The 57,671-nt window shown below is 38.3% G+C and carries 46 protein-coding genes and 5 pseudogenes (1 of these 51 only partly in view); 38 read left to right on the forward strand and 13 right to left on the reverse strand.

The window, feature by feature from the left end; genetic code table 11:
• The first annotated feature begins 40 nt into the window (after positions 1-40).
• The 6 genes from rimP to rbfA are packed head-to-tail and all read left to right on the forward strand — an operon-like array spanning position 41 to position 5,028.
• On the forward strand, positions 41-514 hold the full coding sequence (rimP, locus tag RBL01_RS04915; protein ID WP_002326917.1) for a ribosome maturation factor RimP: 474 nt from the start codon (positions 41-43) through the stop codon (positions 512-514).
• A 22-nt stretch (positions 515-536) separates the two neighbouring features.
• Positions 537-1,712: a transcription termination factor NusA gene (nusA, locus tag RBL01_RS04920; protein WP_002319370.1), complete on the forward strand. Its 1,176-nt coding sequence runs from the start codon at positions 537-539 to the stop codon at positions 1,710-1,712.
• A 21-nt stretch (positions 1,713-1,733) separates the two neighbouring features.
• Positions 1,734-2,027 carry an RNase P modulator RnpM gene (rnpM, locus tag RBL01_RS04925; RefSeq protein WP_307780955.1) on the forward strand — a complete coding sequence of 98 codons (294 nt, stop codon included), beginning with the start codon at positions 1,734-1,736 and terminating at the stop codon, positions 2,025-2,027.
• Positions 2,024-2,335 (forward strand): YlxQ-related RNA-binding protein, encoded by a 312-nt coding sequence (locus RBL01_RS04930; protein ID WP_002288509.1) that lies wholly within the window; start codon positions 2,024-2,026, stop codon positions 2,333-2,335. Before rnpM ends, RBL01_RS04930 begins: the two co-directional genes overlap by 4 nt.
• 12 nt (positions 2,336-2,347) lie before the next feature.
• Positions 2,348-4,654 carry a translation initiation factor IF-2 gene (gene infB / locus RBL01_RS04935; RefSeq protein ID WP_002294141.1) on the forward strand — a complete coding sequence of 769 codons (2,307 nt, stop codon included), beginning with the start codon at positions 2,348-2,350 and terminating at the stop codon, positions 4,652-4,654.
• A gap of 26 nt (positions 4,655-4,680) precedes the next feature.
• Positions 4,681-5,028, forward strand: a complete 348-nt coding sequence (gene rbfA, locus RBL01_RS04940) for a 30S ribosome-binding factor RbfA (protein ID WP_002294142.1) — start codon at positions 4,681-4,683, stop codon at positions 5,026-5,028.
• A gap of 130 nt (positions 5,029-5,158) precedes the next feature.
• Here the strand turns inward: rbfA and RBL01_RS04945 are convergent.
• Positions 5,159-6,449: pseudogene (locus tag RBL01_RS04945) on the reverse strand (ISL3 family transposase).
• 240 nt (positions 6,450-6,689) lie between these two features.
• Positions 6,690-7,146, reverse strand: a pseudogene (locus tag RBL01_RS04950) (sugar ABC transporter permease); the annotation flags it as partial.
• Between the two features lie 164 nt (positions 7,147-7,310).
• On the opposite strand from RBL01_RS04950, the gene RBL01_RS04955 reads away from it, so the two are divergent.
• From RBL01_RS04955 to ribF, 3 genes are all read left to right on the forward strand, one after another.
• Positions 7,311-9,674: a phosphoketolase gene (locus RBL01_RS04955; protein ID WP_410779641.1), complete on the forward strand. Its 2,364-nt coding sequence runs from the start codon at positions 7,311-7,313 to the stop codon at positions 9,672-9,674.
• Between the two features lie 367 nt (positions 9,675-10,041).
• Positions 10,042-10,965, forward strand: coding sequence for a tRNA pseudouridine(55) synthase TruB (truB, locus tag RBL01_RS04960; protein WP_002301259.1), 924 nt, complete (start codon positions 10,042-10,044; stop codon positions 10,963-10,965).
• A gap of 3 nt (positions 10,966-10,968) precedes the next feature.
• Complete coding sequence (gene ribF, locus RBL01_RS04965; RefSeq protein WP_002288521.1) at positions 10,969-11,910, forward strand: riboflavin biosynthesis protein RibF; 942 nt, start codon at positions 10,969-10,971, stop codon at positions 11,908-11,910.
• A 46-nt stretch (positions 11,911-11,956) separates the two neighbouring features.
• Here ribF and RBL01_RS04970 read toward each other — a convergent pair whose 3' ends face one another.
• Entirely contained in the window at positions 11,957-12,865 is a 909-nt protein-coding gene (locus RBL01_RS04970) for an IS982-like element ISEfm1 family transposase (protein ID WP_410779642.1), read from the reverse strand.
• Between the two features lie 487 nt (positions 12,866-13,352).
• Here RBL01_RS04970 and RBL01_RS04975 point away from each other — a divergent pair, with 487 nt between their 5' ends.
• Positions 13,353-14,138 (forward strand): SDR family oxidoreductase, encoded by a 786-nt coding sequence (locus RBL01_RS04975; protein WP_002294471.1) that lies wholly within the window; start codon positions 13,353-13,355, stop codon positions 14,136-14,138.
• Between the two features lie 12 nt (positions 14,139-14,150).
• Complete coding sequence (locus RBL01_RS04980) at positions 14,151-15,002, forward strand: GRP family sugar transporter (protein WP_038809719.1); 852 nt, start codon at positions 14,151-14,153, stop codon at positions 15,000-15,002.
• A 123-nt stretch (positions 15,003-15,125) separates the two neighbouring features.
• Here the strand turns inward: RBL01_RS04980 and RBL01_RS04985 are convergent, their stop codons facing one another.
• Positions 15,126-15,578, reverse strand: a complete 453-nt coding sequence (locus tag RBL01_RS04985; protein ID WP_002300528.1) for a helix-turn-helix domain-containing protein — start codon at positions 15,576-15,578, stop codon at positions 15,126-15,128.
• A 464-nt stretch (positions 15,579-16,042) separates the two neighbouring features.
• Entirely contained in the window at positions 16,043-16,411 is a 369-nt protein-coding gene (locus tag RBL01_RS04990; protein WP_002294467.1) for an iron chaperone, read from the reverse strand.
• Positions 16,412-16,560: 149 nt separating this feature from the next.
• Between RBL01_RS04990 and RBL01_RS04995 the strand changes: the two genes are divergently transcribed.
• Together RBL01_RS04995 and RBL01_RS05000 are read left to right on the forward strand one after the other, a co-directional pair.
• Positions 16,561-17,043: a YbaK/EbsC family protein gene (locus RBL01_RS04995; protein ID WP_038809718.1), complete on the forward strand. Its 483-nt coding sequence runs from the start codon at positions 16,561-16,563 to the stop codon at positions 17,041-17,043.
• A gap of 36 nt (positions 17,044-17,079) precedes the next feature.
• Entirely contained in the window at positions 17,080-18,090 is a 1,011-nt protein-coding gene (locus RBL01_RS05000; protein WP_002294465.1) for a S66 peptidase family protein, read from the forward strand.
• A 114-nt stretch (positions 18,091-18,204) separates the two neighbouring features.
• On the opposite strand, the gene RBL01_RS05005 is transcribed toward RBL01_RS05000, so the two are convergent.
• Both RBL01_RS05005 and RBL01_RS05010 read right to left on the reverse strand, forming a co-directional pair.
• Positions 18,205-18,918: a hypothetical protein gene (locus RBL01_RS05005; protein WP_002323966.1), complete on the reverse strand. Its 714-nt coding sequence runs from the start codon at positions 18,916-18,918 to the stop codon at positions 18,205-18,207.
• 189 nt (positions 18,919-19,107) lie between these two features.
• The gene (locus RBL01_RS05010; protein WP_002327826.1) at positions 19,108-19,698 is read right to left on the reverse strand and encodes a type 1 glutamine amidotransferase family protein; all 591 of its coding nucleotides are present in this window, start codon (positions 19,696-19,698) and stop codon (positions 19,108-19,110) included.
• A 522-nt stretch (positions 19,699-20,220) separates the two neighbouring features.
• On the opposite strand from RBL01_RS05010, the gene RBL01_RS05015 reads away from it, so the two are divergent.
• From RBL01_RS05015 to RBL01_RS05025, 3 genes are all read left to right on the forward strand, one after another.
• Positions 20,221-20,895: a zeta toxin family protein gene (locus tag RBL01_RS05015; RefSeq protein WP_410779643.1), complete on the forward strand. Its 675-nt coding sequence runs from the start codon at positions 20,221-20,223 to the stop codon at positions 20,893-20,895.
• Positions 20,888-21,049 carry a hypothetical protein gene (locus RBL01_RS05020; protein ID WP_002294460.1) on the forward strand — a complete coding sequence of 54 codons (162 nt, stop codon included), beginning with the start codon at positions 20,888-20,890 and terminating at the stop codon, positions 21,047-21,049. The genes RBL01_RS05015 and RBL01_RS05020 overlap by 8 nt, the downstream gene beginning before the upstream one ends.
• 483 nt (positions 21,050-21,532) lie before the next feature.
• On the forward strand, positions 21,533-22,243 hold the full coding sequence (locus tag RBL01_RS05025) for a restriction endonuclease (protein WP_072538891.1): 711 nt from the start codon (positions 21,533-21,535) through the stop codon (positions 22,241-22,243).
• On the opposite strand, the gene RBL01_RS05030 is transcribed toward RBL01_RS05025, so the two are convergent.
• Positions 22,225-23,184, reverse strand: coding sequence for an IS30-like element IS6770 family transposase (locus RBL01_RS05030; RefSeq protein ID WP_410779644.1), 960 nt, complete (start codon positions 23,182-23,184; stop codon positions 22,225-22,227). The genes RBL01_RS05025 and RBL01_RS05030 overlap by 19 nt on opposite strands.
• A gap of 97 nt (positions 23,185-23,281) precedes the next feature.
• Between RBL01_RS05030 and RBL01_RS05035 the strand changes: the two are divergent.
• The 9 genes and pseudogenes from RBL01_RS05035 to dnaJ all read left to right on the forward strand — a co-directional run.
• Positions 23,282-23,626, forward strand: a pseudogene (locus RBL01_RS05035) (HNH endonuclease); the annotation flags it as partial.
• 342 nt (positions 23,627-23,968) lie between these two features.
• Entirely contained in the window at positions 23,969-24,292 is a 324-nt protein-coding gene (gene relB / locus RBL01_RS05040) for a type II toxin-antitoxin system RelB family antitoxin (RefSeq protein ID WP_002327828.1), read from the forward strand.
• Positions 24,280-24,360, forward strand: a pseudogene (locus RBL01_RS05045) (type II toxin-antitoxin system RelE family toxin); the annotation flags it as partial. The gene relB and the pseudogene RBL01_RS05045, both read left to right, overlap by 13 nt.
• Before the next feature lie 251 nt (positions 24,361-24,611).
• Positions 24,612-24,839 carry an adenosine deaminase gene (locus RBL01_RS05050; RefSeq protein ID WP_002300943.1) on the forward strand — a complete coding sequence of 76 codons (228 nt, stop codon included), beginning with the start codon at positions 24,612-24,614 and terminating at the stop codon, positions 24,837-24,839.
• Positions 24,840-24,854: 15 nt separating this feature from the next.
• On the forward strand, positions 24,855-26,021 hold the full coding sequence (hemW, locus tag RBL01_RS05055; RefSeq protein ID WP_002300945.1) for a radical SAM family heme chaperone HemW: 1,167 nt from the start codon (positions 24,855-24,857) through the stop codon (positions 26,019-26,021).
• A gap of 234 nt (positions 26,022-26,255) precedes the next feature.
• On the forward strand, positions 26,256-27,299 hold the full coding sequence (gene hrcA, locus RBL01_RS05060) for a heat-inducible transcriptional repressor HrcA (RefSeq protein WP_002333605.1): 1,044 nt from the start codon (positions 26,256-26,258) through the stop codon (positions 27,297-27,299).
• 93 nt (positions 27,300-27,392) lie between these two features.
• Positions 27,393-27,956 carry a nucleotide exchange factor GrpE gene (gene grpE / locus RBL01_RS05065; protein WP_002327829.1) on the forward strand — a complete coding sequence of 188 codons (564 nt, stop codon included), beginning with the start codon at positions 27,393-27,395 and terminating at the stop codon, positions 27,954-27,956.
• Positions 27,957-28,006: 50 nt separating this feature from the next.
• Entirely contained in the window at positions 28,007-29,836 is a 1,830-nt protein-coding gene (gene dnaK, locus RBL01_RS05070; RefSeq protein WP_002292134.1) for a molecular chaperone DnaK, read from the forward strand.
• Between the two features lie 150 nt (positions 29,837-29,986).
• Positions 29,987-31,153, forward strand: coding sequence for a molecular chaperone DnaJ (gene dnaJ / locus RBL01_RS05075; protein WP_002289374.1), 1,167 nt, complete (start codon positions 29,987-29,989; stop codon positions 31,151-31,153).
• A 196-nt stretch (positions 31,154-31,349) separates the two neighbouring features.
• Here dnaJ and RBL01_RS05080 read toward each other — a convergent pair.
• The 3 genes and pseudogenes from RBL01_RS05080 to RBL01_RS05090 all read right to left on the reverse strand — a co-directional run bounded on the left by RBL01_RS05080 (position 31,350) and on the right by RBL01_RS05090 (position 35,266).
• Positions 31,350-32,639 (reverse strand): annotated as a pseudogene (locus RBL01_RS05080) (ISL3 family transposase).
• 385 nt (positions 32,640-33,024) lie between these two features.
• Positions 33,025-33,762 (reverse strand): amino acid ABC transporter ATP-binding protein, encoded by a 738-nt coding sequence (locus RBL01_RS05085; protein WP_002292113.1) that lies wholly within the window; start codon positions 33,760-33,762, stop codon positions 33,025-33,027.
• 1 nt (position 33,763) lies between these two features.
• Complete coding sequence (locus RBL01_RS05090) at positions 33,764-35,266, reverse strand: amino acid ABC transporter substrate-binding protein/permease (RefSeq protein WP_002296521.1); 1,503 nt, start codon at positions 35,264-35,266, stop codon at positions 33,764-33,766.
• 258 nt (positions 35,267-35,524) lie between these two features.
• Between RBL01_RS05090 and uvrB the strand changes: the two genes are divergently transcribed.
• From uvrB to RBL01_RS05135, 9 genes are all read left to right on the forward strand, one after another.
• Positions 35,525-37,519, forward strand: a complete 1,995-nt coding sequence (gene uvrB, locus RBL01_RS05095; protein ID WP_002294444.1) for an excinuclease ABC subunit UvrB — start codon at positions 35,525-35,527, stop codon at positions 37,517-37,519.
• Between the two features lie 9 nt (positions 37,520-37,528).
• Positions 37,529-40,345 (forward strand): excinuclease ABC subunit UvrA, encoded by a 2,817-nt coding sequence (gene uvrA / locus RBL01_RS05100; protein WP_038809922.1) that lies wholly within the window; start codon positions 37,529-37,531, stop codon positions 40,343-40,345.
• Between the two features lie 261 nt (positions 40,346-40,606).
• A complete protein-coding gene (locus tag RBL01_RS05105) occupies positions 40,607-41,872 on the forward strand; it encodes a D-aspartate ligase (protein WP_002294441.1) in 1,266 nt (421 codons plus the stop codon).
• A gap of 3 nt (positions 41,873-41,875) precedes the next feature.
• Positions 41,876-42,607: an aspartate racemase gene (locus RBL01_RS05110; RefSeq protein ID WP_038809921.1), complete on the forward strand. Its 732-nt coding sequence runs from the start codon at positions 41,876-41,878 to the stop codon at positions 42,605-42,607.
• A 134-nt stretch (positions 42,608-42,741) separates the two neighbouring features.
• Entirely contained in the window at positions 42,742-43,626 is an 885-nt protein-coding gene (gene rapZ / locus RBL01_RS05115) for an RNase adapter RapZ (RefSeq protein WP_002289695.1), read from the forward strand.
• Positions 43,623-44,621, forward strand: coding sequence for a uridine diphosphate-N-acetylglucosamine-binding protein YvcK (locus RBL01_RS05120; RefSeq protein ID WP_038809919.1), 999 nt, complete (start codon positions 43,623-43,625; stop codon positions 44,619-44,621). Before rapZ ends, RBL01_RS05120 begins: the two co-directional genes overlap by 4 nt.
• 33 nt (positions 44,622-44,654) lie before the next feature.
• A complete protein-coding gene (whiA, locus tag RBL01_RS05125) occupies positions 44,655-45,590 on the forward strand; it encodes a DNA-binding protein WhiA (protein WP_002337679.1) in 936 nt (311 codons plus the stop codon).
• Positions 45,591-46,157: 567 nt separating this feature from the next.
• Complete coding sequence (locus RBL01_RS05130; protein ID WP_002299629.1) at positions 46,158-46,814, forward strand: hypothetical protein; 657 nt, start codon at positions 46,158-46,160, stop codon at positions 46,812-46,814.
• Positions 46,815-46,992: 178 nt separating this feature from the next.
• Positions 46,993-47,559 (forward strand): hypothetical protein, encoded by a 567-nt coding sequence (locus RBL01_RS05135; RefSeq protein ID WP_038809917.1) that lies wholly within the window; start codon positions 46,993-46,995, stop codon positions 47,557-47,559.
• Positions 47,560-48,257: 698 nt separating this feature from the next.
• On the opposite strand, the gene RBL01_RS05140 is transcribed toward RBL01_RS05135, so the two are convergent.
• Complete coding sequence (locus RBL01_RS05140) at positions 48,258-48,779, reverse strand: DsbA family protein (RefSeq protein WP_002287818.1); 522 nt, start codon at positions 48,777-48,779, stop codon at positions 48,258-48,260.
• 197 nt (positions 48,780-48,976) lie between these two features.
• On the opposite strand from RBL01_RS05140, the gene nifJ reads away from it, so the two are divergent.
• From nifJ to glmM, 4 genes are all read left to right on the forward strand, one after another.
• Positions 48,977-52,669, forward strand: a complete 3,693-nt coding sequence (gene nifJ / locus RBL01_RS05145; protein ID WP_002299625.1) for a pyruvate:ferredoxin (flavodoxin) oxidoreductase — start codon at positions 48,977-48,979, stop codon at positions 52,667-52,669.
• A gap of 188 nt (positions 52,670-52,857) precedes the next feature.
• On the forward strand, positions 52,858-53,745 hold the full coding sequence (gene cdaA / locus RBL01_RS05150) for a diadenylate cyclase CdaA (protein WP_002287821.1): 888 nt from the start codon (positions 52,858-52,860) through the stop codon (positions 53,743-53,745).
• Positions 53,742-54,911, forward strand: a complete 1,170-nt coding sequence (locus tag RBL01_RS05155; protein ID WP_307781020.1) for a YbbR-like domain-containing protein — start codon at positions 53,742-53,744, stop codon at positions 54,909-54,911. The genes cdaA and RBL01_RS05155 overlap by 4 nt, the downstream gene beginning before the upstream one ends.
• 23 nt (positions 54,912-54,934) lie before the next feature.
• Complete coding sequence (gene glmM / locus RBL01_RS05160) at positions 54,935-56,290, forward strand: phosphoglucosamine mutase (RefSeq protein WP_002326935.1); 1,356 nt, start codon at positions 54,935-54,937, stop codon at positions 56,288-56,290.
• A gap of 71 nt (positions 56,291-56,361) precedes the next feature.
• Here glmM and glmS read toward each other — a convergent pair whose 3' ends face one another.
• A protein-coding gene (gene glmS / locus RBL01_RS05165) for a glutamine--fructose-6-phosphate transaminase (isomerizing) (RefSeq protein ID WP_072538612.1) crosses the window boundary here: on the reverse strand, positions 56,362-57,671 show its 3' portion. It continues 496 nt past the right edge of the window; only the last 1,310 of its 1,806 coding nucleotides appear in the window; its start codon lies off the right edge, out of view; its stop codon occupies positions 56,362-56,364.

Consider the following 57,671-nt stretch of genomic DNA (forward strand, 5'->3'; position numbering starts at 1 on the left):
TAATGGAATTACGCACTTAATTTTTAAGGAGGCGAAACTTTTGAGTAGCGTCGTTGAAACAGTCATAGAAATGGTGACACCGATTTTAGATGAACAAAATTTTGAACTTGTCGAAGTCGAATTTGTAAAAGAAGGAAAAAGCTGGTTCTTACGAGTATTTATTGACAAAGAAGGCGGTATCGATATCGAAGAATGCGCCTTTGTCAGTGAGAAACTGAGTGAAAAACTTGATGCAGCAGATCCAGATCCGATACCTCAAGCTTATTTCCTGGAGGTATCCTCCCCGGGAGCAGAGCGGCCATTGAAAAAAGAAAGCGACTATGAAAAGGCACTTGGTGATTATGTCCATGTCTCCTTATACCAACCAGTAGATGGCGAAAAACAATATGAAGGATTTCTTCAATCATTTGATGCTGAACAGCTTACATTGAAAATACGCATAAAAACACGAGAAAAAGAATTGACTTTTGACCGAAAAAATATTGCAAAAGCTCGCTTAGCTATCCAATTTTAATCACGGAGAGGAATCAGAAAAAATGAGTAAAGAAATGTTAAATGCGTTAGACGCTTTAGAAGCTGAAAAAGGGATCTCAAAAGAAATCGTGATCGATGCTTTAGAAGCAGCATTGGTTTCTGCATACAAACGTCACTATGGCCAAGCACAAAACGTCGAAGTGGAATTTGATCAGAAAAAAGGAAAGATCCATGTCTATGCGGTAAAAGAAGTAACGGAAGAAGTGATGGATTCACAGTTGGAAGTCTCATTGAAAGATGCACTTTTAATCAATCCAGCATATGAGATCGGTGATACGATCCGTTTTGAAGTAACACCAAAAGATTTTGGGCGGATCGCTGCGCAAACGGCTAAACAAGTTATTTTACAGCGTGTACGTGAAGCAGAAAGAACGATTATTTATAACGAATTCAGTGCTTATGAAAAAGACATCATGCAAGGAATCGTCGAACGCCAGGATAAACGTTATATTTATGTCAATCTTGGTAAAATTGAGGCAGTTCTTTCTAAACAAGATCAAATGCCAAATGAATTTTATCAACCACATGATCGAATCAAAGTTTATGTTTCCCGAGTAGAAAATACGTCTAAAGGTCCGCAAGTATTTGTTAGCCGCAGCCATCCAGACCTATTGCGTCGCTTATTTGAACAAGAAGTACCAGAAGTCTATGATGGAATCGTTGAAATTGTCAGCATCGCCCGTGAAGCTGGCGATCGTTCAAAAGTGGCAGTTCGCTCAAATGATCCAAATATCGATGCAGTCGGTACATGTGTCGGGCCAAAGGGACAACGAGTTCAAGCAATCGTCAATGAATTAAAAGGCGAAAACATGGATATCGTCGAATGGAATGAAGATCCAGCTGTATTCATTGCAAATGCATTGAATCCTGCACAAGTCATGGATGTGATCTTCGATGAGACAAATCCAAAGGCCTGCACAGTTGTCGTTCCAGACTACCAATTATCGCTAGCAATCGGTAAACGCGGACAAAATGCACGTTTAGCTGCTAAATTGACTAACCATAAAATCGATATCAAATCAGAATCTGACATGACGGAATTTTATGAAAATCAAGAACAACAAAAAGAAGCAGAAGAACTGCATGATGAAGCAATCGTTCAGTCAGATTTAACAGACGATGAATATGAAACAATTGCATTCAACAATGAAACGGTCGAAGAAAAACCAGAAGCTTAACTTTAGTAAGGAGGCAAAGAGATGAAAAAAAGGAAAATTCCTTTACGCAAATCCGTGGTTTCAGGTGAAATGAAACCTAAAAAAGAGATGGTCCGAATCACCCGTTCAAAAGAAGGGGAAGTATCGATCGATCCAACTGGAAAAATGCCTGGACGAGGAGCGTATGTCTCACTTGAGCCGGAAGAAGTACAACAAGCTTGGGATAAAAAAATTCTCGATCGAGTACTCGAAACAACATTAACAGATGAGTTTTATCAAGAACTTCTTGACTATGTCACTCACCAAAAAGCACGTAAAGAGTTATTTGGAAAATGAATACAGTTAATCGGCAAAAAGCCATGAATCTCATCGGTCTAGCGATGCGCGCGGGAAAACTAATCACGGGTGAAGAACTGACCATTGCTGAAATCCGCAAACAAAAAGCAAAATTGGTGTTTGTGGCAACCGATGCAAGCGAGAATACAAGAAAAAAGATAAAAGATAAGAGTTCATATTATGAAGTTCCTTGCTTTGAGCTATTTTCTGAAGCAGAAATCACGCAGATGATCGGAAAACCTCGCAAGGTATTCGGAATAATGGATGCCGGATTTGCGAAGAAGACCAAGGAGCTAATTGAAGGTTAGGAAGGTGATTGCATGGGCAACAAAAGAATCTATGAATTAGCAAAAGAACTCAAAAAATCTAGTAAAGACGTCGTGGAAAAAGCACAACAACTTGGCATCGATGTGAAAAACCATATGGGTGCGATTACTAGCAGTGATGAGAAGAAATTGCAACAAGCGTTCAAAAACCCAAGCACGAAACAACAAGCTGCACAACAAGCAAGCAGAAAACCAGCCAATCAACAGCCGAACGATCAACGTAAAAAAGAAACAACGAACAATCAACAAAAAAATAAAAATAACCGCAGTTATCAAGATCGCGGTCAAGGGAGCGGTCAAGTGAATCAAGGAAAAAAACCAACAACAAACCAAAATAATACGGGAAATACCAGCAGCCAAAATCGTCAAGGAACGAGCCAAGGCGGCAATCAAAACCGTACTAACAATAACAACAAACCAAACAATAACAATCGCGGCAAATTTAATAATAATAACCGTAATCGTTATAATAAAAAAGGTAAAAAAGGCAAACAGCAACAATCAACTAAACCAGCTGTACCACCACGCAAATTCCGTGAATTGCCAGATGTATTAGAGTATACTGAAGGTATGAACGTAGCAGATATTGCGAAAAAAATTCATCGTGAGCCAGCAGAAATCATTAAAAAATTATTTATGCTTGGTGTTATGGTCAATCAAAACCAAGCACTGGATAAAGATACGATTGAACTGTTAGCGACGGATTATGGCATGGAACCACAAGAAAAAGTCCAAGTTGACATTGCTGATATCGATAAATTCTTCGAGGCAGAAGAAGTCGATCCAGATAAATTAGTCTCACGTCCGCCAGTAGTAACGATTATGGGACACGTAGACCACGGGAAAACAACCTTATTGGATACATTGCGCCATTCACGTGTAACAAGCGGCGAAGCCGGCGGAATCACACAGCATATCGGTGCCTACCAGATCGATATTGATGGTAAACCAATCACTTTCTTGGATACACCAGGACATGCGGCCTTTACAAGTATGCGTGCACGTGGAGCAAGTATCACAGATATCACGATCTTAGTTGTTGCTGCAGATGATGGCGTCATGCCACAAACAGTTGAAGCAATCAACCATGCCAAAGCTGCAGGCGTTCCAATCATCGTCGCTGTAAATAAAATTGATAAACCAGGTGCAAATCCTCAGCATGTTATGCAAGAATTAAGTGAGTATGAGTTAATTCCTGAAGCATGGGGTGGAGAAACGATTTTTGTTGAGATCTCAGCGAAATTCGGCCAAAACATCGAAGAATTGCTGGAAATGATCCTGTTAGTCGCAGAAGTAGAAGATTTAAAAGCAGATCCAACACAACGCGCAATCGGAACAGTGATCGAAGCACGTCTTGATAAAGGTAAAGGTCCTGTGTCAACCTTACTTGTCCAAGAAGGAACACTTCACGTTGGTGACCCAATCGTTGTCGGTAATACTTACGGACGTGTCCGTGTAATGACAAACGATCTTGGCCGTCGCGATAAAGAAGCAGGACCTGCAACGCCAGTAGAAATCACTGGCTTGAATGATGTACCTCAAGCAGGTGACCGTTTCGTAGTCTTCGAAGACGAAAAGACAGCACGTGCAGCGGGTGAAGAACGCGCAAAACGTGCATTATTGGAAAACCGTGCTGCCACAAGCCGTGTGACTTTGGACAACTTATTTGAAAGCCTGAAAGAAGGCGAATTGAAAGAAGTTAACGTAATCATCAAAGCAGATGTACAAGGTTCAGCAGAAGCACTGGCTGCATCATTGAAGAAGATTGATGTGGAAGGTGTCCGTGTAAAAATCGTCCATTCAGCTGTCGGAGCAATCAATGAAAGTGATGTAACCTTAGCAGCAGCCAGCAACGCTATTATCATCGGTTTCAACGTTCGTCCTACACCGCAGGCAAAAGTGCAAGCTGATACTGAAGAAGTCGATATTCGTCTTCACCGTATCATCTATAAAGCCATCGAAGAAATCGAAACTGCGATGAAAGGGATGCTAGACCCTGAATTTGAAGAAAAAATCACTGGTCAAATGATCGTTCGTGAAACCTTCAAAGTTTCTAAAGTTGGTACGATTGCAGGTGCCTATGTAACAGAAGGATATATTCGTAGAGATAGCGGTGTCCGTGTAATCCGTGACGGAATCGTAATCTATGAAGGACAACTTGCAAGTCTGAAACGATTCAAAGATGACGTGAAAGAAGTCAAAATGGGTTATGAATGTGGTGCAATGATTGAAAAATTCAATGACATCAAAGTAGATGACGTAATTGAAGGATTTATCATGGAAGAAGTCAAAAATGACTAAAAACTGATAAAAGGAGGCCAATCATTATGGCTAACTACCGTGATCGCCGAGTCGGTCAAGAAATCTTAAAAGAAGTCAATGATATTTTGCGCAAAAAGGTCCGTGATCCTCGTGTGGAGAACGTAACGATCACAGATGTGAAAGTTACGGGGGACTTACAGCAAGCAACGATCTATTACAGCATTTTATCTGACTTAGCATCAGATAAGAAAAAAGCACAAGATGGATTGAATAAAGCATCAGGATTGATTCGTCGAGAATTAGGGCACAATCTAAGTATTTATAAGACACCTGAATTGTTCTTTGAACTTGATGAATCAGTTGTCTATGGCAACCATATCGATGAATTGCTTCGCGACTTGAACAAAGACTAATCAAAAAATCCCGCAAATCCTGTGAAATCAGGGGTTGCGGGATTTTTTTGGGCTCTTTGTCAAATGATGTTGGTAAAGAGAAATCTTAGAATAATTGGAGATCAAGTGGATCAGTTCCTCTTGATCTTTTTTAGTTGAAAATCAATGCGTTGCCATGACGAATCATGATGCGCAATTTGAAATTATAAAAGCTACGAAAGCCATATGCATTTCGTTTTAACACTTTGATATGGTTGTTCAGACATTCAAGTGGGCCATTTGAATAACTTTGTTGTAAAGCATTTTTGATTTGTGGCAGAAATTTCTGGAACGTTCTCAAGGTCGTCTGATAGCCTTCGGGAAGCATGATATTATTGGTAAGTAGTTCTTCAAACGATACGTAGTCTCGTTCCTTTACAGCGTAAAGAAAGTCTTGATATAACTGATAGCCTACACGCAAAGCAGGGCTCCCTTTCAGTAAGCGATCCACAATATCGGTCTCTGTTAAATGAGCTTTGAAGCCAGGTCGCCAAAGGCGTCGAGTATAATCAAGCTTGCGTTCATCTTTTTGAAGAAGTTTCCAGTATCTTTTTAATTGCTTACCTAATTGATAGTGTTTTTGTTCTTTGCTTTTTAATAGTTGGTTCGTTTCTTTGATTCGATGATTGCGAAAGGTACGACCAATATGTTGGACGATGTGAAACCGGTCAATAATCAGCTGTGCTTTTGGAAACAGCTTTTTAACGAGCGATACATAAGGAGCGTACATATCAATCACGATCCATTCGACCGCTTCACGAATTTCTCGTGAAAAATGACTAAAATAACGTTTTAAAAAGGCAGTTGTCGGTTCTCGACAATGTCCAATAAGCGCTGTGTTTGTCCATCCATCATGATGAAACTCATAGCACCTGAAACACCCCGAACTGATTTGAATTCATCAAAACAAAGTACCTTAGGTAACGGTGTCCGAAAAGGATTCAACGGACGATAAAATCGCTTCATAATACGGTAAACAGAAGAGACCGATAGATTTTTCTGAGCGGCGATCTCTGTCATTGAGGTATTTTTTTCAGACGAGTCACGACAGACCAGCGGACTTTCTCACTGATGAAACAATGTTTTTTCGCAACAGAAGTATCTGCGACAAAGGTCCGCTGACAAGCTTTGCATTTGAAGCGTTGCTTTTTCAATTCGAGGTAGGTACGGTATTCAGAAACATCGTTCATTAACAACCGGACGGTTGTTGTACCCCAACGCACAATATCTGAAGCAATCTGGTGTTTACAGTGGATGCATTCTTGGGCTGTATAAATCAAGTTTCCACGATAAATATGACAGATTTGCCCTTTGTATTTTTCTTTTGTGAGACAATTTTCGTTAAAAGTAACTGATAAGTCTAGAATATCTAATGTTTCTTTGATAAGGTGAGTGTAAGACATCTTGATTCCTCCTTTTGGGTTGGTTCGCCAAATTAATTCTAAAGGATTTCAAGGTGTCTTTTCTATATGTTTTGGAAAATAAAAAAGATGCTGGTGTCATCCACCAACATCAAAAAGTATAGAGCCTTTTTTTGTTTTCATTAAGACGTATTACCTAAGAGTTCCATGACTTTAGTCTGGTAGCGTGTCAGCTAACCAAAAAAGAGAAAAAGAAAAGTAAAAAATTCGACTTTCTTTTTTCTAGTAGTATATAAATTTTTGCATATAGATAAAGATCAAGATACCGATAACGGAAGCTAGATTGTAATCTATTTTAGTGACAGTCAGGTATAGCCAAGTAACTAGAAGATCAGTGGAACCTGCACCATAAAAGTTTGAGTTTGTCGGTCCGTTGACAGTTAAAAGAAAAATCACGTTGAAGTTATTGATATTTCCGATTACGCCGCTTCGATTTCGTCACGATCCAAATTTTGGATAATCCCTGTAGAAATTAGCATAGTAGCTGGGATACCAATTCACATATTGACAAAGATAACAGAGACTTTTACATAAAACGGATCAATCAGGAAAGGAATTGCTCGATCCAGCCCCAGTTTTCCAACAATGTGTTAACTGGCCTAGCGTCATTCAGCAAATTATGCATGATGAGGAGCGAAATGAACTGCGGAACAGCCATTGTGATAACGACAAGTTTTTTGGATCAATGTAAAAAACGTCAGCGAAAGGAAAAATTTCGTGGTTTTTTATACCTGTTCATTTGGCTAGATATAAAATCCAAACAAATGAACAGAAGTGCTTATTAGGTTTCAATTGGGAGTATCTGCGCTAGAATAAGAGTAATAATGAAAAGGAGTGTTATGTATGGATTATTCTAGTAAAGAATACTTTGATAAAATGACGGCTTGGTGGCGTGCTGCTAATTATCTTTCTGTTGGGCAACTTTATCTTAAAGATAACCCCTTACTGAGACGTACACTGAAACCAGAAGATGTCAAAAAACATCCAATCGGTCATTGGGGAACGATTCCTGGCCAAAATTTTATTTATGTCCATTTGAACCGAGTCATCAATAAATATGATTTGAACATGTTTTATATCGAAGGGCCAGGACACGGTGGACAAGTCATGGTATCGAATGCTTATTTAGATGGAAGTTACACAGAGATCTATCCAGAAGTAACGGAAGATGAGACAGGAATGCAAAAATTATTCAAGCGATTTTCATTTCCTGGAGGCATTGCTTCTCATGCAGCACCAGAAACACCAGGTTCTATCCATGAAGGCGGAGAGCTTGGATACTCTCTTTCACATGCAGTCGGAGCTGTATTAGACAATCCTGAAGTAATCTCTGCTGTCGTGATTGGTGATGGTGAAGCAGAAACCGGTCCTTTAGCTGGAAGCTGGTTCTCAAATGTCTTTATCAATCCAGTGATAGATGGAGCTGTTTTACCGATCCTTCATTTAAATGGTGCAAAAATAGCCAACCCAACGATCTTGGCACGTAAATCAGATGGAGAATTAGCAAATTACTTTAACGGACTTGGCTGGGAACCTTTCTTTATTGAAGGAAATGATCCAGAAAAATTAAATCCTATTATGGCTGAAAAAATGGATCAAGCAATCGAGAAAATCAAATCCATCCAAAAAGAAGCTCGCCTGAAGACAGCAACAGATGTCGTGATGCCAAAATGGCCAGTATTGATCGTACGCACACCAAAAGGATGGACCGGTCCAAAAGAATGGGACGGGGAACCAATTGAAGGAACCTTCCGAGCACACCAAGTACCGATTCCTGTAGATCAAGAACATATGGATCATGCAGATGCTTTACTCCGTTGGCTGAAATCCTATGAACCAGAAAAATTATTTGATGCACAAGGACGTATTTTAGAAGAAATCAGAGAAATCGCGCCTACTGGTGACCAAAGAATGGCAAAAAATCCTATCACCAATGGTGGAATCGATCCAAAACCGCTTATTATGCCAGATTGGAAAAAATATACTTTGCAATTTGAAAAACCAGGCTCCATTAAAGCAGAAGATATGACCGAACTTGGTAAATTCGTTCGCGAGATCATTGAGAAAAATCCAGAAAATTTTCGTATATTTGGACCAGATGAAACAAAATCAAACCGATTGAATCAAGTTTTCAAAACGACAAATCGCCAATGGATGGAAAAAATCGAACCAGAAAATGATGAATGGCTTTCGCCATCTGGTCGCGTCATCGACAGTCAATTATCGGAACACCAAGATGAAGGGTTCTTAGAAGGGTACGTTCTGACTGGACGGCATGGTTTTTTTGCAAGTTACGAATCATTCTTGCGAGTGGTTGATTCTATGTTGACTCAGCACTTCAAATGGATGCGGAAATCACATGACCTTTCTTGGCGAAATGATTATCCTTCGCTAAATCTCATTGCAAGCTCAACAGTCTTCCAGCAAGATCACAATGGATATAGCCACCAAGATCCAGGAATATTGACACATTTGGCAGAAAAGAAGGCGGAGTTCATCCGTGAATATCTGCCTGCGGATGCAAATACATTGCTCGCAGTCATGGATAAAGCATTCCGCTCGTCAGAAAAAATCAATTTGATCATCTCTTCCAAACATCCGCGTGCTCAATTTTACTCAGCAGAAGAAGCAGCCGTCTTAGTGAATGAAGGCTTGAAAATCATTGATTGGGCTTCGACAGCAAAAGAGGAGGAACCTGAATTGGTCATTGCTGCTGCAGGAACGGAATCTAACTTAGAAGCATTAGCAGCTGCAACTTTGCTGCTGGAAGAATTCCCAAAACTAAAAATTCGGTTCATTAATGTCGTAGATTTATTGAAATTACGTCATCCAAGTCAAGATCCGCGTGGGTTGAGCGATGAAGAATTTGATCAATATTTTACAAAAGACAAACCGATCTTATTTGCTTTCCACGGTTATGAAACATTGGTCCGCACGATTTTCTTTGATCGTCATAACCATCATTTAATGATTCATGGCTACAAAGAAAATGGAGATATCACGACACCATTTGACATGCGTGTAGTAAATGAACTTGATCGTTATCATTTGGCAAAAGACGCAGCTTTAAAAATCAAAGGAAGTCAAGCAGAAGATTTTGCGGAAAAAATGGATCAGAAATTACAAGAACATCAAAACTATATTCGTGAAAATGGTATTGATCTGCCAGAAGTATTGGATTGGAAATGGAAAAATCTTGATCAATAAAATGATAAAATCGATCCCGCAAAACAGAATTTTTTACATTGATTAAGAAACTGAAAAAATAAATAAAAAAAACGGAAAAAAGACTGGAAGAATGGACAGTCTTTTTTTTCGTTTTTGGGAAGTGAAAACCAAACTATTTACCTGTAAGCCACCCATAAATCCAATCAAATGGTGCAAAGAAAAAATCTTCCATTCTATTCCCTCCTTTAAAAAAACATAACATGATTTCTATTTACGTGAGCATGAATTTTGTTACGTTTTTATTGCCGAAAAATAAAAACCGTTCATTATGATGTCAAATTCGTCAGTAATTGATGCAATGTGTTATAATAATTCAGTTAAATCAAAAATGAAATGGAGAAAAGACATGGACGGGTTATTACCTTTATGGAAAGAACGCGGAATGACAAGTCATGATTGCGTATTCAAATTAAGAAAAATCTTACATACGAAAAAAATCGGACATGGGGGTACGCTTGACCCAGACGTAGACGGTGTGTTGCCTATTTGTATTGGAAAAGCCACAAAAGTTATCGAATATTTGACAGATTCTGGGAAAATCTATGTAGGCGAGATAACTCTAGGTTTCAGTACAACGACGGAAGATCGATCCGGAGAACGGGTAGAAACAAAACCAGTAGATATGTCTTTATCTGAAGAAAAAATAGATGAAGTGATGGCTTCATTTATTGGTGAGATCACCCAGATACCACCAATGTACTCAGCGGTAAAAGTCAACGGTAAGCGGTTATATGAATATGCCCGCAATAATGAAACAGTGGAGCGTCCTGTTAGAAAGGCTCAGATTTACCGTTTTATCCGGACAAGTGAATTGACAAGAGACGAAGTGACAGGAACCATTTCTTGGCGCTTCGAAGTAGAATGCGGGAAAGGAACCTATGTCCGCACATTAGCTGTAGATACAGGCAAGAAACTTGGTTACCCTGCGCACATGTCTGATCTGACCCGAACAGCAAGTGCCGGTATGTCCCAGAAAGATGCTCTGACATTAGAAGAAGTAGCTCAAGCTGTGAAAAATGGGACAATCGATGATTGTTTGCTGCCAATAGAAAAAGGAGTGAAACGATTCAAACGAGTAGATATTACTGATGAAGTATGGCAGAAAGTAAAAAACGGTATGAGACTTGATTATACTGTATTTGCGCTCCCAGAAATGCCGTCAGAAGAAATTGCTTTGTTTTATAAAGGCAAAGTTGTCAGTATCTATCAGCCAAACCCGAAAGAAAAAAACAAATTAAAACCTAGTAAAGTATTGAGAAATGAGGAATAACGAATGAATATCATCAAGATCAGACATCCTTACCAATCAGAACAAATTCCAGAAGACGATGTCGTTTTAGTACTGGGATTTTTTGACGGCGTGCATATTGGACACCAGAAAGTCATAAAGACAGGTATGGAAATTGCACAAAAAGAAGGATTGAAATTAGCATTGATGACTTTCAATCAGCATCCATCGATTGTCTTTAAAAAGATCGATCCTAGCAGCGTGAAATATTTGACTAGCCTTAAGCAAAAAGAAGAAAAAATGGCCGCTTTGGGTATAGATTATTTATATGAAGTTGATTTTACTTCTTCTTTTGCTCATTTAGCACCGCAGGAATTTGTTGATCAATACATCGTAGGGTTACATGCAAAATATGCTGTTTCCGGTTTTGATTATACGTATGGACCAAAAGACATTGCAGATGTCGCTCATTTTCCTGAATATGCCAAAGGAAGATTCAAAATCGTCACAGTTTCTAAAGAAGAAGAACAAGGTGAAAAAATCAGCTCTACCCGTATTCGAGGATTACTAGACAGCGGACAAGTAAAAGAAGCAGCAAAACTATTAGGTTGCACATATGAGGTAGAAGGGGTAGTTGTCCATGGCGATGCACGAGGCAGACTACTAGGATTCCCTACAGCAAATGTCAAAGTAAAGAGCACAGTTCATTTGCCTAAAGAAGGTGTTTATGTATCGGAAATAAAAATTGGGGAAACTTGGTATCCAGCCATGGGTTCAATTGGACATAATGATACATTCGGTGAAGGACGGGAGCTGACTGTAGAATTGTATATTTTGGACTTTAATCAAGATATCTATGGTGAACATGTCGCAGTACGCTGGAATCAATTTTTAAGAGATCAAGTGAAATTTTCTAGTGTAGAGGAATTGATTGAACAACTCAAAGAGGATGAACAAGCAACAGCTGAATATTTTTCTCAGCAATAAAACATTATGCATAAAATCTCTTGTTTACCCGTGGTGCTAGTTAATTTTAATATCCTAAAGAATATCTCAAAGTTCCTTCAAAACGTCGTTGTGCTCGACTTAATAGAACACTGTAAGCCAGTAATATGCTTTCAAATCTACTCTCTAGCCCTTTAACAGAACGTGAGTTGAAATTTTGACAACCTAATTTTTCTAAGGAAGAAAAAACAGTCTCAACTGTTTTTCTTTGTTTTCCAAGTAAGCTGTGGTCTAGTTTTTCTGATTTATCCATGTTTTTACGTGGCGGAACGGATATAGTAATGCCCTTAAGGGCAAGCTTTTCATGGATTTTATGGCTAATATATCCTTTGTCCCCTAGGATATTGGGAAGATTCGCTTCTTCCGATAAAGTCTCTAACACTTTCACGTCATGGACACCTGGATTCGTGATTGAGTAAGTAATCGGAAAGCCAGTCTTAGTAACGATCATATGAATTTTAAGACCATAAAAATAAGATTTTTTTGTTGAGTTATAGCCAACTTTGGCTATTTGATTCAATAGTTTTGCTTGTCTATTTCTAACTGGTTTACATAATGGACTAGGAAAACTATCTATAATTCCGACTAGTTCACCTTTGGTGAGCTTCTTGATGAAAAAGTATCGAATAATCTTGATAGTGTAAGCTAAGTTTGAACTTAAGCGAGTGAATCGACTCCTACTAGGAAAGTCACCATTAGGAAATAAGACGGAACAAACCGCTCTATACGTGGCTCTTTGGCTAGTATAGCCATTAATTATGCCCCATATAACACAAGCAATAATCACTGTTTCGCGTTGCTTCAGTTGATCAGTATTTCTTCGGTTTTTAATCTTATCTGGTACACAATTGTGGTATATGTTAGAAACAGTTCTCATAATTTCCTTGAATGTTATAAAAGTATCTGTATAATGTTCAGTATATTTTGATGAACGCATATGTAGTCCTCATTTCTTGGGAGTTTTGAGACTACTATATGCGTTTTTTTGTTGATTTACCAACATGTTTAGACATTTTCCTCTAGGAAAAAATTAACTAGCACCACGGGTTCTTGTTTATGTATAACTAGCAATTTCAATAAAATGGGTGATAAATAAGCCCAGGAAAGGGGCTGTGACAAAAGTCTTGTCACAGCCTTTTTTTCCAAATAAATGGTTTTTCAGAAGTAGCTTCTTCGGAAATAAGCCAAAATTTCACAAAAATTTGAGAAGTAATTTTTGTAAATTACTTCTTATTTCTTGAAGCTGGCCACTTCTGTCACAACCTCTTTCTTTATAGAAATAAAAGGACACTAGCAATTCATGAAAACGATTGCTAGAGCGTATCATTTGCTTTAGACTATATACCTTGGTGTACACTCACTTTAAGACGGAAATAAAAGTTATCCGTAATAACAGGTTTAGGTATGAAAAAGGAGTGGGTACTATGTATAAGGAATTAGAAAACAAAGTCGCAGTAGTAACTGGTGGCTCAAAGGGGATTGGAACAGCGATTGCTCAACGATTCGGGAAAGAAAAAATGAATGTAGTTGTCAACTATAACTCGGATAAAGAAGGAGCAGAAAAAGCAGTCAAAGCAATCGAAGAGGCAGGCGGAAAAGCAGTCTCTGTACAAGCAGATGTCAGTTCTGAAGAAGGAATACAGCGTTTACTTGATACGGCTTTAGAAAATTTTGGGACACTGGACGTTTGGATTAATAATGCTGGGATGGAAAATCAGCATCCAACCCATGAACTTAGCCTTGAAGATTGGGAAAGAGTATTAAAAGTCAATTTGACTGGCGTTTTTATCGGAACGAAAGCGGCTTTAAATTACTTTACAGAGAATGATAAAAAAGGAAATATCATCAATATGTCTTCTGTTCATGAACAAATCCCATGGCCAACGTTTGCTCATTACGCTGCTTCAAAAGGCGGAGTAAAACTATTCACCGAAACGGTAGCAATGGAGTACGCACCAAAGGGAATCAGAATCAATAGTATAGGACCTGGTGCTATCCGTACACCTATTAATGCGGCAAAATTTGATGATCCTGAACAAAAAGAACTCTTGGAAAGTATGATCCCACTAGGACGCGTAGGTGAACCAAAAGAAATAGCGGCGACAGCTGCATGGTTGGCTTCAGACGAATCCAGTTATGTTACAGGTATTACACTATTTGCAGATGGTGGGATGACTTTATATCCTTCTTTCCAAGGTGGAAAAGGATAAGAGTGAATAAAAATGGGTTTATTGATTGCATTGATCCCGGCAGTTGGGTGGGGGATCCAGCCACTGATTTTGAAAAAGATTGGTGGCAGACCAACAAATGAGATATTAGGAACTGGTATTGGAGCCGTGCTCGTTGGCTTACTTGTTCAATTATTCGCTTCTCCAGCTGGTATTTCAGTGACTACATTTTTGATTAGTTTACTTTCTGGTGCATTCTGGGTCATCGGACAAACAGGACAGTATACATCTTTCAACTTGATTGGTGTTTCTAAAACGATGCCAATTTCGACTGCATTACAGTTAGTCGGAACCTCATTGATTGGTGTCTTCGCTTTTGGAGAATGGTCTGGAAGTATGGGAAAAATCATTGGTGCAGCAGCAATCATTCTTCTTGTATTTGGTTCTGCTTTAACGGCAATCAGTGATGATCCTGGAAAAAAAGGCGGTATCACAAAAGGAATCAGTCTATTAGTATCAACAAGTATTGGTTATTGGGTTTACAGTGCATTGCCCAAACTAGTTGATGCAAGCGGACTTTCCATTTTCTTTCCGCAAATGATCGGTGTCTTTTTAGGGGCAGTGATTTATGTGATTTTCCGAAAACCAACCGCATTTTCTGAAGACAAGAGTTGGAAAGCAACAATAGTTGGAGCCATCTTCAGTGTGTCAGCATTGGCTTATATTTTTTCAGCAAATGAAAATGGGGTTGCTACTGCATATATCATTACACAGCTAAACGTAGTTATCTCTACATTAGGCGGTATGTACATCCTGCATGAAAATAAGACACCAAAAGAAAAAAAATTAACGATTATCGGATTATTGCTGATCGTAGTAGGAAGCATGGTCACGGTCTTTATTTGAGGATAAAGATGGTAAAATCTCATTTATTAAAAAAATATTTGTTTGAACCATACAGTAAGTACTTATAAAAAAATAGCGCTAGAATTTCCAACATCTCTGGAATTTCTAGCGCTTTTTAATTGTTTAAGATACAAGTGAAATATCTGTCTGCATCAATAATTTTTCATTGATCCATTGACTAAAGTTTACGACATAATTGAAGTTACCACCGATTAGTATCTCCGCATGATTGTCTTTATAAAGATCGTATTGTAAAAGACGGTCTTTTTTATTTGCGTAAACATCGTTATGGTACTGGACTAATTGTTCTCGGAATTGATTGATTGCTGTAAAATCACGATACTGAAGGTTGAAACGCATCGTGATTGGTGCATTTAGCATGAATCGCTGCATTTCTTTTGCTGCTTCCTCTGCTTGATCTCCGTATAGGAACTCAAAAAGATTACGTTCAGAAAATTTCCATTGTCCGCCAACCTTTGTTCCTTTTAGTTTTCCTTCATGAAGATAATTTCTGATAGAACGTGTAGTAACACCTAATTGTTCGGCTAATTCATTTACTGAGTAAAAATCTTTCAATGTTCACCCTCCTATGTGAATGGTTCTACTGACTTAGTTGATATTTGCTTAATCACGAAATGTAGAAAGAACGATTTTAATTAAGGTCATTGTAAAAATCAAGTCAGAAAATTCTAACTTTTCTTTCTCTAAAGAAATTCGTTCTCTCCTAAAGTGATATTATATTTAAATATACCTGAAAATAATGGGCAGTATTATGAAAGATCACTGATATTTTCTCGTATTTTTTCCTTATTCAAAAGTTTTGCAGGAAAATTGCTGAAAAAATAATTTTACTAAGTGGAAAATTCAAAGCCATTCAATCAGTGATTTTTTTCAGCACAAGAAAGACTCCTTATAAAAATAGCAGATACTTTGTCAATTAAGTGTTTAACCAGGGATGATAAAAAGGACAGGATTGAACAAAACCTGTATAAGCTGATGAATAGTTTCCTCGCCAGTAAAAGGTTTATTCGTATAAAGCTTTATCGCCAAAATTTATCATGACCTTTTTTATCTTCAATATTAAATGAAATCAATTGTTCAATCAATTCCCAGTTGATTACACTTTTCCAAGGAACTTTGATGACGTTATCCGTATATACGTAGCCTGCTTCTTGGATATTTTTTTCAAGGGCACGAATCGCTGCTTTTTCCGGTGCGATAGAAAAATGATTTTTAGCAAAACTAAATGCAATAATAAAGGTACCATGGTCAGTAAACATAGGTTGGTTCCATTTTACAGTTGTGTCTAGCTGGGGATACGTTTCTGTTATCTTAGCAAAAAGGTCTTTGATCTTTTGTTGATGTTCTTTTTCTTTGATCTGATTGATGATCGGCTGAAATTTTTCCATTCTAAAACGCCTCCATTAAGTGGTTTGATTTATTTTACCAGAAAAACAATAGTTATGTATAAAAAACGAACAAAACACAAGTAATGTTGTAACCGCTATATTTATATGATAAGATGTCTCAAATAATAAAATAGAAAAGAGACATAAAAATGATTGACTTGGCAAAGAAATTCTTACACGAAAATATATATTTTGAGTTGTATCATCATCGAGCCATTTATACAAATGAAGATGCTTTGGTAATAAAGAAAGAACAAGGATTTACAGGTACAGAGACCAAAAGCTTATTCTTAAAAGATAAAAAAGATAATAACTACGTATATCTGACTTTTACTACGAAACAAACGGATTTCAAAACATTAGGGAAGATCGTCGGTAAAAGGCTTTCTATTGTTTCATCAGAACGCATGGAAGAACAAACGGGACAAAAGCAGGGCGCTGTTTCTCCGTTTGGTTATGAAAAACAGATTCCGATTATTATTGATGAAGAGCTCTTATCAAATGAAAAACTTGTTTTTGCACCAGGTAGACCAGATCAAACGATGGTCATCCAAACGGTTGACTTAAACAAAATCATCCAGCTACTTGAGATGCCGATATTTTTGATGCCGGCAAACGAAAAAAACAATTAACCAAGTAAAATAGTGCATACTTGGAGGTGAAGCAACATGATAAGTTATCCATTATTAGAAAGAAATGCAACGATTGGGGTTACTGCACCATCCTCAGGCGTATCAGAGGAACACCATTCGTTACTCGAATCAGCTTTAAAGAGAATGGAAGAAAAATCTTTCCAAGTAGTTACTGGAAAGACGCTTTGGACGCAAGATAAGGAAAAATCAGGTCCAGCAAGAAAACGAGCAGATGAATTCAATCAAATGATGCAAGATGAAAATATCCAAATGATCTTTCCGCCTTGGGGAGGAGAATTATTGATTGAGATTCTCGATTTTGTCGATTTTGATGCTCTACAACCAAAATGGATAGTAGGTTATTCAGATATTAGTACGTTGCTACTTGCTGTCACATTAAAAACAGGGATAGCCACTGCACATGGAACCAACCTTATTGATTTAAGAGGAGAGTACTTGGATGAAACGACAGCAATGTGGGAAAGTGTACTGAAAACAAGAGAAGGAGAATCGATTCTACAGCAACCTTCTGAAAAGTATCAAAAAGAGTGGCCCCATGAGCATTCATCATCTTCTGTTTTCCATCTCACTGAACCAACAAATTGGCAATCAGTCAGCGGAGATGCAGTAAGGATGAAGGGACGATTATTAGGTGGCTGTATTGATACGATCAGTCATTTAATCGGTACCCCTTATGGAGATGTCCAATCTTTTAAAAGAAAGTATAATGATGGAAAGCCGATCTTGTGGTTTCTAGAAAATTGTGAGCTATCGTCAGTTGATTTAAGAAGATCACTTGTTCAGATGAAACTGGCAGGATGGTTTGATGGCAGCTCGGGGATCATGTTCGGTAGAAGTGCAGCAGAGGATTTGTTAGATTATAAAATGAAGGATGTATACGAAGATCTGTCAAAGGAATTAAAACTACCGATCTTGTATGATATTGATTGTGGTCATGTACCGCCACAACTGACATTGATCAATGGTGCCTATGCAGAAGTAGCGGTAGAAGATAGAAAAGCGACTGTTTTGCAAACGTTTATTTAAAAAATTTTTTCCTGCCTTGGAGTTTATCAAAGACCAACAAATCTAAATAGAAAAGAAAATGAAAGAAGCTGACAGTATTTTGCCAGCTTCTTTTTGTATGATCTATTAGAAATTTTAATTATCCATAACTATCACATTGATCAGCTGTTTCACATCATTTGGATTACCTGTAGGAATAGCTACTACAGATGCATTATCAATAATTTCTTGAGTTGTTTCTCTAATGAACGCTGGATAAGATGTTTGATCTGCAGGCATTTGCCAATGTGAAGGAACTGGATAACTAGTGATTGTCCCGTCATGGTTACTTGAATACACTAAAACTCCCTGGTAACTGTATTTCCCAGTGAGCATAACCACATCTTTCGGATAGACTGCACTCCCTGCATCATAAGGGGCGATAGGTGTTCCTGCAGGATAATGAATAACATGTAGTTCGAAATCACCCGATGTATCTCTAAAAGTATTACCTCTAATAGCTAGCCAAACACGTGCGTACTCAATTTGTAGATCAGAATATCCTGCTAACGGATCTATTGACTGAGAAGACTGTGAGGAAGTTGTGTCTATTGTTGAAGAAGAAATATTTGTCTCAACTGTACTACTAGATGTAGAAGAAGTATTGGGCTCTGAGACTTTACTGCTTGTTGAAGATGTATTCGTTTCAGTAGAAGCTGATTTCTGAGTACTTGATTTTTCAGCTGAACTGGTTTGTCTGATTGAACTTTTGTCTGTGGTCGCAGATGGATCACTATTTTCTTTACTAGGAGACGTACATCCTACAAGGAATAAAGAGACCAACAATAAAATAAAACCTAACTTTTTCATATAAAATACCTCATTATTTTTTTAATACCAGTATAGCATAATCCTGAATTTTTGAATCCGTAAAACCTTGTCTATGAATATAAATAGAGTGTATCTTCTTTGATAAATGTCAGAAAAAGTGTGACAAATAACCATCAGTAAAATTACTTGTCATACTATTGATAAGGAGTATTTAATTGAAGAGAATGATTAGGAGAAAGGATCTCCGTACTTTTTATAGTAATCATAGAATCCAAGTTTGTATAGACGAATCGTTTTTTCTCTTATTTCTTCTGTTTCAAAATGGACTGCTTGAAGAATCAAGTCTGTGAATTCTATAGGAGCTGTTCCATTCGCAGTAATCAAATTACGATCTTTCACAGCTTGTTGTTCTATAAAATCTTCTTTATTCTGATAATTTTCCGATTCTAACCAAGGAAATTGCGCATTTCCGGTGTGTTTGTAACCTTGCAATATTCCGCTCTGAGCTAAATAATCAACTGCCCCACAAATAGCAGCTACTGGTACGTCTGTTTTTAACAATTTATCGATTATTTGATATAAATGATGATATTTTATGTCCCATGAATTGCCACCGATCATAATAAAAAGGTCAACTTTTTCAGGTATTTGTTCGATTAAGTAATCGATTTTTGTTTTTAATCCTCCAATGGAAGTGACCTCTGATTGGATAGAAGCAGTTTTGTTTTGCCATCCCTCTTTTTGGTTTAGTGTGCTAGTAATATAAGCACCTTCCCAATCGGCATATTCCTCTAATAGAAACGTAATCGCAGTTTTCATTTTCAAGCTCTCCTTTACTATCTATGACAAGGACAACAGTTTTAACATACAGACATTCATTAAATTTGGATAGCGACAGCGAAAACAACAATTCTTAAGTTTTAGACAGAGTATACAGACAGTCAACTTAATTAAATACGAACTAAATAAAAATGACAGGTAATCATTTTTGTTTACCAGCATTATAACATTTTGCATACATGGATGACAAAAGAACCAATTCCCACTTGCTTGAGTACAATCTTAAAAGAAACTGGAAGGCAAAAAGTAATTATAGAAACGAAAAATAAATCATATCGGGCACTCAGACATGAAAACAACCCTAGAAATATATAACTAGTCCAATGAAAAAACAGCGAATGCCGTAGAAAACAAGGATTCTGCGTACATTCATATCTCATTTTGCGAGCATATCTGCTATTACTGTGACTAAATGTTAATATGGTTAAAATGACCGTTATATTTTTTATATAAATATCGTATAATTAGTATGAATATAGAAGAAGGAAAGAAGGTGCAATCTTGGAACCTAAAGACAAGTATTTAGATTACGCTAGGGTCAATAAAGATAAATTTATTGAAACAATCATCAAGGGAAAAATCCCTGATGATGAAAAAGATGCGGTATTAATGGCTGGAAGCCCAGGAGCAGGTAAAACAGAGGTTGCACTAGGTTTAGCTGAAAATTATGACAACCATGTTGTGATTGATGCGGACTATTTTAGAGCACAATTTCCAGAATACAATGGAAAGAACTCAAGTGTTTTTCAGAAAGCTTCTTCTTGGTTAGTTGAACAATCATTAAAATATGTACTGGAACATGGCTATTCTTTCATACTAGAGGATACTTTTGCTATCCTTAGTGCAGAGAAAAATATTATTCGAGCCCTTAAAAATAACTTTCGCGTTACGATTTTCTATGTTTACCAAGATCCCAAAGTTGCCTGGGATTTCACTCGAAAACGTGAACTAGCTGAAGGACGTCATGTGCCAAAAGAAATGTTTATCAATGCGTTTTTTAAGTCCAGAGAGAATATTGAAAAAGTCAAAAATAGACATCCTGAAGTAGTCCTTCACATAATGATTAAGGATTATCAAAACGACATTTCTGAAGTGCATTATGCAGCAGATAATATTCAATTAGTACTACCAATACAATATACTTCAAAAGAGTTGGAGGAGGAATTACATGACTGAGAAAGAACAAGTACAACAAATCGTGAAGAAGTATAATAAAAGTATCGCTGATTTATCAGAAAACGCCTCAGCGAAAGAATTTAAAACAGTAATGAAGTACGTAGCAGATGAAGCAAATCGTAAGCAGCGAAAACTAGTTGGGTTGGATAAATAAATTTTTTAAACCATATCCTTGTAAAGTTGAGTTTTTTATTTTAATGAATTAAGACTATTAAATAGATAATTATTGTAACTTAAAAAACACAGCTAAAAATTAGTTGTGTTTTTTATTAGGTTTACTTTTCTGGTATAAAAGGAACTAGCTACTTTTTCAAAATTTCTAAATCATTCAATATGTAGCGCTTACTAAATTATTCGCCATAAAATTTTATAATTGGATCACTCATTGTTTTACCTAAGTCATATTTAAGTAATAACCGGTGTTTTTACATAAGAAGACTTCGGGTATTTTTTAGTTTGATTAGCTCTGATATACCTATAAAGAATATGCTAAGGTAAGAATAGTAAAAATTCACATAGATGAGGTATAATAATGATATTTTTATATATTACAGATAACTTGACACAAAATGAGTTTTTTTCGATTTTTCAAGTTATCTAATGCAATTATATTGATATCATTAGGAGCTGCATTGTTATGAATCCAACATTGATTACTAAGAAAGAATTACTAAAAAAATTAGATATTTCTACTGGTGTATTAGCTAATTTAATTAGAAATGGCACGCCAAAAGAGGGAGAAATGTTTAATCTTGATAAGATTATTACATGGCGAGAAAATTGGTCTAAAAACATATTAGGTGAGTTAGAAGTTGGTAGAGTATATACTAACAAAGAAATTTCAGAGAAGTTTAAATGTTCCAAACAGGGTGGAATGAGAAGATCTCATCAAACTAATACTCTTGTACTGTTTAGTGATCAAACAGGAAGTAATGTTTATAAAGATAAGTGGTTAAATGGTATTTTACAATATACCGGTATGGGGCTAAAAGGGGATCAAGTATTGGATAAGAATCAAAATAAAGTTTTAGCCAATTCAAAAAGTAATTTTGTAAAGATTCATTTATTTGAAACATTTAAACCAAAAGAACACACATATCTGGGAGAAGTATATTTAGCAGGACAAATATATACTGTTAATGAAAAAGATAGTTCGGGCAACAGCAGAAAAGTATATAAATTTCCATTAGCTTTAATAAATCAAGAGCAATTGATTGAAGATAAAGATATATATAACCAGGAAGAAAATCAAACTAGACATATTCGTAATTTATCTGATGCTAAATTAGAGGAAGAAGCAAGAAAAGTTAGTAATTATAATATGATTTGTCAAATTAAGCTAGAATAAAATGCTTCTTGTACATAGCTCAAAAATATTTCGATTGGTGTTCTGTAATTCAATGATTTTCTTGGAATATGATTACGTTGATTGCTGACACTGGAAATAAATGTCTGATTCACTTTTCTAAAATCCATTGATTTCGGCAGTCCATTACGACGCAGAATCCCGTTAGAATTCTCGTTTAATGGGCGTTGAGAAGGTGTTCCAGGGTCCGCAAAATATATATCAATATCATGTTGGTTACTAATGGCTTTCCAGTTAGAAAATTCTTTTCCACAGTCAAACGTAATAGATTTAAAGAAGTTTTTAGGGAAGCGAGAAAACCATTGATTAAGGGCAGTTTCAATATCTAATGCCTTACGGCCGTTGGGTTTAATCGTGATAATGACTTTAGATAATCTTTCAACTAAAGTAATGACGGCACTTTTATGATGAATGCCAACGATCGTATCACCTTCAAGGTGACCAAACTCAGAATTGAAATCAGGATAATTATCAGGTCGATCATGGATTGAGCGCTGATACTGTTGTTTTCTCCGTTTTTCCTGATGGCCATTGGGTTTTCTTTTACCTTTCATCGGTAGTGTGTCAATATCAAATATTCCTTTAGAAAATAAACGATAAAGTGTTCTCATACCGCATGAAACAGGCCTTTCTTTTCGCCCGATAATGACGTCAGGCGTCCAACCAAGAGTGACTTTCTCTTTAATGTAATCTACTTCATGAGCAGGTAATTGAATGACTTTTCTACCACATTTTTTCTTATTTTCTTTATACTGGTGCCAATAATCAAGAGCAGTCTTGCCTTGCTTGAACTTATTGACTACATTATAAATAGTTTGTATAGCACGTCCCATTCGGTTAGCGATTTCAACCGGCTTATTATGTTGAAGATAATATGATTCTATCATTGTCAGTTCGTCTATGGTAAGATGTTTGTAGGTCATTTATGGTTACACTCCTTTGTTTTCTTTCGTCGGAAATACAATTTGAGTGTACCATAAATGCCTTTTTATTTTTCTAACTTAATTTTACAATTCGCGTAATAAAAAAATGGCTGCAAAATATGTTAACGAAGAGGAGTTTTGCTTCTCAAAAACAAAAATATATAAACGTAATCCCTTCGTATCTGAATATGTTAAACGACTTGCAAAAGGTATTTGTCAACTTTGCCAAGAAAAAGGGCCATTTATAAAAGACGGTGTACCTTATTTACATTGTCATCATATAGAATATTTGTCGCAAGGTGGAAAAGATGTGATTGAAAACTGTATCGCGTTATGTCCCAATTGTCATGCTAGAATTCATGAACTTGAGTTACCTGACGATAAAGAAAAATTGCTGAAGATCGTTGAAAAAAGAGAAAATAGCTTTTCTAAAATACCGTAATTTATTTTTATAGGACAAATAAGCTAATGTGAGCTATGCCTTCTATATAAGACTAAGTTCTATTATAAGTAACGAAGTAATTCTCGTTCCTTCCTGTAGTAATATTTTTTAAATAACCTATAGGCTTCTTCAAAAGTACATCCTCCAGTAAATTCTAAGTACTGGAGGATTCTTTTTCTAGTGTTGCTTTACTCATGAAAAAGTAGTTGGCTACTTCATCAAAATTTCTGAACTTTTTTAATGTATAATAAAGAGCTCGATCATTTACTACAAGGATGCTAGCTCCTACATTTTCACAGTTTTTTAGCAAGTAAATTTTTCTAAAATCACATCAGGAAATGCATGAGATTCTTTAAGAGAGGCAATTATAGGGCTATGATTACGGTTCGTGTAAGTGACGCCAAAAAAGAATGGCTTTCTTATATGGCTGAATTTTATGGGATTACTTTATCTGAACTTCTAAAAAACTATTCGATGGAACAACTAGAAGATGAATACAATCGTCAAACGGCTGAAATTGCCCATAAACATTGGATAAGAAGTGGGAAAACAACAGTATTCATGGAAGAATCCTTAATGAATTTGGTGGGCTGGAATGACCCGCCGTTTAAAATTCACGCCCGAAATTCAGAAGCAGCTCTGATTGGCAAATACGTGTATTGGTAGAGATAGAAGATAATCAATTCGTTGTTATCGCTATTCAAGTAGGGCACCGAAGAAATGTCTATGATTAAGAGACTGTTTATTTTTACAAAAAAATAATAATTGGAATCTAGTTAAAACTCTTGAAGTGAGAGATTTGACTAGATTTTTTTATGAATAAAATAAGGACAAAATTGTTTAGGAAGAATCATGAGTGTAAAAAAATCATCCAAGAAGTCGATTCTTGGATTTTTTAGTGGATTTGTTCGCCAAATACGTTTAGTATGCGTATATGAGAGGTTGTAAGCAAAGCGTTGTGGTCTGAGCACTTAAGGAGGAATCTGTGAAAATAGCTTTTCATATTTTTGCAGATTTTGACTTAATGCCGAAGGTCAGCTTTGCGATTACCGTTTATCGAGAGGCTGTAAAAGCACCGTGTAGCTCCGATGACAATAAGCAAGCATTTTTAGAGCTAGGTTTCCTTGATTCTAAATATGCGGCTTATTTCAATGAGTTGGTGCTTGAACGCGATTTTAAGAAGGTCGAAAACAGGCACGACTTTTCGACGTAAGGAGAAAGAATTTCAATGATAGAAACAATAAATCCCGCAGAAAACAAGGTTTCTGCGTACATTCATATCCCATTTTGCGAGCATATCTGCTATTACTGTGACTTTAATAAAGTTTTTTTAGAAGGGCAGCCAGTAGATGAGTATGTGGAAATGCTGCTGAATGAGATGAGATTAATGCTGGAAAGTCATCCTACAGCGAATTTGGAAACACTTTATGTAGGAGGCGGAACACCAACTTCTTTATCTGCTAAACAACTTGATCGACTATTATCAGGTGCTAGAGAGATCCTGCCTTTTCAAAATGGTAATGAGTTTACTGTAGAAGCGAATCCTGGTGATTTGACCCGTGAAAAACTTCAAGTGATGAAAAACTATGGCGTCAATCGTTTATCCATGGGAGTGCAGACATTTGACAATCGCTTATTGAAAAAAATTGGACGTAAACATACTGCAGAAGATGTGTATCAAACAATGCAATTTTTAGAAGCAGAAAATTTTACCAATGTAAGCATCGATTTGATTTATGCATTACCGGGACAAACACTAGAAGGATATCGGGATACTTTGGAAAAAGCTTTGGCTTTGGATCTGCCTCACTATTCTTTGTACTCATTGATCCTCGAAAACAAAACAATGTTCATGAACTGGGTACGACAAGGAAGACTCGAACTGCCTGATCAGGAAACGGAAACCAGAATGTTTGAAGAGACGATTGAAGCAATGGAAAAGCATGGACGTCACCAATATGAAATAAGTAACTTTGGGCTCTCCGGACATGAATCTCAACATAACCTCATGTACTGGAACAATGACCACTATTTTGGGTTTGGAGCTGGTGCTAGCGGTTATCTTGGAGATATTCGTTACCGCAACAAAGGACCAATCCAACACTATTTACGCCCATTACGAGCAAATGAACGCCCGGTATTGGAAGAAGAAAAATTGACACGAAAAAATCAAATAGAAGAAGAAATGTTCTTAGGACTAAGAAAAAAAACAGGGATTACTAAAAAACATTTCTATGATCGCTATCAAAAAACAATTGAATCGGTGTACGGTGATGTGCTAAGGGAATTAGAGCAAGAAGGGTTACTTGTTAATGAAGAAGACCGTGTTTATTTGACACCAAGAGGGACTTTTTTGGGGAACAATGTGTTTGAGCGCTTTTTATTTGAAAAATAGTTTGAAGAATATTTGTTTTTTATCGAAACTTGAAAAGAAAAAGTTTAGAAAGTTTGACAATGAGGTATTGAAGTATTGATATAACTGGATTTACATCAATTATTTAGAATTAGCACTCTTGTGTTTAGAGTGCTAAAAAATGGAGTCTTTCTCTTGACAGGAGAAGGGCTTCTTGCTATATTTATAAGTGAATTAGCACTTAGAATATATGAGTGCTAATGAGAGGTGAGAAAGATGTTAACAAAGCGACAAAACGACATTTTACGTCTGATCATCCAAAACTATACGAGTAGTGGCGTGCCCGTTGGTTCCAAAACATTAATGTCTGAGGGAGTCAAGGCCAGCTCAGCAACGATTCGCAATGATATGAAAGCATTAGAAGATGAAGGATTGCTGTTGAAGACTCACTCTTCTTCTGGGCGGATTCCATCTGCTTTAGGCTATCGTTATTACGTGGATCATTTGTTAAAACCTGCTCGCGTAGCAGAAGATGATTTGCTGCTGATTCGTCAGTCTCTAGGCAGAGAATTTCATGAAATCAATGAGATTATTAAGCAATCTGCTGAGATATTATCTGAGCTGACAAGCTATACGACTTTTTCATTGGGACCTGAAATAAAAGACCGCCGACTGACTGGCTTTCGTATCGTACCCTTGAATAATCGACAGATTATTGCTATTGTCGTAACAGATATGGGGAATGTAGAAAGCCAAGTGTTCACTCTTCCCGAATATATGGGAAGTCAGGAACTAGAAAAAATGGTACAGATTGTAAACGACCGTCTAGTCGGAGATCCTCTGATGACGGTGTACCATAAACTTCGTACGGAGATTCCGATGATTCTTCATAAATATTTCCAGACGACAGAAGGGATGTCTCAGTTATTTGACACCGTTCTTGGTCATGTTTTTGAAGAAAAGGTTTATGTCAGTGGACAAATGAATCTCTTGGATTATGAGCCCCGTCAAGATCTTGATCAGTTCAAATCGATGTTTTCTTTTATGAAAGACTCAGACGGACTTACACAAATGATCACTCCGATGGATAGCAATATTCATATCAAGATTGGTGCTGAATTAGGCAATGATTTATTGCAGAATATGAGTATGATTCAAGCAAGTTACGAGATAGATGGTCATGGAAGAGGTACAATAGCCTTGTTAGGGCCTACTAGTATGCCTTATTCTCGGATGTTCGGTCTAGTCGATGTTTATCGAAGAGAACTAGCAGCTAAACTTGCCGATTACTACCGCTCGCTTGACTTGTCAAACTCGTAATGTGAATAACGAAGCTATTTGCAGCTGATCGTTCTCTCTTTCTTAGTAAGAGCAATCAAACAGCTGACTGAATAATGAAAGGAAGACTGTATCGTGAAAGAAAATCAAGAAGAACTAGATAAAGAAATGACAGATGCTCAGCCAGAACCGGAAATCGATGTCGAAGCTGCAGAAGATTCGGGTATTTCAGAATCTGAAGCGGAAGAATTCGAAACAGCGAAATTAAAAGCTGAGTTAGAAGAAATGGAAGATAAATACTTGCGGGCTCGTGCTGAAATCGCAAATATGGCAAATCGAGGAAAAAATGAGCGTGAGCAATTACAAAAATACCGTTCACAAGATTTAGCCAAAAAATTACTTCCATCAATTGACAACCTGGAACGTGCATTAGCCACAGAAGTGTCAGATGATCAAGGGGCAGGTTTGAAAAAAGGCGTGGAAATGGTCTTGGAAAGTTTGCGTAACGCACTGGAAGAAGAAGGAATTGAAAAAATCCCTGCTAAAGGAGAAGCCTTTGATCCTAATCTTCATCAAGCAGTACAAACTGTTCCAGCGACTGAAGATACACCAGCCGATACGATTGTAGAAGTACTACAAGAAGGCTACAAATTACATGATCGCGTGTTAAGACCAACTATGGTCATTGTTGCACAATAATTGTGCGGATATAAAACTTACACTTTCAATTAAAGAAGGAGACGTTAATTATGAGTAAAATTATCGGTATTGACTTAGGTACGACTAACTCTGCAGTAGCAGTATTGGAAGGAAACGAAGCAAAAATCATCGCTAACCCAGAAGGAAACCGTACAACACCTTCTGTTGTATCATTCAAAAATGGAGAAATCCAAGTAGGGGAAGTTGCAAAACGTCAAGCTGTGACAAACCCAAATACGATTTCATCAATCAAACGCCATATAGGTGAAGCAGGTTACAAAGTAGATGTAGAAGGTAAATCATATACACCACAAGAAATCTCAGCAATGATCCTTCAATATATCAAAGGATTCGCAGAAGACTATTTAGGTGAAAAAGTCGAAAAAGCAGTTATCACTGTGCCAGCTTACTTTAATGATGCACAACGTCAAGCAACAAAAGATGCTGGTAAGATCGCTGGTCTAGAAGTAGAACGTATCGTCAATGAACCAACTGCAGCTGCTCTTGCCTATGGTTTAGATAAAACAGATCGCGACGAAAAAATCTTAGTATTCGACCTTGGTGGCGGTACTTTTGACGTATCTATCCTTGAACTAGGAGACGGTGTCTTTGATGTATTGTCAACAGCTGGCGACAACCATCTAGGTGGGGACGACTTTGATAACAAAATCATCGACTACATGGTAGCAGAATTCAAAAAAGAAAACAGCATTGACTTGTCTCAAGACAAAATGGCTTTACAACGCTTGAAAGACGCTGCTGAAAAAGCGAAAAAAGATTTATCTGGCGTATCAAGCACACAAATCAGCTTGCCATTTATCACAGCAGGAGAATCTGGACCATTGCATTTGGAAATGACATTGACACGTGCAAAATTTGATGAATTAACAGCTGACTTAGTAGAACGTACAAAAGTACCAGTACGTCAAGCGCTAAAAGATGCAGGTTTATCACAATCAGAAATCGACGAAGTTATTTTAGTCGGTGGATCTACTCGTATCCCTGCAGTTGTAGAAGCAGTACGTAAAGAAACAGGAAAAGAACCAAACAAATCAGTTAACCCTGATGAAGTAGTTGCTATGGGTGCTGCTATCCAAGGTGGCGTGATCACTGGTGATGTGAAAGATGTTGTTTTACTTGACGTTACACCATTGTCATTAGGTATCGAAACAATGGGTGGAGTGTTCACTAAATTGATTGACCGCAATACAACGATTCCAACAAGTAAATCACAAGTATTCTCAACTGCGGCAGATAATCAACCAGCAGTAGACATCCATGTATTACAAGGTGAACGCCCAATGGCTGCTGACAACAAAACTCTAGGAAGATTCCAATTGACAGATATTCCAGCAGCTCCTCGTGGTATTCCACAAATCGAAGTAACATTCGATATTGATAAAAACGGGATTGTAAATGTATCTGCGAAAGATCTAGGTACACAAAAAGAACAAAAAATCACGATCAAATCTTCTTCAGGTCTAACAGACGAAGAAATCGAACGTATGGTGAAAGATGCAGAAGCAAACGCTGAAGCAGATAAAGCTCGTAAAGAGGAAGTTGACCTACGTAATGATGTAGACGCATTGCTATTCTCTGTGGACAAAACATTGAAAGAATTAGAAGGCAAAGTGGACGAAGAAGAAGTGAAAAAAGCAGAAACAGCTCGTGACGAATTAAAAGCCGCTGTTGAAGCAAACAACATCGAGGAAATGAAAACTAAACGCGATGCATTGAACGAAATCGTTCAAAACTTGACTGTTAAACTATACGAACAAGCTGCACAACAACAAGCTCAAGAAAATCCAGAAGCAGCTCAAGGCGGAGCAGATGATGTCGTTGATGCTGATTTTGAAGAAGTCGATGGCGACGATAAATAATCAGTTCACTGAATTTCGAGAGAAGGCCAAAGTTGCTACTTTGGCTTTTTCTTTTGAAAAATAGTTTGAAGTATCGGTTTTTGTTTCAAACAAAATATGATATGATAACAAGCGACGTGAAAATGATGAGAACCAATAGGAGGAAAGCCTATGGCAACAAAACGTGATTATTATGAAGTCTTAGGGCTCTCAAAAGGAGCATCAGAAGATGAAATAAAGAAAGCTTATCGTAAGCTTTCGAAAAAATACCATCCTGACATCAATAAAGAACCTGATGCGGAAGAAAAATTCAAAGAAGTATCAGAAGCATATGAGATTTTAAGTGACCCGCAAAAACGCGCTGCATACGACCAATACGGGCATGCAGGCACAGATCCAAATTACGGTGCTGGTGGAGCTGGTGGCGGATTTGGTGGATTCGGCGGCTTCTCTGGTGGCGGCTTCGGTGGTTTTGAAGATATCTTCGACTCTTTCTTTGGAGGAGGCGGTCGGTCAGTCGATCCAAATGCGCCTCGTCAAGGTGCTGATTTGCAATATACGGTCGACTTGTCTTTTGAAGAAGCGATTTTTGGTGTAGAAAAAGAAATCAAGTATAATCGGGAAGAAATCTGTCATACTTGTGGTGGAAACGGTGCAAAACCAGGCACACAACCAACTACTTGTCATAAATGTCATGGTGCAGGTACGATCAATGTAGAACGCCAAACGCCACTTGGACGAGTGATGAGCCGTCAAACTTGTGATGTTTGTCATGGCACAGGGAAAGAAATCAAAGAACCTTGTCCAACCTGTCATGGCTCAGGACATGAGAAGAAAGCACATTCAGTTAAAGTGAATGTACCAGCTGGTGTAGAAGAAGGACAACAAATGCGTTTAGCTGGTCAAGGAGAAGCTGGAGAAAACGGCGGACCATTTGGTGATTTGTATGTGGTTTTTCGTGTAGAAGAAAGTGATATCTTTGATCGTGAAGGTTCTGAAATTTACTATGAATTGCCTTTAAGTTTTGTACAAGCAGCTTTGGGGGATGAAGTCCAAGTACCAACTGTCCATGGAGATGTGAAATTGAAGATCCCTGCTGGAACACAGACAGGTACGAACTTCCGTTTACGTGGAAAAGGCGCTCCGAAGTTACGTGGTGGTGCAACAGGCGACCAACATGTCAAAGTAAAACTGATCACACCGAAAAATCTAAATGAACAACAAAGAGAAGCATTACGTGCATTCGCTGAAGCTGGCGGCATCAAAGTTGAAGAACAGCAAGAAGACGGTTTCTTCGATAAGTTTAAAGATGCTTTTGGCGGGAAAAAGCGGAAGTAGTTTTTCTAGTAAAAATATAAAGTAGACTTGCCCAAATTTTCTATTTCTAGTAAAAACGCTAAGTCATTAATAATTAAAAACCAGACGAACAATCATACGTTCGCCTGGTTTTTTTGGGCTCTTTGTCAAATGATGTTGGTAAAGAGAAATCTTAGAATAATTGGAGATCAAGTGGATCAGTTCCTCTTGATCTTTTTTAGTTGAAAATCAATGCGTTGCCATGACGAATCATGATGCGCAATTTGAAATTATAAAAGCTACGAAAGCCATATGCATTTCGTTTTAACACTTTGATATGGTTGTTCAGACATTCAAGTGGGCCATTTGAATAACTTTGTTGTAAAGCATTTTTGATTTGTGGCAGAAATTTCTGGAACGTTCTCAAGGTCGTCTGATAGCCTTCGGGAAGCATGATATTATTGGTAAGTAGTTCTTCAAACGATACGTAGTCTCGTTCCTTTACAGCGTAAAGAAAGTCTTGATATAACTGATAGCCTACACGCAAAGCAGGGCTCCCTTTCAGTAAGCGATCCACAATATCGGTCTCTGTTAAATGAGCTTTGAAGCCAGGTCGCCAAAGGCGTCGAGTATAATCAAGCTTGCGTTCATCTTTTTGAAGAAGTTTCCAGTATCTTTTTAATTGCTTACCTAATTGATAGTGTTTTTGTTCTTTGCTTTTTAATAGTTGGTTCGTTTCTTTGATTCGATGATTGCGAAAGGTACGACCAATATGTTGGACGATGTGAAACCGGTCAATAATCAGCTGTGCTTTTGGAAACAGCTTTTTAACGAGCGATACATAAGGAGCGTACATATCAATCACGATCCATTCGACCGCTTCACGAATTTCTCGTGAAAAATGACTAAAATAACGTTTTAAAAAGGCAGTTGTCGGTTCTCGACAATGTCCAATAAGCGCTGTGTTTGTCCATCCATCATGATGAAACTCATAGCACCTGAAACACCCCGAACTGATTTGAATTCATCAAAACAAAGTACCTTAGGTAACGGTGTCCGAAAAGGATTCAACGGACGATAAAATCGCTTCATAATACGGTAAACAGAAGAGACCGATAGATTTTTCTGAGCGGCGATCTCTGTCATTGAGGTATTTTTTCAGACGAGTCACGACAGACCAGCGGACTTTCTCACTGATGAAACAATGTTTTTTCGCAACAGAAGTATCTGCGACAAAGGTCCGCTGACAAGCTTTGCATTTGAAGCGTTGCTTTTTCAATTCGAGGTAGGTACGGTATTCAGAAACATCGTTCATTAACAACCGGACGGTTGTTGTACCCCAACGCACAATATCTGAAGCAATCTGGTGTTTACAGTGGATGCATTCTTGGGCTGTATAAATCAAGTTTCCACGATAAATATGACAGATTTGCCCTTTGTATTTTTCTTTTGTGAGACAATTTTCGTTAAAAGTAACTGATAAGTCTAGAATATCTAATGTTTCTTTGATAAGGTGAGTGTAAGACATCTTGATTCCTCCTTTTGGGTTGGTTCGCCAAATTAATTCTAAAGGATTTCAAGGTGTCTTTTCTATATGTTTTGGAAAATAAAAAAGATGCTGGTGTCATCCACCAACATCAAAAAGTATAGAGCCTTTTTTTGTAGTTGTCATGTTTGTACCAACAAAAAAGCCAGCTTTAGAATAAGATAATCATCATAGTTTCTGAAGGTGGTATCGACTATGTACTTGATATCGTCAATGAACCCATGGTACTTTCTTATGCGATGGAACAGGTAGAGCGATTGCTTGTTTGTGCAGGAGAACAAGCGATGCGGCTGGTACAGTTAAGTGAAAAAACAAGAAACTAAAAATGCCCGGTCGTCATGAAGCGACCGGGCATTTTTAGTTTTTATTAAATATTTAATACTTTATTCAAGAAATCTTTTGTCCGTTCATTTTGCGGATTTTCAAAGATTTGTTGAGGCGTTCCGTCTTCTAAAAAGTTTCCGTCGTCAATGAACATGACACGATTGGCCACTTCTTTAGCGAAGCCCATTTCGTGCGTAACGATAACCATCGTCATACCTTGTTCTGCTAACTTTTTCATGACGTTCAAGACATCACCGACCATTTCGGGGTCGAGTGCAGATGTAGGCTCATCAAAAAGCATGATGTCAGGGTTCATCGCTAGAGCACGAGCAATAGCCACACGCTGCTTTTGTCCACCGGAAAGCATTTCAGGATACATATCTTTTTTATCTTCTAGACCAACTGTCTGCAGCAATTTGATTGCTTTTTTCTCTGCTTCTTCTCTAGATTCTTTCTTCAGGTCCATCGGTGCTAAAATGATGTTTTCCAAAATAGAAAGATGAGGGAATAGGTTAAAGTGCTGGAATACCATTCCGATATGTTGTCTCACCAAGTTGATATCTGTGCTTTTATCCATCAAGTGGGCGCCGTCAATAATAATTTCACCGTCAGAAGGTTCTTCTAAACGATTCAAGCAACGCAAAAATGTACTTTTTCCTGAACCTGAAGGGCCAATGATACAGACGACATCTCCTTCGTTGATGGACACATTGATGTCGTTTAATACTGTGTTATCGCCGTATTTTTTGACTAAATGCTCAACTAAGATTTTTTCTGCCATCTTACTTCACCTTCTTTTCTAAAACTTTTGCTAATTTTGTCAATGCTGTGATCAAAATCAAGTACATGATCGCAATGATCAAGTAAACATACGTACTTTGTGTTGTACGTGCAACAATGATCTTACCAGTTTGCAGCAATTCGACTACACCGATTGCGGAAATGATCGTTGTGTCTTTTAATGAGATAACGAACTGATTGACGAATGATGGGATCATGATGCGTATCGCTTGCGGCAAAATGATTTTTTGCATTGTCCGATTATAAGAAAGACCTAAACTTCTGGAAGCTTCCATTTGTCCGACAGGAACGGCGTTGATCCCGCCTCGAACAATCTCTGCGATATAAGCACTTGCGTTAAGAGTCAAGGTGATAACACCAGCAAGGAAGTCAGGAATCGTAAATCCAACGATACCAGGCAACCCAAAGAAAATAAAGAACGCAAGAACCATCATTGGAATTCCTCGGATGATATCGACATAAATACTAGCAATTGTGCGAAGAGCGCGTATTGGTGCTACACTGAATAATCCAAAAATCACACCGATTACTATAGCCAAAGCAAAGGAGATCAAAGTTAGGAGAATTGTTCTCCAAAGTCCTTTCAACAATGCTTGATAGTTGTTTTGGATAAGTCCAAGAAATGTTGATTCATCAGCAGTGGAAGACTCACTGGAAGTTTCTGAACCATCCGCTACATATTCTTTAATAATCTTATCGTATTCGCCTGTTCTTTTTAATTCTTTCAATCCTTCATTGAACATATTAAGAAGCTCAGGATTTTGTCCTTTTTTAACGGCAAATGCATATTTTCCGCCAGATTCTTTTTTGATCGGTGTTTCCAATTCTTGTCCTTGTTTGATCGCATAACCGATTACCGGATAATCATCCATCATTGCATCGATTGCGCCAACTTTTAACCCGTCGTACAATTGATCAGCAGCATCAAAATATTTGATAGAATAGCCATATTCAGATTCATGGTCGCTTAAAAATTCAGCACTTTCGGTACCAACTTTTGCTCCGACTGTTTTTCCTTTCAAATCTTCATAAGACTTGATCGAAGTATCTCCTTTTTTGACAGCTAATTGGATCCCGCTATCAAAGTAAGAATCAGAAAAATCATAGCTTTTCTTTCGTTCATCTGTTACAGTCATTCCGGCAATCATTCCGTCTGCTTGTCCTGATTCCAAAGCTTGCAAAGCAGCAGAGAAACCACGGTAGTCCATTCGGATGTTAAATCCTTGCAGTTTGGCGATGTTTTCCATCAATTTTACATCGATGCCTTCGTACTCGCCCTTTGCGTTTTGAAATTCAAATGGAGCAAAAGCAGAGTCACTGGCAATTACGTATACGTCTTTTTTGGGCTCTATTTTTTGCATTGTCTCGCTTGTGCTTGACTCTGCCGTTGTAGTGTTGTCAGCTTGTGCAACATGTCCAAACGCAAGTGTCACAAGTCCTGTCATTAAGAAAACAAATGAGTGAAATAAATGCTTTCTTTTCATAATCAACCTCCTAAATTTCCAATATTTTATTATTATAGGCGAAAAGTGCTGAATCAGACAAGACTGTAAGCTCGAAAAAATGAAAAAAATGCGAGTTTCTAACATTTTATGTTATAAAACGTAACATGCATAATAAGATAAAAAAGTGGCGAAAGTATGTTCGGTGTGGTATAATTTTTTAGTAAGGAATGCCTTTGCTTTCCTTTTCTTTTTATTGGTCGTAAAATGAAAAGGAATGAATGAAAAGGAGGACGAAGAATGATTGAGAGAGATACCTCCCGACACTTTGAGCTTGTCTCGAAATACCAACCGGCTGGTGATCAGCCTGAAGCGATTAACCAATTAGTGGATGGCGTAGTCGGCGGGAAAAAAGCACAAATCTTATTAGGTGCGACTGGAACAGGGAAAACATATACGATTTCCAATCTTATTGAGAAAGTGAATAAACCAACACTGATTATTGCCCATAACAAAACATTGGCTGGTCAGCTGTACGGGGAATTCAAGGAATTTTTCCCTAACAATGCTGTTGAATATTTTGTTTCTTATTATGATTATTATCAGCCTGAAGCTTATGTGCCTTCAAGCGATACGTATATCGAAAAAGATTCAAGTGTAAATGATGAGATCGACAAATTACGACATTCGGCTACTAGTTCATTATTAGAAAGAAATGATGTGATCGTCATTGCATCCGTTTCATGTATTTTTGGATTAGGTTCGCCTTTTGAGTACCAAAAACAAGTAGTTTCGATTCGACAGGGAGCAGAACTAGATCGCAATCAGTTGATTCGTGACTTAGTCAGTATCCAATTCGAAAGAAATGATATAGATTTTCAGCGCGGTCGTTTTCGAGTGCGCGGTGATGTCGTGGAGATTTTTCCGGCTTCAAGAGATGAACGTGCCTTACGTGTGGAGTTTTTTGGAGATGAGGTCGAACGTATCCGAGAAGTCAATGCACTGACAGGTGAAGTTTTAGGAGAAACGGAACACGTGGCAATCTTCCCGGCGACTCACTTTGTGACGAATGATGAACATATGGAGCATGCCGTAGCGAATATCAAAGCGGAATTAGAACAGCGTTTAACTGTCTTACGAAATGAAAACAAACTTCTGGAAGCTCAACGTTTAGAACAGCGAACCAATTACGATATTGAAATGATGTTAGAAATGGGCTACACGTCGGGAATTGAAAATTATTCTCGGCATATGGACGGACGTAAAGAAGGTGAACCGCCTTATACGCTATTGGATTTCTTTCCTGAAGATTTTTTGATCGTGGCGGACGAATCGCACGTAACCATGCCTCAAATCAGAGGAATGTATAATGGTGACCGAGCGAGAAAACAGATGCTAGTAGATTACGGTTTCCGTTTGCCATCTGCTTTAGACAATCGGCCACTTCGGTTAGAAGAGTTTGAAAAACATGTCAATCAGATCATTTATGTCTCTGCGACGCCAGGACCATATGAACATGAACAAACAGATACCGTTATCCAACAAATCATCCGTCCGACAGGGCTGCTTGACCCAGTGATCGAAGTTCGTCCAATCATGGGACAAATCGATGATCTAGTAGGCGAAATAAATGAACGAGTCGAAAAAGACCAGCGGGTGTTTGTAACGACATTGACGAAAAAAATGGCAGAAGACCTCACAGATTATTTCAAAGAATTAGGGATCAAAGTCAAATATTTGCATAGTGATATCAAAACGCTGGAACGAACAGAAATCATTCGAGATCTTCGATTAGGTGAATTTGATGTGTTAGTTGGAATCAATTTGCTTCGTGAAGGATTAGACGTACCTGAAGTTTCCCTTGTTGCTATCTTGGATGCGGATAAAGAAGGCTTTTTACGTAGTGAACGTTCCTTAGTCCAAACGATTGGACGAGCTGCTCGGAATGAAGAAGGTAAAGTAATCATGTACGCAGACAAAGTAACAGATTCTATGCGTCTAGCGATGGATGAAACATCAAGACGCCGTACGATTCAGCAGAAGTACAATGAAGAACATGGGATCGTTCCAAAAACGATCATTAAAGAAATCCGAGATTTGATTTCTATTACGAAAGAATCGGAAGATGATACAAAAGAAGCGGTACAAGTCTCGTATGAAGAAATGACGAAAGAAGAAAAAGATACGTTATTGATGAAATTAGAAAAAGAAATGAAAGATGCGGCGAAAGCATTGGATTTTGAAACAGCCGCTAATGTGCGAGATATGATTTTAGAATTAAAAGCTTCAAAGTAGGAGGACAACATGGCTAACGATAAAATTACGATTCACGGTGCACGTGCCCATAACTTGAAAAATATAGATGTAACGATTCCACGAGATAAATTCGTGGTCGTTACAGGTTTGTCCGGTTCTGGAAAAAGTTCCCTAGCATTTGATACGCTGTACGCTGAAGGGCAGCGGAGATACGTAGAGAGCCTTTCTGCTTATGCTCGTCAGTTTTTAGGACAAATGGATAAGCCGGACGTAGATAGCATCGACGGATTGAGTCCGGCGATTTCTATTGATCAGAAAACAACAAGTAAAAATCCTCGGTCGACAGTAGGTACTGTGACGGAAATCAATGACTATTTACGCTTGTTGTTTGCACGTGTAGGACATCCGATTTGTCCCAACGATCATATCGAGATTACCAGTCAATCAGTAGATCAAATGGCAGATCAAGTAATGGCTTTGCCTGAGCGCACAAAGATCCAAGTGTTGGCACCGATCGTGGTAAAGAAAAAAGGACAACATAAAAAAATATTCGAACGAATCCAAAAAGAGGGATACGTCCGCGTTCGAGTCGATGGTGAGATCTATGATTTAAGTGAAGTGCCTGAGCTGGAGAAAAACAAAAAACATGATATCGCGATCGTCATCGACCGGATCATTGTGAAAGAAGGGATTCGTTCTCGTCTATTTGATTCTTTAGAGGCGGCCCTGCGATTGGCAGACGGCTATGCTCTGGTTGACGTGATCGGTGAAGAAGAAATGTTGCTTAGCGAACACTATGCCTGTCCTTATTGCGGATTTACTGTTGGCGAACTAGAACCAAGACTGTTCTCATTCAATGCGCCTTTTGGAGCTTGTCCAGACTGTGATGGTTTAGGTGTCAAATTAGAAGTCGATCAAGATTTAGTGATTCCAGATAGAACGAAGACACTTAGTCAAGGTGCTATCGTTCCATGGAATCCAATCAGCTCTCAGTATTATCCTCAAATGTTAGCGCAGGCTTGTGAAAGTTTCGGTATCGATTTAGATACACCATTCGAAGAATTACCGGAAGAGCATCAGGATATCATCTTGAATGGGACAGATGATCTTTTCCATTTCCATTATGAAAATGATTTTGGTGGCGTTCGCGATGTAGAAACGACTTTCGAAGGGGTATTGAAGAATATCGAGCGTCGTTATCATGATACGAACAGTGATTTCACGCGTGAGCAAATGCGTCTTTATATGACAGAATTAACTTGTCAGACATGTAAAGGTTATCGATTGAATCCCCAAGCTCTATCTGTTCAAATCAATGGAACGAATATCGGGCAAACAAATGAGTTGTCTATTCAAAAAGCAGTAGATTTCTTCTCAAACTTAACGTTATCTGAACAAGAGAAAGTAATTGCCAAACCGATTTTAAAAGAAGTAAATGACAGACTTTCATTCTTGGAAAATGTGGGACTAGACTATCTAACTTTGAGTCGCGCTTCCGGAACATTATCTGGGGGAGAAGCGCAGCGAATCAGATTGGCTACACAAATTGGATCGAATCTTTCTGGAGTTTTGTATATTTTAGATGAACCATCGATCGGATTGCATCAACGCGACAACGATCGACTGATTGGCTCATTAAAGAAAATGCGTGATCTTGGCAACACCCTCGTTGTAGTCGAACATGATGAAGATACGATGTGGGCAGCAGATTATCTGATTGACGTCGGACCTGGGGCCGGAGAACAAGGCGGACAAATCGTGGCTGCAGGCACTCCTGAAGAAGTAGCTAATGATGAAAATTCTTTGACAGGGAAATATCTTTCAGGGAAAAAATCAATCCCTGTACCAAAAGAACGCCGTAAAGGTAATGGGAAAGCAATCAAGATCACTGGTGCTTCAGAAAACAATCTGAAAAATATTAGTGTTGAATTTCCATTAGGAGAATTTGTAGCAGTCACAGGTGTGTCTGGTTCTGGAAAGAGTACATTGGTCAATAGTATCTTAAAGAAATCGTTAGCGCAAAAATTAAATAAGAATTCTGCTAAGCCAGGTAAATTCAAGACAATTTCCGGCTACGAAAGTATCGAAAAGATCATCGATATCGATCAAAGCCCAATCGGCCGGACGCCGAGAAGTAATCCAGCGACTTATACAAGTGTATTTGATGATATCCGTGGGTTATTTGCTCAAACGAACGAGGCAAAAATGCGGGGTTATAAGAAAGGGCGTTTTAGTTTCAACGTAAAAGGCGGTCGTTGTGAAGCTTGTCGCGGGGATGGAATTATTAAGATCGAAATGCACTTTTTGCCTGATGTCTATGTTCCTTGTGAAGTATGTCATGGCAAACGATATAACTCTGAAACATTAGAAGTGCATTACAAAGGAAAAAGCATTGCTGATATTTTGGAAATGACAGTAGAAGATGCTGTAGAATTCTTCAAGCACATTCCAAAGATTCATCGCAAACTGCAAACGATTGTTGATGTTGGCTTAGGTTATGTGACGATGGGGCAACCAGCAACGACATTGTCCGGTGGTGAGGCACAACGGATGAAACTTGCCAGTGAATTGCACAAAATCTCTAATGGAAAGAATTTCTATATACTAGATGAACCAACGACAGGACTTCATAGCGATGACATCGCCCGCTTGTTGCATGTATTACAAAGATTAGTAGATGCTGGTAACACAGTTTTAGTGATTGAACACAATCTAGATGTAATCAAAACAGCAGATTATATCATTGATTTAGGACCAGAAGGTGGAGAAGGTGGAGGAACGATCCTTACGACTGGAACACCAGAAGAAATCATTAACGTAAAAGAAAGTTATACAGGTCACTATTTGAAAAAAATAATGGTATAAAGAGGATAGATAGCTGAGATAGTTAAAAAAACATAAAAAATGAATTTTTGCTTGTTTTATTAATATCAGTGTTCTAGAATCATTACATGGTAGTTCTTTCTACACTGATTGGTATAGACAAAAACTTCCTATAAGTTCAATCCGTTCAAAAAAGAATTGAGCAATCGGAGGAGTTTCCTTTGATTGCTTTTTTCTTTATGGTATGATATTCCTTGTGTAGTTGGAAAAGAAAAACAAGAGATTATGAGTAAGTGAGAGATAATGATGAACAGTATTGAAAATGAAGAATTTATCCCTATATTATTAGGAAGCGACATGAACGTTTATGGTATGGCACGTTCTTTTAATGAAGCATACGGCAAAATCTGCCAAGCATATGCTTCGGATCAGTTAGCCCCTACCCGCTACAGTAAAATTGTCAATGTAGAAGTTATTCCAGGATTTGATAAAGACCCTGTATTTATCGAGACGATGCTTCGTTTGGCAAAAGAAAGATATTCTGATAAGAGTAAAAAATATCTTTTGATTGCTTGTGGTGATGGATATGCAGAATTGATCTCCCAACATAAACAAGAGCTGTCAGAATATTTTATCTGTCCATATATTGATTATTCTTTATTTGAAAGACTGATCAATAAAGTAAGCTTTTATGAAGTTTGTGAAGAATATGATCTTCCGTATCCTAAAACATTGATCGTCAGAGAAGAAATGTTAGTAAATGGACATTTGGAACAGGAATTGCCTTTTGAATTCCCAGTTGCTTTGAAACCTGCAAACAGTGTGGAGTATCTTTCTGTCCAATTTGAAGGAAGAAAAAAAGCTTTTATTTTAGAGACTAGAGAAGAGTTCGATTTAATTTTAGGCCGGATATACGAAGCCGGTTATAAAAGTGAAATGATTGTACAAGATTTTATCCCGGGTGATGATAGTAATATGCGTGTGCTAAATGCGTATGTAGATGAAGATCATCAAGTTCGGATGATGTGTCTTGGTCATCCACTGTTAGAAGATCCTACACCAGCATCGATTGGTAATTACGTTGTGATCATGCCAGATTATAACGAAAAAATCTATCAAACCATTAAGGCATTTTTGGAAAAAATCGAATATACAGGCTTTGCCAATTTCGATATGAAGTATGATCCTAGAGATGGAGAATATAAATTATTTGAAATCAATTTGAGACAAGGTCGTAGCAGTTTCTTTGTGACATTGAACGGCTTGAATCTGGCTCGTTTCGTCACAGAAGATCGAGTGTTTAACAAACCCTTTGTTGAAACGACCTATGGAACGAATCAATCAGATAAAGCAAGATTATGGATGGGTGTGCCCAAAAAAATCTTTTTAGAATATGCTCGGGAAAATGAAGACAAAAAACTAGCTGAGCAAATGATCAAAGAAAATCGTTACGGTACTACTGTGTTTTATGAAAAAGACCGGTCAATCAAGCGCTGGTTGTTGATGAAATATATGTTCCATAACTATATTCCAAGATTCAAAAAGTATTTTCATGTGAAAGAAGGCTAGTTCATGGAGAATTTTTTCAGTATTTTAGGCGGAATGGGCACGATGGCGACAGAAAGTTTTGTTCGCTTGATCAACCACCGAACGAAAGCTACAAAAGATCAAGAATATTTGAATTATGTCTTATTCAATCATGCAACAGTTCCTGATCGTACAGCTTATATTTTAGATCGATCAGAAGAAAATCCAATGCCGTTTCTGCTGGATGATATTGAGAAACAAAATTTATTGCAGCCGAACTTCATTGTGTTGACTTGTAACACCGCACACTACTTTTTTGAAGAATTACAAGCGGCAACGGATATTCCTATCCTTCATATGCCAAGAGAAGCAGCAAATGAACTTGTCCGTCAGCATACGACAGGGAGAGTAGCGATTCTAGGAACAGAAGGAAGTATGAAAGCTGGAATCTATGAACGCGAAGTCAAAAATCTTGGATTCAAAACAGTGATTCCTGATACTGTTCTTCAAGAAAAAATCAATTATCTGATCTATCATGAGATCAAGGAATCGGATTATTTGAATCAAGAGCTATATTACGAAATCTTAGAAGAAGCGGTAGAGCGCCTAAACTGTGAAAAAGTCATCTTAGGTTGCACAGAATTGTCATTGATGCATGAATTTGCTGAAGATAACCATTATCCAGTGATCGATGCCCAATCTATTTTAGCAGATCGGACGATTGAACGAGCGCTAGCTGAAAGAAGCAAGGCATTGGATACAGCATCGGAAAAGTAAAAAAATTGGATTTGGGGCAAATATCCTAAAAGATATTTGGTCCAAATCTTTTTGTAAAAGAAAAAGAAAACTGGTAATGATACGCCCGGAATGATATAATTTTACTATGCACAATGTGAGAGGAGTTCGTAATTATGACAGATAATTTGCAATTAGTCATCATAACAGGTATGAGCGGTGCAGGGAAAACAGTAGCTATCCAAAGTTTTGAAGATATGGGCTATTTTTGTATCGATAATATGCCGCCTCGATTGATTCCAAAATTCTGGGAATTAATCAAAGAATCAGGCAAAGTCACAAAAATGGCTTTAGGAGTGGATTTACGGTCTCGTTCCTTCTTTGAAGAAATCCAAAACATGCTGATCGAAATCGAAAATACGAACTTCATCGACACTTCTATCTTATTTTTAGATGCTTCAGACGAAGAACTAGTGGCTCGCTACAAAGAAACAAGACGAGCACATCCAATGGCGATGGACGGTTTGATCACTGAAGGGATACGTAAAGAACGGGCGATACTAGACGACTTGAAAGCCCAAGCTTCCGTGATCATTGATACGACGACATTGACACCACGACAATTACGTGAAAAAATCAATGAGTCATTCAAATCAAAGGGAGACCAAGGATTTCGGATCGAATTTGTATCATTTGGTTTTAAATACGGGTTGCCGATCGATTCGGATATTGTGATGGATGTGCGTTTTTTGCCCAACCCTCATTATATCCCGGAACTAAGACCATTGACCGGAAAAGATCAGCCAGTCTATGATTATGTGATGTCCTTTGATGAAACGCAATCATTCTACCATAAATTTTTGGATCTTCTGGAAACTGTATTGCCTGGATACATTAAAGAAGGAAAAAGCAGCTTGACAGTTGCAATCGGCTGTACAGGCGGTCAACACCGTTCTGTGGCATTGACTGAACGTTTGGCAAATGCTTTAGGGAAAAACTATAAAGTCAATGTGACACATCGGGACAAGGATAAAAGGAAAGAGACGGTGAACCGGTCGTGAAAATGAAAACCTACCGGATAAGAAAACCAAAGATCGTAGTGGTCGGCGGTGGCACTGGTCTGCCAGTTATCCTGAAAAGTTTGCGAAATCAAGGAGCAGATATCACAGCAGTAGTGACTGTTGCAGATGATGGGGGAAGCAGCGGTGCAATCAGAGAATCGATCGCTATGGCTCCTCCTGGTGACTTGAGAAATGTCTTAGTGGCGTTATCGGATATGCCACAATTCTATGAAGATATTTTCCAATACCGTTTCAAAAAGGAAGATCAGTTTTTAGCCAATCATACGATCGGTAATCTGATCATTGCCGCAGTTTCCGAGATGCGGGGAAGCACTTATGAGGCGATTCAATTATTAGCAAAAATGATGCATGTAGATGGACATGTTTATCCTTCTTCAGAAACTCCTTTGACCTTGCATGCTGTCTTTAAAGACGGAACGACTGCAGTAGGAGAATCTAAAATCGCGATCGACCGTAAAACCATTGACCGTGTGTATGTCTGCAACACAAATGATAAAAGTGAAGCCAAAGCGGCTCGAAAAGTCGTTTCAGCAATTATGGACGCCGACATGGTCGTTTTGGGACCCGGAAGTTTATTCACCAGTATCCTTCCAAATTTAGTGATACCAGAAATCGGCGAAGCAATGCTCAAGACAACTGCTGAAACCGTCTATATCTGTAATATCATGACCCAAAAAGGGGAAACGGAACATTTCACAGATGCCGATCATATACGTGTTTTACACAAGCATTTGAATCAGCCTTTTATCGATACAGTATTGGTCAATACGGAAAAAGTGCCTGAAAATTATATGGACCCAGAGATCTATGATGAGTATCTAGTACAAGTCGCACACGACTTCAACGGATTGAGAAATGAAGGATGTCGAGTGATTTCCACCGACTTTTTGGAATTGAAAGATGGTGGTGTCTTCCACGATGGAGACAAAGTAGTAGAAGAATTGTTCCGTTTAGTTTTCGGTTCAAAATATTAAGCAATTTATTGTTGGAGAAAGGAGGAGAATAGGATGTCATTTGCTGCAGATGTGAAGAAAGAACTAACTGGTTTGGAAGTTCATCGAGAACATGCGAAAGCGGAATTAGCTGCTTTGCTGCGAATGAACGGCTCTTTAGGTATTGTGAACCAGCAGTTTATTTTGAACGTCCAAACAGAAAATGCTGCAATTGCCAGACGTATCTATTCTCTTTTGAAAGATCATTATCAGGTACGAAGTGAGCTACTCGTTCGTAAAAAAATGAAATTAAAAAAGAACAATGTCTATATCGTCCGGTTGAAGCAAGGCACAAAAGATGTGTTGATGGATCTTGATATCATGGATGGTATGATGTTCAATGGACACGTTTCGGACGAGATTATGGGAAATTCGCAAAAAATGCGTTCTTACTTACGTGGTGCTTTTATGGCCTCAGGTTCAGTCAATAATCCGGAAACGAGCCGTTATCATTTGGAAATATTTTCTATTTATGAACAGCATAACCAAGACATTTGCGATATGTTAAATTATTACGGTCTACATGCTCGAACGCTTGAACGGCGCAATGGCTATATTTCTTATTTAAAAGGAGCAGAAAAAATTGCTGATTTCTTAACATTGATTGGTGCAACCAACTCAATGCTCCGATTTGAAGATGTTCGAATCGTACGGGATATGAGAAATTCGGTCAATCGTCTAGTCAATTGTGAGACAGCAAATCTGAACAAGACGATTGATGCGGCTTCTAAACAAATCGAAAACATCGAATTGATCGAAGCAAAGGTCGGTCTATATGCCCTTCCTGAAAAACTTCAGGAAATCGCAGAACTTCGGCTTCAACATCCAGAGGTCAGCTTGAAAGAATTAGGGGAAATGATTCCCTCAGGTGCGATATCAAAATCGGGAATTAATCACCGAATTCGCAAAATAAATGAATTTGCGGAAAAACTGCGTGAAGAAGCAGTTTAATCCAAAGAAAAAACTGATACATGAAGCAGGAGATGCGAATGTATCAGTTTTTTTAAAAAGTTATACTTGCTTTTCTTCCGTCAAACTATAATTCCATCTTTACTGGAGTAACATAATTTGGAAAGGCTTCTATTGTTTTTAATACAATCGTATAAAAAGCGGGGAGACAACTGAATGAAGATTTTAGTTTTGTACATAAATTTTTGCTTAATATAGAAGTCCTGATATAGATAAGATCAAGTATTTATCTATAACTGGCCTGATTAATTAAAAAACTGGAAGGAACTGCTCGATCATCCTTGAGAACTGCTCTTCTTACTTCTGGTCAAGATTCTCGTGGTTGGTGGATAAGGATGGTTGATAAGTTCATTGGATTAGCTAGTCGAAAACAACCAGGTGTAATTAATGTAGAAGTTTTAACAAGGGGATGGAGTGATTTATTCAGTGATAATCATAGGTTCATAAATAGTAATTGAGATGTATGGTTGGAATACGTTATACCTGAACTTGAACTACCAAGATTTGGTTTAGAATTTGAGAATCGATGTTTATAAAGGGAGGGCAAAAATGCGTTTTTTTACAACTTTTACTATCATTATGATTGCAGTACTTTTTATTTTTCTAGATATAGCAAAGCGAAATACAGCATTTTTATTATATCGGGTTTTACTTCGAGCAGGTCTCATAACATTTATATCGATCGTTGGATTTTTTCTATTCACAGTTATTGTATTTATTTGGAGAACTCCAGCACCACCATTGCCAGAGATTACATATGGAGAATTTCCTTTTAGACTTGAGTATGAATTGAATGAAGAATTACATGTGATAGAAGACACGTTAATAGTTGAATTTGATGGATTTGGAATGAACGAAGGCATAGGGAGATATCGTAGATGGACAAGTCGTTTAGCCAGCGGAGAAGATTTAGTGTTGCTGTTAGAAGTTAGTGATAATAAGCAAATATTTTATTTTCCAGGACCTGCTAATTATTACATGGGAGATAGGTTGAATGGTTATAATCATACTTTTCCTAGTGCTTCTTTCATTGAAAGGGAAAGAGGCATTACTAGAAGGGATATTTTACATGACAAAGAATTATTAGAACAATTTGGTCCGCTTGATCAAAATACAATAAATGAAGAAGAATTGTTAAATCAATATAATATAAGGCTAGTGAATTGGGAAATATCTGAACCGATTGTTAACAATTTTGGTGATTAGAAAACAATTACGATAAATAGAAACAAGCCAAATCATCAGCAAGTAAAAGCTGATGATTTGGCCTTTCTTATACGAGTAGTAGGAATTCATAGCGAATATTATTACGATCAGTAGATATTTTGATATTAAAGGAGTATTACGAACTAGTATGTGAGAATGTAGAGGTGATTTGCGAATAATGATAAATTTATCAAATAGAAACAAAATATTAATCATTATTGTTGTTATAGCTGTGTTTCATCTTGGAACGAATGCGGTTTTAAGTAGAATAATATTGGGTCCTAAGCCACCAAGACCTGCGATTACCCGAGGGGAGTTTGATTTTAGATTAGAATATGAAGTAGATGGGGAAAGGATTGTGATAGAAGATACAATTGTTGCATTATTTGATGGATTTTCTGCAGATGCAGGTAGCATGGCATGGTATCGCACGTGGCGTTTGCATTTGGCGAGTGACAAGAGGGCACAACAATTATTGTTACATGAGTTAGATGATGGTCGAAAAATATATTATCATTTTGGAGGAGCTGGATTTTATATGGGGGAAGTTAGTAGCAGTGTAACTGTAACAAGGAAAGATTTGCCAGGTCTTGGCATTCGAAACTCCATATTTTATATCGAGCGTGGGAGAGATACATCTATTGGGAACAGGAAAGGGTTAACTCTTGAAGAGTTATATAATGACTTTGGAATCCGTCTTGTTAGTTGGGAACACAATCCACCAATAGAAAATCGCTTTGAATAATCGAAATCTATTAATCCATTTCATCAGCCAGTGAATGTTGTAATGGAACAATTTGGTTTAGTGTTCAAAACCATTGAAATACTAGGCTGTGATCAGCAAAAATGTATCTGAATAAAAAAGAGAGCAACTATTAAATGAGAGGAGTTAGGAGTTGTTAGCTTTATACGAATCAAAGTGGCAAATACAGATGCGTATGCATTTGTGTTTGCCATCTTGCGTTTGGTAGACGAGATAGGTATAAGCTAAAGAAACAACTTGTTTAAAATAAACGACCTAGCTCAACAAACGACCATCTAATCAACTAACAGCATACATAAAAGCAACTATTTTTGAAGTAGAATTGAAATCGGGATAACTTAAAAAGTGATTGGGATACTAGTGTGAATCACCGTACATAAATATTACTCGTTAAGGGAATTTGAGAAATTTTGTATGAAAATTTAAGAATTAGTTAGTATGCGCAAGTCAAAAATATGAATAAATTATTTGGTGGAGATAATTTGCTCAGCTTGTCATAAGAAATGAGATAATCTGGCAGATGCAAGCTTTTGGACACCATTTATTCGGAATAAGGAGGCTGGGACAGAAGCGTTTAACTCCAAGAAATAAGAAGGAGTTGCTTCTGCTTCCGCCGTTTATAGGTGTTTAGAGCGTGAGACAAAAGTGTTCTTTACTTTTGTCCTACGCTCCTTATTTTTTTATTTTGTTTGGATCAATTCTTTTAATTCCTCTATTGAAATAGATTCATCAAAGATTTCTTTACCCAAGATGACAGTCGGAACAAATCGAATATGTGCTTGCTCAGCTTCGTTGATGACAGCTTGGCTCAGCTGTTCGTCTTTTTGTTCTGTCAGCTTTAGTTTATCTACTGCAAAATCCGCTACTTCTTGGAGAGAAAGATGTTTCCACTCGTCTTGAGTATCGAATATTTGTTTGATCTCTTTGATCGCTTTTTGACCATCGCTGATTGTGAGATACCGGTGCATCACGTTTCCTCGCTGCAAGCTTTCTTTTTCTTTATCGAACAATTTGATCACTCGCTGCAATTGCCCGCTTTGGACTGCTTCTTCTAATAGCTCATAAGATTCTTCAAACCATTGTCGGCAATACGGACAAGCTAGGTTGATGAATTCGACCATTTTTTTAGGAGCATTCGATGAACCATAAAGGATTCCTTTTTGTGTATTTGTTTTCGTTGCATCAATCACTGATATATCCATGTTAAAACACCTCTTTCGCTTATAGTTTATACATGTCTGACAAAAAAAGGCAACGATTTAGACTGTTTGTCTAAAAATTAGATGACCAATTCAAATAGACATATGTGAAATATTTTTATAAATAAAAGAAAAAATGGAATGTTTTACGTTATAATGGAACAGATAATAAGAGAGAATATGAACAAGGATGATGAATCATGCGAAAAATGAAAACAATGGATGGCAATACGGCAGCCGCATATATTTCTTATGCATTTACCGAGATTGCTGCAATATATCCAATAACACCCAGTTCGACCATGGCTGAATTAGTAGATCAATGGTCAGCAGCAGGAAAAGAAAATGTATTCGGTCAACCAGTAAAAGTAGTAGAAATGCAATCCGAAGCAGGAGCAGCTGGTGTGGTCCATGGATCATTGAAAACTGGTGCACTGACAACTACATATACCGCTTCTCAAGGGCTGCTTTTGATGATACCGAATATGTACAAGATTGCTGGGGAACTACTGCCAAGTGTTTTCCATGTTGCTAGTCGGGCAGTGACGACAAATGCGTTGAATATTTTCGGAGATCACGGAGACGTGATGGCTGCAAGACAAACAGGATTTGCTATGTTAGCTGAAAGCAGTGTACAAGAAGTGATGGATTTAGCACCTGTTGCCCATCTTGCTTCTATTGAAGGAGAAGTACCTTTTTTGAATTTCTTTGATGGATTCCGTACGAGTCACGAGATTCAAAAAATCGAAGTTTTGGAATATGAAGAATTAGCTCCTCTGATCAATCAGGAGAAATTAGCTTCATTTCGTAAACGAGGGATGAATCCCAATCATCCGACTGTTAGTGGTACGAACCAGAATCCAGACATCCATTTTCAACAACGGGAAACGATCAACCCCTATTATGATAAATTACCTGAAATCGTTCAAAAATATATGAAAGAGATCAACCGATTACGAGGAACTTCTTATGACTTGGTGACTTATTACGGAGCAGACGATGCGGAAGAAGTCATTGTTTCTATGGGATCAGTTGCACAGACGATTGAACAAACGATTGATTACTTGAATGCAAACGGACGGAAAACAGGTTTTTTGAATATCCATCTTTATCGTCCTTTTCCAGTGGAAACATTCGTGCAAAAGTTGCCTCATACAGTAAAAACAATTGCTGTTCTTGATCGAAGTAAAGAACCAGGGGCAGGTGGAGAACCTCTCTTATTAGACGTTCAAAGTGCGTTATATGATTCTGAACTTCGCCCGGCTGTTATTGGTGGTCGCTACGGATTGGGTTCTAAAGATGTGACTCCTGACCAAATCTCAGCAGTTTTTGATGAATTGCAAAAAGACCCAAGCATACGCAAAAAACGTTTCACCATAGGTATCGTTGATGATGTGACTTATCAATCTTTGGAACCAAAGGAAAGTCTGGATTTGACAGAACCGCAAACATTCCAGGCCAAGTTTTGGGGGTTTGGATCTGACGGAACAGTCGGAGCAAATAAATCAGCTATCAAGATTATTGGAGATCACACCGATAAATATGCGCAAGGCTATTTTTATTATGATTCGAAAAAATCTGGTGGTCTGACTGTCTCTCATCTTCGTTTTGGAGATACGCCGATACGTTCTGCGTATCTTGTCGAGCATGCGGACCTTGTTGCCTGTCACACACCAGCTTACCTGCATAGCTATAACTTGGTCAAAGGATTGAAGCCAGGTGGCATTTTTTTATTGAATACTCTTTGGAGCGACGAACAATTAGAAACGCATCTGCCCTTAAAATTAAAACGTTACTTGGCTGAAAATAACATTAGATTCTATACGATCAATGCCATGAGATTGGCCCAAGAAGTCGGTTTGGGACGCCGGATCAATACGGCAATGGAAACGGCATTTTTTAAATTAGCTGACATCATTCCTTTTGATGAAGTGATTCCGCTGCTAAAAGAAGAAGCCCTGAAAAGCTATGGACATAAATCAATGGCTATCGTAGAAAAAAACATACAAGCAATCGACCGGACGACCGAACTGCTTCATCAAGTCGCGATCCCAGAACATTGGAGAACGTTGGAGATGCCTGAAAAAATCAATAAAAGGAACACTGGTTATGTACAAGAAATACTTGAACCAGTGAATGCACAGGAAGGAAATCAACTCTCTGTTGGTACACTTGTAGCAAATGGAATGACAACAGGAGAGATGCCTTTAGGAATGGCTTCTATGGAAAAGCGGGGCGTCGCTTTAGAAGTACCTGAGTGGATTAGTGATCGCTGTACGATGTGTAATGAATGTGCCTTTGTTTGTCCTCATGCTGCCATCCGTCCATTTTTAGCAGATGAAGAGGAAATGGAAGAAGCGCCAGAAGGATTTATCGTGAGAGAAATGCGAGGCGCAGACGGCGTAAAATACCGTATCCAAGTTTCAGTGGAAGACTGTACAGGTTGTGGTCTGTGTGTAGAGGCTTGTCCCGCAAAAGAAAAAGCTTTAGTGATGAAGCCTTATGAAGAACAGAAAGAACAAGCTGTGAATTGGGCTTTTGCAATGACATTAAGACAAAAAGCAAATCCAGTCAAAGGAAAGAATACTGTCTTGTCTACACAATTCAATCAACCGCTTCTTGAATTCTCGGGCGCTTGCTCAGGCTGTGGCGAAACACCTTATGTAAAATTATTGACACAAATGTTCGGTGATCGAATGATGATCGCGAATGCGACAGGCTGTTCTTCTATTTGGGGCGGTGCTTCTCCTGCTTCTCCTTATACGACAAATGAATGTGGTCAGGGGCCTGCATGGTCAAATTCTTTATTGGAAGATAATGCTGAATTTGGTTATGGTATGCTTCTAGCGGCACAGACTCGTCGCGAGGCTTTGGCAAGTTCAATCAAAGAAGTATTGCCAAAAGTATCAGAAGAACTACGAGAATTGATGGAAGACTGGTTGGTACACATGTTTGAGAGTGAAGGAACGCAGCAAAGAGCAGCAAAACTGCAAGCTGCGATCAAAAGCGAACGATCAATTTTCCCTGAACTGGAGGATATATACAAGAGAAAGGATCTATTCGTAAAAAACAGCCAATGGATGATTGGTGGAGACGGATGGGCTTACGACATTGGTTTTGGCGGGATCGATCATGTACTTGCCAGCGGAGCAGACGTGAATATCCTTGTTTTGGATAACGAAGTCTATTCCAATACTGGCGGTCAAACCTCAAAAGCAACACCAGCTTCGGCAATCGCTAAATTTTCGGCTAGTGGAAAGTATGCTTCAAAGAAAGATCTAGGAATGATGGCGATGACATATGGAAATGTTTATGTGGCGCAAATTGCTTCAGGTGCCAATCAAATGCAAACGATCAAGGCATTTGAAGAAGCAGAAAAGTATCCTGGTCCTTCTCTGATTATTGCCTATACGCCTTGTATCACACATGGCTTGCTTGGTGGAATGAAAGAATCGCTTAAAGAAGCAAAAGAAGCTGTTTCTTCTGGTTATTGGTCATTATATCGATATAACCCTGCAATGGTCGAAAAAAACAAGAAACCAATGACTTTGGACTACAAAAAACCTGATTTCTCTGCTATGCCTGATTTCATGAGGAAACAAGTTCGCTTTTCCTCGCTAGAGAACGCAAATCCAAATCTTACAAAAGCTTTATTTGAAAAGACTGTCCACGACGCTAAAACACGTTTTTACAACTATGCTGCACTGACGGGAGAATTAGAAAAAATCAAGAAACGACTTGAACCAGAGGAATCTATCGATGTACCCGTTAAGACTAGAAAAGAAAAAACGACGGACCTTGAAGCAGAAGAAAGAAGAGCTGCTAGAAGAGCTGCCAGAGCAGAACGACGTAAAAAAATGGAACAAGCTACAAAAGAAAAAAAGGAAAAATAACAGAAAAAATATAATGAATAATTCTCTGAAGTTTAAAAATATTTATTGCAGATAAAAATAAAACGCATACTTGCAATTTTCTTGAAAATTATGCGTTTTTATCAAGAAAAAAACGAGCAGATCAGCCTCTAAAATTAAAACATATGATATACTAAAGAGGAAATCTCAAAAGAGAAGAGAGGCTTTTTATGTCATTTCAAATCGGGGAACTTTTCAATTTGGACTATTGGCAGCAAATGTTTTCCGGTGACTTGTTCTCTCTGAATTTTTTGGTGAACATACTTGATATTCTGGTTGTCTGGTATCTTGTATACAAACTGATCCAACTGCTGCGTGGCACAAAAGCGATTCAGCTTCTGAAAGGTGTAGCTATCTTTATTGTTATCCGAATCGTAGCGGAAATCATTGGTCTGCACACTTTGTCTTGGTTGATGAACCAAGTCATCACGTATGGGGTGATAGCTGCTATCGTGATTTTTCAGCCGGAAATCCGGAGAGGACTAGAACATCTTGGACGCAGTTCGCTTTTCAAACAATCAAAAAGCGAACAGCAGGAAGATGAGAAGATGATCTTGTCTTTTGACAAAGCCATCCAATATATGTCCAAGCGAAAAATCGGTGCGCTAATTACTATCGAACGGCATACTGGATTAGATGAGTATATTGAGACAGGAATTGCATTAGATGCAGATATCACTGGAGAGCTGCTGATCAATATCTTTATTCCTAATACACCACTGCATGACGGTGCAGTTATTGTAAAAGAAGGAAAGATCGCAGTAGCAAGCGCCTATCTTCCTCTATCAGAAAGTATGTTGATTCCTAAAGAATTCGGGACTCGACACCGGGCAGCTGTCGGTATAAGCGAAGTCAGCGACGCGATTACCATCGTTGTCTCTGAAGAAACCGGGGATGTCAGCATTACATTAGATAATGAACTGATGGCTGGCTTATCCCAGCAAGAATATTTGGCAATTTTGCGTAGAGAACTGATTGCTGAAGAGAAAACAAAAAACAAGAAAAACGTGATTCAATCTTTCCTAGACGGTATGACTAAGGGAGGGGATCGCAAATGATCTCAAAAGAGAAACGGACAAGCATTCTTTACAGTTTTATTGCATTGCTGTTCAGTATTGCGCTGTACTTCAATGCAAATGGCCAGTCCGTTCCAAATACGCTTTCTGGAAATGAAGCGTATAATCAAACAGTTACTGGGGTGCCTATCAAGATTTCTTATGATTCAAAGCGCTACTATATCCATGGATATGAAAATGCAGTGACTGTCAAACTTTCCAGTGCAAACCGAGTTCAGTTGAATGCAGAGGCAAACGAAGATACACGGATGTTCCGCGTCACAGCAGATATCACTAAGCTGGGCGAAGGAACACATGAAGTTCCGCTAAAAATTCAAAATTTGAGCAGTGCTGTCACAGCAAAGATCGAACCATCGACTATTACAGTAACGGTTGAGAAAAAGGTAATAAAATATTTCGATGTGGAAACGTTGATTCCTTCAACGTTCACACCATCTGGATATGAACTTGATGCTACTTCCGTTAGTCCTAAAAAAGTCTCTATCACTACAGGTGACAAAACATTGGCAGAAATCAAACGAGTAGTAGCTGATGTGGACGCTTCGATGGTCACAGATGATGGGATTAATAGTGAGGTCCCAATACAGGCGCTGAATGCAGCAGGGGAAGTATTAAGTATCGTCTCTGATCCAGTGCAAGTAACAGTGAAAGCTGATTCAATCAAGCCAAGCAAGTCGGTACGACTTTATGGGATACAGCAAGGAACACCAGCTGCCGGGGTAGAAAGCTATGATTTCAGTTTTTCAAAACTGGAAGCAGAAGTAAGCGGCTCTAGCGATTTGCTTGCATCGATCGGTGACAGTATTGCTGTACCGATCAATGTCTCAGGTATCAATCATCGAACAACTCGTAAAATTGAAATACCAGTAGAAGAGGGGTTAAGTATCAAGCCCGAATCAGTTAGTGTGGAGATTACACCCGTATTGCAAACGTCAAGCAGTAGCTCTGCTTCGACGAGCAGTCGGACACAAGAAAATACAAGTACGAGTAGAAGTATTTCATCTGCTGATTCAGGAACGGAACCATCGACAACAACCATTTCTTCCAGTTCGGAATCTGGGACAAGCAGCTCGACCACAAGTACAGAAGAAACATCAGAAACAAGCGAATCAACGCAAATGAGCAGAACAAATTCCTCAGAAAATTAAGTTAAAGGAGTAATTTTACAACTATGGGTAAATATTTTGGAACAGACGGCGTACGCGGTGAAGCCAACAAGGAACTTACGCCAGAACTTGCATTTAAGCTGGGACGGTGCGGAGGTTATGTCCTAAGCCAGCATGAAGAAGAAGGAAAACGCCCACGCGTGTTAGTAGGGCGGGATACAAGAATCTCAGGTCAAATGTTAGAAGAAGCGCTGATTTCAGGACTTTTATCGGTGGGTATCGAAGTGTTTCAGCTAGGTGTGATCTCTACACCAGGTGTTGCTTATCTGACACGTTTGCAAAAAGCAAGCGCAGGGGTCATGATTTCTGCTTCTCATAATCCAGCACAAGATAATGGAATCAAATTTTTCGGTGCAGATGGTTTTAAATTAGTAGATGACCAAGAGCTAGAAATTGAAGCATTATTAGATGCTGAAGTGGATGAATTGCCTCGTCCATCAGCTGAAGGATTGGGAACTGTAGAAGAATTTCCAGAAGGCTTATTGAAATATTCTCAATTCCTTGTACAAACGATCAACGGTGACCTTTCCGGTTTGACCATTTGTGTCGATGCAGCAAACGGAGCAACTTCAACAAGTGTTAATCGTTTGTTTGCCGATCTTGAAACAGATTTTTATACCATGGGCACAAATCCAGACGGGTTAAATATCAATGACGGCGTAGGCTCTACCCATCCAGAACGTTTAGCTGAGATGGTCGTTGAAAAAGGAGCAGATGCTGGACTAGCTTTCGATGGCGATGGCGATCGTATTATTGCGGTGGATGAACTTGGAAACATCGTCGACGGTGATAAAATCATGTTTATCTGTGCTAAATATTTGGCAGAAAAAAATCGGTTGAAAAAAGATACGATCGTTACGACTGTCATGAGTAACTTAGGATTCCACAAAGCGGTGGAAGGAATCGGTTTGAAAGATGTCGTTACACAAGTTGGTGATCGTTACGTTGTAGAAGAAATGCGCAAAAACGATTATAACTTTGGCGGCGAGCAGTCTGGGCACATGATTTTCTTAGATTTTAACACAACTGGAGATGGGATGCTTTCAGGAATTCAGTTACTGAATATCATGAAACAGACAGGTAAGAAATTATCAAAGCTTGCAGCAGAGGTAACAATCTATCCGCAAAAATTAGTGAATATCCGCGTAAGTGATAAAAACGGTGCGATGGATGTTCCGGCAATCAAAAAAGTGATTGAAGAGGCAGAAGCTGAAATGGGATCAGAAGGAAGAATCTTAGTTCGTCCTTCCGGTACAGAACCATTACTTCGAGTGATGGCAGAAGCGCCTACTGATGAGAAAGTCAATTACTATGTCGATAAAATCGCAGCAGTAGTCAAAGAAGAAATTGGACTGGATTAAGAGATATTTTCATAAAAAATAAAAGAACAAGGACCAGTGTCAGATGTCTGACACTGGCCCCTGTTCTTTTATTATTCTACTGTCACTGATTTCGCTAAATTACGTGGTTTGTCAACGTCGAATCCCCGTAATAGCGTTGCGTAATATGCAAGTAATTGAGTCGGTACGACTGTGGTTAGAGTAGTTAGATAAGGGTGGACAGTTGGTAGCACCAGCTGGTCACTTTCCTTTTCTAATCCCTCTGAGACAATAACTAGTGTTTTAGCGCCACGGCTTTCGACTTCTTTCAGGTTTCCTCGAGTATGCGCACCAGTCACTTCTTCACTGATGATTCCGATCACTGGTGTTCCTTCTTCGATCAAAGCAATCGTTCCATGTTTCAATTCGCCAGCGGCAAAACCTTCTGCCTGGATATAACTGATTTCTTTCAATTTCAAAGCAGCTTCAAGAGAAACGTTGTAGTCAGCGCCACGTCCAATGTAAAAGGCATTTCTTGTATCGCTGAAATATACTGCTGCCAACTCTTCTAAATAATCTTTTTGGGCGATGACCGATTCCATCGCATTAGCAACTAAACTCAATTCATGAGTGATATCGAATACAAGAGAAGTTTCAAATTCTTTTTTATCACCGATAGCTTTGGCTAATAAAGTTAGTACAGCTATTTGTGCAGTATAAGCTTTCGTTGATGCTACTGCGATTTCGGGTCCAGCATGCAATAGCAGTGTAAAGGATGCTTCCCGCGAAAGAGTAGAACCAGCAACATTTGTAATCGTAAGTGAAGGGTAGCCGAGACGGTTGATTTTTACCAGCACTTGGCGGCTGTCTGCTGTTTCGCCACTTTGACTCAAGAAAATAAAGAATGGTTTTTTTGAAAGAAGAGGTGTGTTATAGCCAAATTCACTGGCTAAATGAACCTCAACAGGAATCTGTGTCAATTTTTCCAAAGTCTGTTTACCTGCTAAACCCGCATGGTAACTAGTTCCGCAAGCAACGATATAGATTCGATCGCTATCAGACAATGTATCGACCAGCTTTTGATCAAGAGAGACACGATTGTCTTCTGTTACGTATTTTTGAGCGATACGGCGCATGATAATAGGCTGTTCGTCGATTTCTTTCAGCATATAAAAAGGATAGGTACCTTTCTCGATATCTGAAGAATCTACTTGTGCTTCGAATGAAGAACGTTCTACGATGTCACCTGCAAAATTTTGAATAATAACTTTTTCTGATGTGACGGTAACCATCTCTTCATCTTCAATCTCAACGAATTCCTTCGTATGAGCAAGCATAGCCATTGCATCGCTGGCAATCACATTGAATCCATCGCCAAGTCCGATTAATAGTGGACTTTTATTTTTAGCGACGTAAATAACAT

The sequence above is a fragment of the Enterococcus sp. SB12 genome (assembly GCF_030910025.2).
GTDB lineage: Bacteria > Bacillota > Bacilli > Lactobacillales > Enterococcaceae > Enterococcus_B > Enterococcus_B faecium.

Excerpts from the sequence above, each read along its gene's own strand:
- RBL01_RS05105 (WP_002294441.1), top strand. The coding sequence starts at position 40,607 with ATGATGAACAGTATTGAAAATGAAGAATTTATCCCTATATTATTAGGA.
- dnaJ (WP_002289374.1), top strand. The coding sequence starts at position 29,987 with ATGGCAACAAAACGTGATTATTATGAAGTCTTAGGGCTCTCAAAAGGA.
- RBL01_RS05130 (WP_002299629.1), top strand. The coding sequence starts at position 46,158 with ATGCGTTTTTTTACAACTTTTACTATCATTATGATTGCAGTACTTTTT.
- RBL01_RS04970 (WP_410779642.1), bottom strand. The coding sequence starts at position 12,865 with ATGCGTTCATCAAAATATACTGAACATTATACAGATACTTTTATAACA.
- rbfA (WP_002294142.1), top strand. The coding sequence starts at position 4,681 with ATGGCTAACTACCGTGATCGCCGAGTCGGTCAAGAAATCTTAAAAGAA.
- RBL01_RS04930 (WP_002288509.1), top strand. The coding sequence starts at position 2,024 with ATGAATACAGTTAATCGGCAAAAAGCCATGAATCTCATCGGTCTAGCG.
- RBL01_RS05005 (WP_002323966.1), bottom strand. The coding sequence starts at position 18,918 with ATGAAAAAGTTAGGTTTTATTTTATTGTTGGTCTCTTTATTCCTTGTA.
- rapZ (WP_002289695.1), top strand. The coding sequence starts at position 42,742 with ATGACAGATAATTTGCAATTAGTCATCATAACAGGTATGAGCGGTGCA.
- uvrB (WP_002294444.1), top strand. The coding sequence starts at position 35,525 with ATGATTGAGAGAGATACCTCCCGACACTTTGAGCTTGTCTCGAAATAC.
- RBL01_RS04980 (WP_038809719.1), top strand. The coding sequence starts at position 14,151 with ATGGGTTTATTGATTGCATTGATCCCGGCAGTTGGGTGGGGGATCCAG.
- RBL01_RS05110 (WP_038809921.1), top strand. The coding sequence starts at position 41,876 with ATGGAGAATTTTTTCAGTATTTTAGGCGGAATGGGCACGATGGCGACA.
- infB (WP_002294141.1), top strand. The coding sequence starts at position 2,348 with ATGGGCAACAAAAGAATCTATGAATTAGCAAAAGAACTCAAAAAATCT.
- whiA (WP_002337679.1), top strand. The coding sequence starts at position 44,655 with ATGTCATTTGCTGCAGATGTGAAGAAAGAACTAACTGGTTTGGAAGTT.
- dnaK (WP_002292134.1), top strand. The coding sequence starts at position 28,007 with ATGAGTAAAATTATCGGTATTGACTTAGGTACGACTAACTCTGCAGTA.
- RBL01_RS04955 (WP_410779641.1), top strand. The coding sequence starts at position 7,311 with ATGGATTATTCTAGTAAAGAATACTTTGATAAAATGACGGCTTGGTGG.
- RBL01_RS05025 (WP_072538891.1), top strand. The coding sequence starts at position 21,533 with ATGAATCCAACATTGATTACTAAGAAAGAATTACTAAAAAAATTAGAT.
- RBL01_RS05020 (WP_002294460.1), top strand. The coding sequence starts at position 20,888 with ATGACTGAGAAAGAACAAGTACAACAAATCGTGAAGAAGTATAATAAA.
- RBL01_RS04990 (WP_002294467.1), bottom strand. The coding sequence starts at position 16,411 with ATGGAAAAATTTCAGCCGATCATCAATCAGATCAAAGAAAAAGAACAT.
- RBL01_RS05155 (WP_307781020.1), top strand. The coding sequence starts at position 53,742 with ATGATCTCAAAAGAGAAACGGACAAGCATTCTTTACAGTTTTATTGCA.
- relB (WP_002327828.1), top strand. The coding sequence starts at position 23,969 with ATGAGATTCTTTAAGAGAGGCAATTATAGGGCTATGATTACGGTTCGT.
- ribF (WP_002288521.1), top strand. The coding sequence starts at position 10,969 with ATGAATATCATCAAGATCAGACATCCTTACCAATCAGAACAAATTCCA.
- rnpM (WP_307780955.1), top strand. The coding sequence starts at position 1,734 with ATGAAAAAAAGGAAAATTCCTTTACGCAAATCCGTGGTTTCAGGTGAA.
- RBL01_RS05090 (WP_002296521.1), bottom strand. The coding sequence starts at position 35,266 with ATGAAAAGAAAGCATTTATTTCACTCATTTGTTTTCTTAATGACAGGA.
- RBL01_RS05085 (WP_002292113.1), bottom strand. The coding sequence starts at position 33,762 with ATGGCAGAAAAAATCTTAGTTGAGCATTTAGTCAAAAAATACGGCGAT.
- RBL01_RS05030 (WP_410779644.1), bottom strand. The coding sequence starts at position 23,184 with ATGACCTACAAACATCTTACCATAGACGAACTGACAATGATAGAATCA.
- hrcA (WP_002333605.1), top strand. The coding sequence starts at position 26,256 with ATGTTAACAAAGCGACAAAACGACATTTTACGTCTGATCATCCAAAAC.
- RBL01_RS05010 (WP_002327826.1), bottom strand. The coding sequence starts at position 19,698 with ATGAAAACTGCGATTACGTTTCTATTAGAGGAATATGCCGATTGGGAA.
- RBL01_RS04975 (WP_002294471.1), top strand. The coding sequence starts at position 13,353 with ATGTATAAGGAATTAGAAAACAAAGTCGCAGTAGTAACTGGTGGCTCA.
- nusA (WP_002319370.1), top strand. The coding sequence starts at position 537 with ATGAGTAAAGAAATGTTAAATGCGTTAGACGCTTTAGAAGCTGAAAAA.
- cdaA (WP_002287821.1), top strand. The coding sequence starts at position 52,858 with ATGTCATTTCAAATCGGGGAACTTTTCAATTTGGACTATTGGCAGCAA.
- nifJ (WP_002299625.1), top strand. The coding sequence starts at position 48,977 with ATGCGAAAAATGAAAACAATGGATGGCAATACGGCAGCCGCATATATT.
- RBL01_RS05140 (WP_002287818.1), bottom strand. The coding sequence starts at position 48,779 with ATGGATATATCAGTGATTGATGCAACGAAAACAAATACACAAAAAGGA.
- truB (WP_002301259.1), top strand. The coding sequence starts at position 10,042 with ATGGACGGGTTATTACCTTTATGGAAAGAACGCGGAATGACAAGTCAT.
- hemW (WP_002300945.1), top strand. The coding sequence starts at position 24,855 with ATGATAGAAACAATAAATCCCGCAGAAAACAAGGTTTCTGCGTACATT.
- uvrA (WP_038809922.1), top strand. The coding sequence starts at position 37,529 with ATGGCTAACGATAAAATTACGATTCACGGTGCACGTGCCCATAACTTG.
- RBL01_RS05000 (WP_002294465.1), top strand. The coding sequence starts at position 17,080 with ATGATAAGTTATCCATTATTAGAAAGAAATGCAACGATTGGGGTTACT.
- glmM (WP_002326935.1), top strand. The coding sequence starts at position 54,935 with ATGGGTAAATATTTTGGAACAGACGGCGTACGCGGTGAAGCCAACAAG.
- RBL01_RS05135 (WP_038809917.1), top strand. The coding sequence starts at position 46,993 with ATGATAAATTTATCAAATAGAAACAAAATATTAATCATTATTGTTGTT.
- RBL01_RS04995 (WP_038809718.1), top strand. The coding sequence starts at position 16,561 with ATGATTGACTTGGCAAAGAAATTCTTACACGAAAATATATATTTTGAG.